This window comes from Streptomyces sp. CC224B, assembly GCF_030010595.1.
Taxonomy (GTDB): domain Bacteria; phylum Actinomycetota; class Actinomycetes; order Streptomycetales; family Streptomycetaceae; genus Streptomyces; species Streptomyces longispororuber.
Window position 1 is genome coordinate 1 of sequence record NZ_JASCXL010000057.1, and the last position, 56929, is coordinate 56929.

The 56929-nt window shown below is 74.2% G+C and carries 51 protein-coding genes and 1 pseudogene (1 of these 52 cut by a window edge); 18 read left to right on the plus strand and 34 right to left on the minus strand.

Features of this window, described 5'->3' with window-relative positions:
* Window positions 1-153 precede the first annotated feature (153 nt).
* Window positions 154-444, minus strand: coding sequence for a DUF6355 family natural product biosynthesis protein (locus QK440_RS22490; RefSeq protein ID WP_282794976.1), 291 nt, complete (start codon window positions 442-444; stop codon window positions 154-156).
* Between the two features lie 189 nt (window positions 445-633).
* Window positions 634-1548: a LysR substrate-binding domain-containing protein gene (locus tag QK440_RS22495; protein WP_282794977.1), complete on the minus strand. Its 915-nt coding sequence runs from the start codon at window positions 1546-1548 to the stop codon at window positions 634-636.
* Window positions 1549-1632: 84 nt separating this feature from the next.
* Here QK440_RS22495 and QK440_RS22500 point away from each other — a divergent pair, with 84 nt between their 5' ends.
* Together QK440_RS22500 and QK440_RS22505 are read left to right on the plus strand one after the other, a co-directional pair.
* Window positions 1633-2394: a sulfite exporter TauE/SafE family protein gene (locus QK440_RS22500; protein WP_282794978.1), complete on the plus strand. Its 762-nt coding sequence runs from the start codon at window positions 1633-1635 to the stop codon at window positions 2392-2394.
* A gap of 98 nt (window positions 2395-2492) precedes the next feature.
* A complete protein-coding gene (locus QK440_RS22505; protein ID WP_282794979.1) occupies window positions 2493-3050 on the plus strand; it encodes a hypothetical protein in 558 nt (185 codons plus the stop codon).
* On the opposite strand, the gene QK440_RS22510 is transcribed toward QK440_RS22505, so the two are convergent.
* Window positions 2980-3435, minus strand: coding sequence for a polyketide cyclase (locus tag QK440_RS22510; RefSeq protein WP_282794980.1), 456 nt, complete (start codon window positions 3433-3435; stop codon window positions 2980-2982). The two genes, QK440_RS22505 and QK440_RS22510, sit on opposite strands and share 71 nt — an antisense overlap.
* Window positions 3436-3611: 176 nt before the next feature.
* Entirely contained in the window at window positions 3612-4391 is a 780-nt protein-coding gene (locus QK440_RS22515; RefSeq protein ID WP_282794981.1) for a DeoR/GlpR family DNA-binding transcription regulator, read from the minus strand.
* A 167-nt stretch (window positions 4392-4558) separates the two neighbouring features.
* Here QK440_RS22515 and QK440_RS22520 point away from each other — a divergent pair, with 167 nt between their 5' ends.
* Window positions 4559-5443 carry a sugar isomerase gene (locus QK440_RS22520; RefSeq protein WP_282794982.1) on the plus strand — a complete coding sequence of 295 codons (885 nt, stop codon included), beginning with the start codon at window positions 4559-4561 and terminating at the stop codon, window positions 5441-5443.
* A 19-nt stretch (window positions 5444-5462) separates the two neighbouring features.
* On the plus strand, window positions 5463-6320 hold the full coding sequence (locus QK440_RS22525) for a ketose-bisphosphate aldolase (RefSeq protein WP_282794983.1): 858 nt from the start codon (window positions 5463-5465) through the stop codon (window positions 6318-6320).
* Between the two features lie 42 nt (window positions 6321-6362).
* Here the strand turns inward: QK440_RS22525 and QK440_RS22530 are convergent, their stop codons facing one another.
* Complete coding sequence (locus tag QK440_RS22530) at window positions 6363-6947, minus strand: TetR/AcrR family transcriptional regulator (RefSeq protein ID WP_282794984.1); 585 nt, start codon at window positions 6945-6947, stop codon at window positions 6363-6365.
* A gap of 226 nt (window positions 6948-7173) precedes the next feature.
* Between QK440_RS22530 and QK440_RS22535 the strand changes: the two genes are divergently transcribed.
* Complete coding sequence (locus QK440_RS22535) at window positions 7174-7632, plus strand: nuclear transport factor 2 family protein (protein WP_282794985.1); 459 nt, start codon at window positions 7174-7176, stop codon at window positions 7630-7632.
* A gap of 141 nt (window positions 7633-7773) precedes the next feature.
* Here QK440_RS22535 and QK440_RS22540 read toward each other — a convergent pair whose 3' ends face one another.
* From QK440_RS22540 to QK440_RS22550, 3 genes are all read right to left on the minus strand, one after another.
* Window positions 7774-8172, minus strand: a complete 399-nt coding sequence (locus tag QK440_RS22540) for a DUF2267 domain-containing protein (protein WP_282794986.1) — start codon at window positions 8170-8172, stop codon at window positions 7774-7776.
* Between the two features lie 76 nt (window positions 8173-8248).
* On the minus strand, window positions 8249-8671 hold the full coding sequence (locus tag QK440_RS22545) for an Hsp20/alpha crystallin family protein (protein ID WP_282794987.1): 423 nt from the start codon (window positions 8669-8671) through the stop codon (window positions 8249-8251).
* A 155-nt stretch (window positions 8672-8826) separates the two neighbouring features.
* Window positions 8827-9753, minus strand: coding sequence for a MerR family transcriptional regulator (locus QK440_RS22550; protein ID WP_282794988.1), 927 nt, complete (start codon window positions 9751-9753; stop codon window positions 8827-8829).
* A gap of 150 nt (window positions 9754-9903) precedes the next feature.
* On the opposite strand from QK440_RS22550, the gene QK440_RS22555 reads away from it, so the two are divergent.
* From QK440_RS22555 to QK440_RS22570, 4 genes are all read left to right on the plus strand, one after another.
* Window positions 9904-11598, plus strand: a complete 1695-nt coding sequence (locus QK440_RS22555) for an alpha/beta hydrolase (protein WP_282794989.1) — start codon at window positions 9904-9906, stop codon at window positions 11596-11598.
* A gap of 253 nt (window positions 11599-11851) precedes the next feature.
* Entirely contained in the window at window positions 11852-13054 is a 1203-nt protein-coding gene (locus QK440_RS22560; protein ID WP_282794990.1) for a Xaa-Pro peptidase family protein, read from the plus strand.
* 312 nt (window positions 13055-13366) lie between these two features.
* Entirely contained in the window at window positions 13367-14983 is a 1617-nt protein-coding gene (locus tag QK440_RS22565) for an FG-GAP-like repeat-containing protein (RefSeq protein WP_282794991.1), read from the plus strand.
* Window positions 14984-15299: 316 nt separating this feature from the next.
* Window positions 15300-15986 carry a phosphatase PAP2 family protein gene (locus tag QK440_RS22570; RefSeq protein ID WP_282794992.1) on the plus strand — a complete coding sequence of 229 codons (687 nt, stop codon included), beginning with the start codon at window positions 15300-15302 and terminating at the stop codon, window positions 15984-15986.
* 7 nt (window positions 15987-15993) lie between these two features.
* On the opposite strand, the gene QK440_RS22575 is transcribed toward QK440_RS22570, so the two are convergent.
* The 21 genes from QK440_RS22575 to QK440_RS22675 form a co-directional block, all read right to left on the minus strand.
* Window positions 15994-17319, minus strand: coding sequence for a glutamate-1-semialdehyde 2,1-aminomutase (locus tag QK440_RS22575; RefSeq protein ID WP_282794993.1), 1326 nt, complete (start codon window positions 17317-17319; stop codon window positions 15994-15996).
* 7 nt (window positions 17320-17326) lie between these two features.
* Complete coding sequence (rfbC, locus tag QK440_RS22580; protein WP_282794994.1) at window positions 17327-17878, minus strand: dTDP-4-dehydrorhamnose 3,5-epimerase; 552 nt, start codon at window positions 17876-17878, stop codon at window positions 17327-17329.
* The gene (locus QK440_RS22585; protein WP_282794995.1) at window positions 17875-19071 is read right to left on the minus strand and encodes a polysaccharide pyruvyl transferase family protein; all 1197 of its coding nucleotides are present in this window, start codon (window positions 19069-19071) and stop codon (window positions 17875-17877) included. Before QK440_RS22585 ends, rfbC begins: the two co-directional genes overlap by 4 nt.
* Entirely contained in the window at window positions 19068-20024 is a 957-nt protein-coding gene (locus QK440_RS22590; protein ID WP_282794996.1) for a glycosyltransferase family 2 protein, read from the minus strand. Before QK440_RS22590 ends, QK440_RS22585 begins: the two co-directional genes overlap by 4 nt.
* A complete protein-coding gene (locus QK440_RS22595) occupies window positions 20021-21310 on the minus strand; it encodes a hypothetical protein (RefSeq protein WP_282794997.1) in 1290 nt (429 codons plus the stop codon). Before QK440_RS22595 ends, QK440_RS22590 begins: the two co-directional genes overlap by 4 nt.
* A gap of 5 nt (window positions 21311-21315) precedes the next feature.
* Entirely contained in the window at window positions 21316-22569 is a 1254-nt protein-coding gene (locus QK440_RS22600) for a DUF4910 domain-containing protein (protein WP_282795031.1), read from the minus strand.
* A 104-nt stretch (window positions 22570-22673) separates the two neighbouring features.
* The gene (locus tag QK440_RS22605; protein WP_282794998.1) at window positions 22674-23708 is read right to left on the minus strand and encodes an SDR family oxidoreductase; all 1035 of its coding nucleotides are present in this window, start codon (window positions 23706-23708) and stop codon (window positions 22674-22676) included.
* 3 nt (window positions 23709-23711) lie between these two features.
* The gene (locus QK440_RS22610; protein ID WP_282794999.1) at window positions 23712-24389 is read right to left on the minus strand and encodes a PIG-L family deacetylase; all 678 of its coding nucleotides are present in this window, start codon (window positions 24387-24389) and stop codon (window positions 23712-23714) included.
* Window positions 24386-25285: a glucose-1-phosphate cytidylyltransferase gene (locus tag QK440_RS22615; RefSeq protein ID WP_282795000.1), complete on the minus strand. Its 900-nt coding sequence runs from the start codon at window positions 25283-25285 to the stop codon at window positions 24386-24388. The genes QK440_RS22610 and QK440_RS22615 overlap by 4 nt, the downstream gene beginning before the upstream one ends.
* Entirely contained in the window at window positions 25282-26532 is a 1251-nt protein-coding gene (locus QK440_RS22620) for a class I SAM-dependent methyltransferase (RefSeq protein WP_282795001.1), read from the minus strand. The genes QK440_RS22615 and QK440_RS22620 overlap by 4 nt, the downstream gene beginning before the upstream one ends.
* Window positions 26529-27806 (minus strand): glycosyltransferase, encoded by a 1278-nt coding sequence (locus QK440_RS22625; protein ID WP_282795002.1) that lies wholly within the window; start codon window positions 27804-27806, stop codon window positions 26529-26531. Before QK440_RS22625 ends, QK440_RS22620 begins: the two co-directional genes overlap by 4 nt.
* Window positions 27807-27808: 2 nt before the next feature.
* Window positions 27809-29056, minus strand: coding sequence for an O-antigen ligase domain-containing protein (locus QK440_RS22630; protein ID WP_282795032.1), 1248 nt, complete (start codon window positions 29054-29056; stop codon window positions 27809-27811).
* Window positions 29057-29129: 73 nt separating this feature from the next.
* Complete coding sequence (locus tag QK440_RS22635; RefSeq protein ID WP_282795003.1) at window positions 29130-30650, minus strand: right-handed parallel beta-helix repeat-containing protein; 1521 nt, start codon at window positions 30648-30650, stop codon at window positions 29130-29132.
* An 8-nt stretch (window positions 30651-30658) separates the two neighbouring features.
* Window positions 30659-32623 (minus strand): alginate lyase family protein, encoded by a 1965-nt coding sequence (locus tag QK440_RS22640; protein WP_282795004.1) that lies wholly within the window; start codon window positions 32621-32623, stop codon window positions 30659-30661.
* The gene (locus QK440_RS22645; protein ID WP_282795005.1) at window positions 32620-34800 is read right to left on the minus strand and encodes a bi-domain-containing oxidoreductase; all 2181 of its coding nucleotides are present in this window, start codon (window positions 34798-34800) and stop codon (window positions 32620-32622) included. The genes QK440_RS22640 and QK440_RS22645 overlap by 4 nt, the downstream gene beginning before the upstream one ends.
* A gap of 37 nt (window positions 34801-34837) precedes the next feature.
* Window positions 34838-36772, minus strand: coding sequence for an asparagine synthase (glutamine-hydrolyzing) (asnB, locus tag QK440_RS22650; protein ID WP_282795006.1), 1935 nt, complete (start codon window positions 36770-36772; stop codon window positions 34838-34840).
* A gap of 2 nt (window positions 36773-36774) precedes the next feature.
* Complete coding sequence (locus QK440_RS22655) at window positions 36775-38382, minus strand: Wzz/FepE/Etk N-terminal domain-containing protein (RefSeq protein ID WP_282795007.1); 1608 nt, start codon at window positions 38380-38382, stop codon at window positions 36775-36777.
* Window positions 38379-39767: a Wzz/FepE/Etk N-terminal domain-containing protein gene (locus QK440_RS22660; protein ID WP_282795008.1), complete on the minus strand. Its 1389-nt coding sequence runs from the start codon at window positions 39765-39767 to the stop codon at window positions 38379-38381. Before QK440_RS22660 ends, QK440_RS22655 begins: the two co-directional genes overlap by 4 nt.
* On the minus strand, window positions 39757-41025 hold the full coding sequence (locus QK440_RS22665; protein ID WP_282795009.1) for a glycosyltransferase family 4 protein: 1269 nt from the start codon (window positions 41023-41025) through the stop codon (window positions 39757-39759). The genes QK440_RS22660 and QK440_RS22665 overlap by 11 nt, the downstream gene beginning before the upstream one ends.
* On the minus strand, window positions 41015-42430 hold the full coding sequence (locus QK440_RS22670; RefSeq protein WP_282795010.1) for a nucleotide sugar dehydrogenase: 1416 nt from the start codon (window positions 42428-42430) through the stop codon (window positions 41015-41017). Before QK440_RS22670 ends, QK440_RS22665 begins: the two co-directional genes overlap by 11 nt.
* A gap of 73 nt (window positions 42431-42503) precedes the next feature.
* Window positions 42504-43982, minus strand: a complete 1479-nt coding sequence (locus QK440_RS22675) for a sugar transferase (protein ID WP_282795011.1) — start codon at window positions 43980-43982, stop codon at window positions 42504-42506.
* A 1738-nt stretch (window positions 43983-45720) separates the two neighbouring features.
* Between QK440_RS22675 and QK440_RS22680 the strand changes: the two genes are divergently transcribed.
* Entirely contained in the window at window positions 45721-46386 is a 666-nt protein-coding gene (locus QK440_RS22680; RefSeq protein WP_282795012.1) for an MSMEG_1061 family FMN-dependent PPOX-type flavoprotein, read from the plus strand.
* 54 nt (window positions 46387-46440) lie between these two features.
* Here QK440_RS22680 and QK440_RS22685 read toward each other — a convergent pair whose 3' ends face one another.
* Window positions 46441-46860, minus strand: a complete 420-nt coding sequence (locus QK440_RS22685; protein ID WP_282795013.1) for an arsenate reductase ArsC — start codon at window positions 46858-46860, stop codon at window positions 46441-46443.
* 99 nt (window positions 46861-46959) lie between these two features.
* Here QK440_RS22685 and QK440_RS22690 point away from each other — a divergent pair, with 99 nt between their 5' ends.
* The 3 genes from QK440_RS22690 to QK440_RS22700 are packed head-to-tail and all read left to right on the plus strand — an operon-like array spanning window position 46960 to window position 49417.
* Window positions 46960-47268 carry a metalloregulator ArsR/SmtB family transcription factor gene (locus tag QK440_RS22690; protein ID WP_282795014.1) on the plus strand — a complete coding sequence of 103 codons (309 nt, stop codon included), beginning with the start codon at window positions 46960-46962 and terminating at the stop codon, window positions 47266-47268.
* The gene (gene arsB, locus QK440_RS22695; RefSeq protein WP_282795015.1) at window positions 47265-48362 is read left to right on the plus strand and encodes an ACR3 family arsenite efflux transporter; all 1098 of its coding nucleotides are present in this window, start codon (window positions 47265-47267) and stop codon (window positions 48360-48362) included. Before QK440_RS22690 ends, arsB begins: the two co-directional genes overlap by 4 nt.
* Entirely contained in the window at window positions 48359-49417 is a 1059-nt protein-coding gene (locus QK440_RS22700) for an ArsO family NAD(P)H-dependent flavin-containing monooxygenase (RefSeq protein WP_282795016.1), read from the plus strand. Before arsB ends, QK440_RS22700 begins: the two co-directional genes overlap by 4 nt.
* Before the next feature lie 114 nt (window positions 49418-49531).
* On the opposite strand, the gene QK440_RS22705 is transcribed toward QK440_RS22700, so the two are convergent.
* Both QK440_RS22705 and QK440_RS22710 read right to left on the minus strand, forming a co-directional pair.
* Window positions 49532-49903, minus strand: a complete 372-nt coding sequence (locus tag QK440_RS22705; protein ID WP_282795017.1) for a metalloregulator ArsR/SmtB family transcription factor — start codon at window positions 49901-49903, stop codon at window positions 49532-49534.
* A gap of 4 nt (window positions 49904-49907) precedes the next feature.
* The gene (locus QK440_RS22710; RefSeq protein ID WP_282795018.1) at window positions 49908-50777 is read right to left on the minus strand and encodes an NAD(P)-binding domain-containing protein; all 870 of its coding nucleotides are present in this window, start codon (window positions 50775-50777) and stop codon (window positions 49908-49910) included.
* A 108-nt stretch (window positions 50778-50885) separates the two neighbouring features.
* Here QK440_RS22710 and QK440_RS22715 point away from each other — a divergent pair, with 108 nt between their 5' ends.
* The 3 genes from QK440_RS22715 (at window position 50886) to QK440_RS22725 (ending at window position 54004) form a co-directional block, all read left to right on the plus strand.
* Window positions 50886-52307 (plus strand): NAD(P)-binding domain-containing protein, encoded by a 1422-nt coding sequence (locus QK440_RS22715; RefSeq protein ID WP_282795019.1) that lies wholly within the window; start codon window positions 50886-50888, stop codon window positions 52305-52307.
* A 614-nt stretch (window positions 52308-52921) separates the two neighbouring features.
* Window positions 52922-53128 (plus strand): hypothetical protein, encoded by a 207-nt coding sequence (locus tag QK440_RS22720; RefSeq protein WP_282795020.1) that lies wholly within the window; start codon window positions 52922-52924, stop codon window positions 53126-53128.
* Between the two features lie 597 nt (window positions 53129-53725).
* Complete coding sequence (locus tag QK440_RS22725; RefSeq protein ID WP_282795021.1) at window positions 53726-54004, plus strand: hypothetical protein; 279 nt, start codon at window positions 53726-53728, stop codon at window positions 54002-54004.
* Window positions 54005-54367: 363 nt separating this feature from the next.
* On the opposite strand, the pseudogene QK440_RS41445 reads toward QK440_RS22725, so the two are convergent.
* Window positions 54368-54519 (minus strand): annotated as a pseudogene (locus tag QK440_RS41445) (IS5/IS1182 family transposase); the annotation flags it as partial.
* Window positions 54520-54665: 146 nt separating this feature from the next.
* Here QK440_RS41445 and QK440_RS22730 point away from each other — a divergent pair.
* A complete protein-coding gene (locus QK440_RS22730; RefSeq protein WP_282795022.1) occupies window positions 54666-55382 on the plus strand; it encodes an acyltransferase in 717 nt (238 codons plus the stop codon).
* A gap of 190 nt (window positions 55383-55572) precedes the next feature.
* Here QK440_RS22730 and QK440_RS22735 read toward each other — a convergent pair whose 3' ends face one another.
* Window positions 55573-56241 carry a TetR family transcriptional regulator gene (locus QK440_RS22735; RefSeq protein WP_282795023.1) on the minus strand — a complete coding sequence of 223 codons (669 nt, stop codon included), beginning with the start codon at window positions 56239-56241 and terminating at the stop codon, window positions 55573-55575.
* Between the two features lie 95 nt (window positions 56242-56336).
* On the opposite strand from QK440_RS22735, the gene QK440_RS22740 reads away from it, so the two are divergent.
* Window positions 56337-56929 carry the 5' portion of a zinc-binding dehydrogenase gene (locus QK440_RS22740; RefSeq protein ID WP_282795024.1) on the plus strand. Its footprint extends 343 nt past the window's final position, so the window shows 593 of its 936 coding nt (coding positions 1-593); it begins with the start codon at window positions 56337-56339; its stop codon lies off the right edge, out of view.

Here is a 56929-nt window from a genome sequence, read left to right on the forward strand (position 1 = left end):
GGGCGGGGGGGGCCCGGGCGGGGGGGCGGGGGGGGGGGGGGCGGGGGGGCGGGGGGGGGGGGGGGGGGGGGACGCAGGGGCGCGGGGCGGGGGGCCCGGCGACGGGCGGGGCGCCCCAGGGAAGCGCCCCGCCCGTCGCCGTACGGCAGCGGCTCAGCAGGTGCGGCCCACGTAGTGAGCGCCCTGGACCTTGTCGGCGGAGCCCAGCCAGGTCCTGCCGGGGCCGACGCACCGCTCGTAGTCGGGCGCCAGCGCGACCCGCACCTGGATCACCACGCGGGAGCCGTCCGACGTGCAGTGGTTGTAGTAGGCGTCGGACTGGGTCTCGTAGAAGCCGCACGGATAGGCGGCCGCCGGGGTCGCGGCGGCGGTCACCGCTCCCAGTGACGTCAGCGCGAGAGCGGCCGAACCGAGAGCGCCGATGACCTTACGACGGATGCGCACCACAGAACTCCTAGGTCAGAGGAAAGGGGGCCGGGGACCCCGCGGGGCCCGCCGGTCGCCGGTCGTCGGCCCGAGGCTCCCCACGGGCGGCGCGCCGGATGCCGGAGCGCCGCGCGCGTCACCTGGCGCATCGTTTCGGCGTGCGCCGATCGGGTGAACGTCGGGGGATTGCCGCCCGCGGGCCCGCCCTCAGGTGCCCGGCTCCGCCGGGGAGTGCGGCAGCGCCTCCCGCCGCAGGTGCTCCGCGAGGGCCGTGGCGGCGGGTGACGCGGCCCCGCCGCGCACCCCCCACGCCAGCAGGAGCTGACGGCGCGCCCAGTGGTCCCGCAACGCGCACACGTCCAGCCGCTGGTGGGCGCCGACCGCGCGGCGTGGCACGACGGCGAGCCCCACGCCCGCGGCCACCAGGGAGACCACGGTGGACAGCCCCGCGACGCTGGTGCGGTGGCGGACCACGGGCGCGTGCGGGCCGAGGTGCTCCTCGATCCAGCGGCGCAGCGACGCCCCGGCGTCGAGCCCCACCAGCGGATGCTCGGCGACCTCGCTGTACGCCAGCGCGGTCCGCCCGGCGAGGACCCCGCCCGCCTGGCCGATCACCACCAGGGAGTCGTCGCCGAGGGGCTCCAGGGCCAGGCCGCAGTCGCGGGCCTCCGCGTCGACGACGACGCCCAGGTCCGCCTCGCCGTCGGCGAGCGCCCGCACGGTGTCGGGGGTCCGGCTCTCGCGGACCGTGACATCCACGTCCGGATGCGCGCGCAGGAACGTCACCAGGGCCCGCGGCACCAGTTCGTGCATCGCGGACCCGCCGCCGAGCAGCGTCAGGGGCGCGCCGGGGGACCGGGCGTAGCTCGCGACGGCGCTCTCCAGCCGGGCGGTGTGGGCGAGCACGTCGCGCGCGTGCCGGGCGAGGGCCGTCCCCGCCGGGGTGGGCCGCACCCCTCGCCGCCCCCGGACCAGCAGCGCCACCCCCGCCTGCCGCTCCAGCGAACGCACCCGGGCGCTCGCCGACGGCAGGCTGAGACGCATCCGGCGGGCACCCGCCGTGATCGAGCCCTCCGCCACGATGTCCAGGAAGAGCCGCAGGTCGTCCAAGTCGTACCGCATCCCCGTGAGCCTATGGCACAGCCTTAGGCAGGCTGCGCGGATTCCGCATTGTGGAGCCGGTGCCGCACGCGTGATCCTCGGGGGGTGTCCGCGTTGCTGTGGGTCCTGTCGGCCGGTGCTGTGGCCGGGGTGCTGAACGCCCTCGGCGGGGGCGGCACGTTCGTGGCGCTGCCCGCGCTCGTCGCGGCCGGTGCGGCGCCGGTGACGGCGAACGCGTCGTCGACCGTGGCGCTCCTGCCCGGCGCCGCCGTCAGCGCGTGGGTGTACCGCCGCGACATCAGGCCGGTCGGGCCGGTGCCGACGGCCGCCCTGACGGCGGTCAGCGCGGTGGGCGGCGGGCTCGGCGCGGGCCTGCTCCTCACGCTGCCCGCGGCGTCCTTCGACGCGGCGGTCCCGTGGCTCCTCGCCTTCGCCACCCTGGTCCTCGCCTTCGGACGCCGCCTCGCACGGGCGCCGGACAGCGTGACCGGACACGCGTCGGGCCTCAGCCCCACGGCCGTGCTCGTCGGCCAGTTCCTGCTCGCCCTGTACGGCGGATACTTCGGCGGAGCCGTAGGCATCATGATGATGGCCTTGTGGTGCAGCGGCCTCGGGGTCGATCCGGCGGTCAGCAACCCGCTGCGCACCGTCCAGATCGTGGCCGTCAACTCCACCGCCGCCCTGCTGTTCCTCGTCGCCTCCGACGCGCTGGACACCCCGTGGCTCCTGGCCGCCCTGCTGTCCGGCGCGGTGGTGGGCGGTTTCACCGGCGCCCACCTCGCCCGCCGCCTGTCCGCACGGCTGCTGCGCGGCGTCGTCCTGACCACCGCCGTGACCATGACGGCCCTCTCCTTCCTGCGGGGTTGAGGCGGGCGACATGAGCGACAGCGAGCCCGGGCGCCCGGACGCCTGCCCGGATGCCCCCGCGTGCCCGGTCGACCCCTCGTATCCGGTCTCCCGCGTACGTGGACGCGGCCCGTGCCCGGCTGGTGCCGGCCCACGCGGCGTACGAGGTCTCCGAACTCGTGCGCGCCGCCGTCCCCGTCGCCCGCGGCGCACTGCGCACCGACGGGGGCCCCGTCTCGGCGGGCGCGACCCTGGCCGACGCCGCCGACGTGCTGGCCGCCGCACGGCGCCTGCTCGAAGCCGCGGTCGTGTACGAGCGCGTCGGCGGCGCCGACTGGCAGCGGGTCGGCGCCGCGCTCGGCGTACCGGGTGACGTCGCGCGCGACCTCTTCGCGGCGGCCGAGGCCCGCCGACGGACCGAGCTGCGCCGCCCCGGCGCGGCCCGGGGGAGCTGGTGGCGGGCCCACGCGCTGGAGGCGCCGCACGCGGCGGCACGGGACCTCGACGAGTGGGTGCTGCGCCACGCCGACGGCGAGCACGGGCTCGGCGCGGCGCCGGTGTCGGGCGGCCTGGAGAGTGCCGCGTCCGCCGCGCCGGAGGCGGGTGTCACCCGCGCGGCGGCGCCGCCCCCGCCCGCAGAGCGCGCTCCCCGCCCCGCAGGGCCAGCGCGTGATTGACCCGGAACAGCGGCCGGGCCAGAGGCATCCAGCGCCTCAGTGCGGCCTTGCGGACGGTCACGTACTGGGTGAGGAAGGCGACGCAGCCCCGCTGCCGGTCCGGGCGCACGGCCCAGCGGACGCTTCCGGTGAGGTCCCCGTCAAGCGCCGCCTCCAGGACGCGCCGGTCCGGGTCCTCGACGACCGCCGTCAGCCGGACCGCAAGCGCGTAGGGGAGCGCGGACCTGATGACGGCCGCGCACTCCCGCTCCCCGGTGCGCCGCACGGAGCGGAACGCGGGCCACCACAGCGGATAGGCCTCCACGTCGGCGAGCTTCGCGTAGAGGGCGTCCGGCGGCAGCGGGGCCCGCCAGAAGCCGGTGAGGCGGATGTCATGACGGTGCACGCGGTTCTCCTTCGCCGGTCCGGAACTGCTCGGGGGCGCAGCACCGGCGGCACCTCGCACCGCCCCGACGGGCCGCACGCGGCACACCCCTCCGACCCGACGGGCCGAGCACGCCGTACCGCTCCCGTCCGACGGGCCGCACGCGGCGCACCCCTCCGGCCCGACGGCCGCAGGCGTCAGACCGCCAGCACCGACACCCCCGCCTCCGTGAACCGCGCGGCCGCCTCCTCGGTGACGGCCGTGTCCGTCACCAGGGTGTCCACCTGCTCCGCCGCGCAGATGCGCGCGAACGCGCGCCGGCCGAGCTTCGTCGCGTCGGCCGCGACCACGACCCGCGTGGCGCGCTCGCACAACAGCCGGTTGACCGCCGCCTCGTCCTCGTCGTGGGCGGTCGCCCCGTACGCCACGTCGAAGGCGCCGACCCCGAGCACCGCCACGTCCAGCGAGATCTGGCCCAGCACTCCGCCGGCGAGCGGGCCCGTGAGCTCGTACGACTGCGGGCGGGCCACCCCACCGGTGACCACGATCTTGAACTGGGGGCGTACGGCCAGCTCGTTGGCGATGTTCAGGGCGTTGGTGACGATCGTCAGGGCCGGGGACCCGGTGGCCAGCCCGGTCCGCACCGCGAGCGCCCGGGCGACCTCCGTGGTCGTCGTGCCGCCGGTCAGGCCGAGCACCTCGCCGGGGGCGATCAGGTCCGCCACCGCCTTCGCGATGCGCTGCTTCTCGGAGGCCTGCCGGGCGGTCTTGTAGCGCAGCGGCAGCTCGTAGGAGACGCCGTGGACGACCGCGCCGCCCCGGGTGCGCACCAGCATCTGCTGCTCGGCGAGCTGGTCGAAGTCGCGGCGGATGGTCGCGGCCGAGACGCCGAGCGCCGTCGCCGCCTCCTCGACGTCGAGCCTGCCCCGGTCCACGAGCAGTTCGAGCAGCTCCTGCCAGCGGGCGTCGCGCGACATCCGCACCTCCACTCGGTTCCCACGCACTCTGCGTCACGACCCTAGCTCACCGTACGAATGCTTGATTGTGCTCGGAACTCGGCCATATATTGCAGAAACGAGCACCGCGCTCCGTGGTGCATGAGAACTCTCAGGCCTCTTCAGGACTCGTCAGGGTGGGAGCCGTCATGAGCCATGCCGGGAACGAACTGAGCAGCCAGCCCGCGTGCTGGACCCGCGCCGCCACTCTCGCGGCGCACCACGGCGCCGCGCTGCCGGAGCCGGGCGAGCGTGTCGCCGTGGTCGGCTGCGGAACCTCCTTCTTCATGGCGCAGGCCGTCGCCGCGCTCCGCGAGGGCGCCGGGCTCGGGGAGACCGACGCCTTCGCCGCCTCCGAGTTCCCCCCGGCGCGCCGCTACGACCGGGTCGTCGCCCTCACCCGCTCCGGCACCACGACCGAGGTGCTCGACCTGCTGGCCGGGCTCCGCGGCCGGACCCGCACCACCGCCGTCACGGCCGACCCGGACACCCCCGTGCGGGAGGCGGTGGACGACCTCGTGGTGCTCGACTTCGCCGACGAGGAGTCGGTCGTCCAGACCCGCTTCGCCACCACGGCGCTCACCCTGCTCCGCGCCCACCTGGGCCTGCACACCGACCAGGCCGTCGCCGACGCCCGGACCGCGCTCGCCGAACCGCTGCCCGCCGGGCTCGTGGAGTGCACCCAGTTCACCTTCCTCGGCCGCGGCTGGACCGCCGGTCTCGCCCAGGAGGCCGCGCTGAAGATGCGCGAGGCGTCGCTGTCCTGGACCGAGGCGTACCCCGCCATGGAGTACCGGCACGGGCCGATCAGCGTCTCCACCGGCACGACCGCGACCTGGATGTTCGGCCGGGCGCCGGAAGGCCTCGCCGAGGAGGTCCGGGCGACCGGCGCCCTGTGGATCGAGGGCGCCCTGGACCCGCTGGCCGAGCTGGTGCGCGTCCAGCGCCTGGCGCTCGCGGTGGCCGCGGCGCGGGGCCTCGACCCCGACCGGCCACGCCACCTGCGCCGCTCCGTCATCCTCGACGCGCGCTGACCGGGACGGGGGGAACCTGATGCCGCTGGCACAGACCGGGGTCCTCGTCGCCGAGGCCGCCGCCAAGCGCCGCGCCGTCGCGGCCTTCAACATCATCACGCTGGAGCACGCCGAGGCCGTGGTCGCCGGGGCCGAGGCCGCCGCGTCCCCGGTCGTGCTCCAGGTGAGCGAGAACGCGGTCACGTACCGCTACGGGCGCATCCTGCCCCTGGCCCGCGCCGCGGTCGCCCTCGCGGAGGCCGCGACCGTGCCGGTCGCCCTGCACCTCGACCACGTCACCCAGGACGCCCTGCTCCGGCAGGCCGCCGACGCCGGGTTCAGCTCCGTGATGTACGACGCCTCGCACCTGCCCTACCGGCAGAACCTGATCGCGACCCGCGCCGCCGCCGACTGGGCGCACAGCCAGGGCCTCTGGGTGGAGGCGGAGCTGGGGCAGGTCGGCGGGAAGGACGGCAAGCCGCCGCTGGACGCGCACGCGCCCGGCGCGCGCACCGGGCCGCTGGAGGCGTGCGAGTTCACCGCCGAGTCCGGTGTCGACGCGCTGGCCGTCGCCATCGGCAGCGTGCACGCCATGACCTCGCGGACCGCCTCCCTCGACCACGCCCTGCTCTCCCGCCTCCGCCGGGCGCTGCGGGTCCCGCTCGTGCTGCACGGCTCCTCCGGCGTCCCGGACGACGAACTGGCCCGGGCCGTCGCGGGCGGCATCGCCAAGGTCAACATCGGCACGGCGCTCAACCTCGCCATGACCAACGCGATCCGCGCCTACCTCGCCGACCACCCGGAGGCGGTGGACACGCGCAGCTACCTGACCGTGGGCCGCCAGGCCATGGCCACCACCGCCACGCACCTGATCGGCGTGCTCGACGCGGGCGCGTAGCCCCCCGCGCCCCGGCCGGGCGGGCTCGGCGCCCGCCCGGTCTCACCCCCGTCCCGTCGCGCCCTCCGGCCGCGCCCGTCCGGCCTCGATCGCCCGTACCGCGGCCCGGCGGGCGTGCGCCGCCGGCTCCGGTGAGCGGGTGATGCCCGCGGTCACCATCGCGCCCTCCGCGAGCAGGAACAGCTCCTCGGCCAGCTCCCGCTCCAGGCCGGCCTCCCGCACGAGCCCGGCGAGGTAGTCCTTGAACGCCGCCTTGTGGTGCCCGACCTGCCGGGCGACGGGTTCCGACGTGGCGCCCAGCTCTCCGTACGCGTTGATCCACGCGCAGCCGTGGAACTCGGGCTCCGCGAACCACTCGCCCAGCCAGTCGAACACCGCGACGACCCGCCGCTCGGGCTCCGCATACCGGTCGGCGTACGCGGCCAGACGCTGCCGCCACCGCCTGTCGCGGCGCTCCAGGTACGCCTCGACGAGCTGCTCCTTCGCCGGGAAGAGCTGGTAGAGGCGCTTGAGCGAGACCCCCGACGCGTCGCGGACGTCGGCCATGCCGACCGCGTGCACGCTGCGGCTGTAGAAGAGCCGCTCGGCCGCGTCCAGCGCGCGTTCCCTGGCGACCGTGCTGTCCATCGGCCGGGGCCTCCTGATGCGAAGAGCGAAAGAACAAGGAGAAGAAAGGACAAAGGGCAGAAGAGTGAAGGGCGAGCGCAGCGTATCGCCGTCCCCGCAGGGTGATCCGCGCCACTTCCCCTACCGGGGAGAACCATCATTCTCTACGGTGGTGCGCACCGGACGGAGAATCATCATTCTCCTACGCGCACCGGTCCGGTGACGACCCCAGAGGAAGGAGCCGGACATGGCGCCACGCCCCCCGTTCCCGCCGTTCGACGAGGAGGCCGCTCTCCGCAAGGTGCAGGCGGCCGAGGACGCCTGGAACACCCGTGACCCCGAGCGCGTGGCGCTCGCCTACACCGAGGACTCCGTCTGGCGGAACCGCGACCGCTTCCTCACGGGCCGGGACGCGATCGTGTCCTTCCTCCGCGACAAGTGGGACCGCGAACTGGACTACGCGCTCCGCAAGAACCTCTGGGACTTCCACGGCGACCGGATCGCCGTACGGTTCCAGTACGAGTTCCGCGATGCGGGCGGCCAGTGGTGGCGCGCCTACGGCAACGAGCTGTGGGAGTTCGCCGAGGACGGCCTGATGCGCCGCAGGGAGGCGAGCATCAACGACCTCCGGATCACCGAGGCGGAGCGGCGCATCTTCGGTCCGCGTACGGACACCGGACGCGAAGGGCCGCTCCCGGTGCGGTGAGGGTCCGCTTACGCGGCGCGGGCGGCGGGAGTCACCGGCACGGGGACGTTCGTCCGGAGGGCACGGGGACGTTCGTCCGGAGGGTGCGGGGCCGCTCATGTGGAGGGTGCGGTGTCGCTCATGCGGAGGGCGCGGGGCCGCTCACGCGGAGCGCTGCGGGCTGCCGAAGAGGAGGTCGTAGCCGGGTGGGAGCTGGAGCAGGATCCGGTTCATCAGCTCGTGGCCCGCGAGGTCGGACACGACGCTGAGCACGGCGCCGACGTCCCACGTCGCCGTCCGCTCGGAGGCGCCCTCGATCCAGGCCGACGTGGCACGGACGAACCGCTCGGGCGACAGCGGTTCGTGCGCCTGGAGGGGGTTGAGCAGCACCAGCGCCAAGGTGTCCGGGAGCCGGGCGGCCAGCTCGGCCCGTACGTCGCCCACGAGGTGGGCGCCCAGCAGGCCCAGCACGACGCGGGCCGCTCGTTCGGCCTCCTCCTGCGTGGGGTACTCGCCGCGCTCCCGGACTGCTGCCAGGAACGCGTCCCAGTTCATGCGCATGAGCGTCCTTCCGGTCCGGCGGTGGTGCCCGGCCGGCGGGCGGCGCGCCGTGCCCCGCCCGCCGGCCACCTCTCGGTCAGCCGCGGATCTGCTTGCGGCTGTCCCCGCCGCTGATCGAGATCTTGCGGGGCTTGGCCTGCTCGGCGACCGGGACGGTCAGGCGCAGCACGCCGGCGTCGTAGGAGGCGTCGATGCGCTCGGTGTCCAGGGTCTCGCCCAGGAAGAGCTGGCGGCTGAAGGTTCCGGTGGGGCGCTCGGCCACCACCACGTCCACGCCCTCGCCCACGCTGGGGCGGCGTTCAGCCCTGACGGTCAGCACGTTGCGCGCGACGTCGAGGTCGATCGTCTCGGGGTCGACGCCGGGGAGGTCCAGTTCGACGACGAAGGTGTCGCCGTCGCGGAAGGCGTCCAGCGGCATGGCCACCGGTCGGGTGTGCGTGCCCAGGAGCTGCTGGGTGAGGCGGTCCAGCTCACGGAAGGGGTCCGTACGCATCAGCATCGTTCACCACTCCCTTCGCATCGGGATGCCGGGATGCGTCAACCTCGCTTCCTTATATAACTCCGAGGAGAAAAATTGACAAGGGGTGGCGCAAGTCGGAGCGCCACCTCGGAGGCCTCAAAGGCGCCACCTCGGAGGCGACGCGGAGCGGGGGCCTACGCCGCTCCGGCGTTGTCCCGCTCCAGTGCCGCGCGCAGCCAGTCGTCCGTGGAGCCCGGGGTCGGCATCGGACTGCCGCCCGGCGGTGTGAGTACCACGGCCGCAAGCTCCCAGTACCGGTCCAGGCGGGGCTCGGCCGCGAGCCGCGCGGCCAGCAGGCGGCGGAACCCGCGGGTGTCCCGGCTGCCGTACGCGCCCGCGTACGCCGCCACGTACGCGTCCAGCGCCTCGCCCGGGTACGGGTCCCGCACCCGGCGCAGCAGCGGGCCCGCGAGTTCGTACGCCTCGGCGAGGCCCGCGTACAGCGCGGCCACCTCGCGGGCCCCCGCCGCGCGGTGCACCTCGGGCTGGGGGCGGCGGCCGTCCGGGCAGGGGGCCGAGGTCATGGCGTGCAGCCGGGCGAAGGCCAGCACCTGCGCCGGCTCCGGATCGTCCGGCGGCTGCGGAACGGCCACCTCCAGGAACGCCGACGTCGCCCGGGCCGGCATCCGCGGCGGCAGCCAGGCACGCCAGAAGCGGGCCAGCGGCGCCGTGCTCGGCGGGACGCTCACCGCGCCGATCAGCCGCAGCCGGTCCGCCTGCTCCCCGGGCGGGCACTCCCGCACCAGCCGCAGCGCCGCCTCGCGCCAGCGCAACGCCCGCAGCTCGCCGCCCAGTTCGCGCAGGCGGTCCGCGACGGCGTCCTCGAGGACCCGGCCCGCCGTGTCCTCGTCGTCGAGGACACGGCCTATCTCGGGCAGCGGCAGGTCGAGGGTCCGCAGGGAGCGGATCAGCCGCAGCCGCTCCAGCGCCTCGGGGCCGTACCTGCGGTGCCCGCCGCCGCTGCGGGAGGCCGCGGGCAGCAGGCCGCGGTCGGAGTAGAAGCGGACGGTCTTCACGGTGGCACCCGCGCGCTCGGCGAGTTCACCGATGCTCCAGAGCACCTCGGGCGACGACAGCGGAACCTCCCTTGAACCTCCCCTCGGGGGAGTTCCTACGGTACCGGCGCACGCGGGCCGGGCGTACGCCCCGGTCCGCCGACCACGGCGTACGCGACCGGCGTGACGCCGGGTGACGAACCGGAGGAGAGGACCATGACCGTTTTCATCATGGTGGCGGGCGTGTTCACCGGCGCCCACGTGTGGCAGGAGACCGCCGAGCGGCTGGCCGCGGCGGGCGGTGAGGTGCACGCGGTGCCGCTCACCGGGCTGGACGCCGACCGCCCCGCCGCGTCGGGCCCGGTCGGCCTGGAGACGCACATCGCGGACGTGCTCGCGGTGCTCGACGCCGTGGACCCGGTGGGCCCAGAGGGTGCTGCGGACACAGTGGACCGGGTGGACCGGGTGGATTGGGTGGATTGGGTGGACCGGGTGGACCGGGTGGACCGGGCGGACGGGGTGGACCGGGCGGACGGGGTGGACACGGTGGACGGTATGGACACGGTGGACGGGGTGGACGCGGTGTCCGGCCGGGACATCGTGCTCGTCGGCCACGACTACGGCATCCACCCGGCGCTCGGCGCCGCCGACCGGCGGCCGGGACGCGTCGCGCGCGTCGTGTACCTCGACTGCGGGATGCCGCAGAACGGCGTCCCGGCCCTGGCGGCCGTACCGGACCAGGCGCTGCGCGCGGAGCTGGCCGAGCGGGCCCGAGCCGGTGAGCGCGGCGGGGAGTTGGCGCCGCCGGGCCGGGACGAGTGGCAGCGCTGGGGCAGTACCGCCGACATCCCCGGCGCGGCCCTCGACCGGCTCACCGCCCTGGCCGCGCCGCAGCCGCTGGACACCCTGCTCCAGCCGCTGCGGCTCACCGGGGCGGCCGCCGCGGTGCCCACCACCGGGGTGCTGTGCACCCGCAACGGCGTCAGCGTGGACCTGGTGCAGCGGCTCGTCGACCTCGGCGACCCGATGGCGGCGGCCCTGGCCGACCCGCGGGTCACCTTCTTCGAACTGCCCACCGGGCACTGGCCGATGCTGTCCCGCCCCGCCGACCTGGCCGACGTCCTGCTGCGGGCCGCGGCCGGCGAGGGGCGCCGCCTGTGCCCGGCCGGGGCCGCCGGGACGCCGCCCGCCCATCTGCGGCCGTTCCCGCTGGACCTCCCCGCACCGCCCCGGGACCGCAGGGGACAGGTCGACCTGTACGTGCCCGACGCCGAGGGCCCGCTCCCGGCCGTGGTCGTCGTGCACGGCGGCCCGGTGCCCGCCGGGGTCCGGCCGACCCCGCGCGAGTGGCCGACCCTGGTGGGGTACGCCCGCCTGGCGGCCGCCGAGGGCGTGGTCGGCGCGACCCTCGACCACCGGCTGCACGACATCGGGGACTACGAGCGCGCCGCCGCGGACGTCGCCGCCGCGGTCGAACTGGTGCGGGCCGACCCGCGGGTGGACGCCGACCGCGTCGCCCTGTGGTTCTTCTCCGGCGGCGGACCGCTCGCCGCGCACTGGCTGGCGGAGCCCCCGTCCTGGCTGCGCTGCCTGGCCGCCTCCTACCCGATCCTGGAACCCCTCCCCAACTGGGGCATGGGCGACAGCCGGTTCAACCCGGTGCGCGCGGTCGCGCGGGCGGGCACCCTGCCCCTCGTCCTGCTGCGCGCGGGACGGGAGACGCCCGAAATCGCCGCCACCGTCGAGGCGTTCGTGGCCGCCGCCAAGGACAGCGGAGCGCGCCTCGACCTGGTCGACGTCCCCAACGGCCATCACGGCTTCGAGACCCTCGACGCGCCCGAGGAGACCCGCCCGGCCCTGCGTCAGGCGATGCGCACGGTCGTGGCCCACCTGACCGGCCGACCCTCCTGACCGGCCGTTCCGTCCAACCGGCCGTTCCGACTGACCGCCTGGCCGCCTGACCGACTGAACCGCCTGGCCGGTTGACGCGCGGGCCGGTCACCGGGGCGCGGCGGTCGCCGGGACGCCGTCCCTGCCGCCGCCCCCGGGGCGTCACAGGAGAACAAGGCCGAGATAGTGGACATATCGCCCGAGGTGGAGCACGGTGGGCGCACCATCGGCAGCCGCTCGCACGGCCGTCGCACCGCCACTCCCAGGACGACGCATGCGCACACAGATCATCGACGCCATCCGCGCGCGGCTGCAGGACCGGGGCCTGGACGCCTACCTCGCCTACACGCCGTCGAACGTCTTCTATGTGACCGGCTTCCCCAGCTTCTTCCTGATGGAGTGGTGGCGGATGCTGGGCACCGTCCTCGCCGTCGTGCCGGCCGACCCCGCGCAGCCGCCGGCCCTGGTGGTCAGCGACTTCGAAGCGGGGCAGGCCCGCGAGGACTCGGGCTTCGCGGACGTCAGGTCGTTCCGGGGGTGGGCCGAACTGCGCGACGCCGCCGACCTGGCCGGTCCCGCGGCCCCCGGCAGCCGCCCGGCGCTGTACGACACCGCCGAGCAGGACGCGGTCCTGCGCTCCGTGCTCGCCGACCGTGGCCTGCTGGCCGGCCGGATCGGCACGGACCTGCGCCACGTCCTGCACGACACCGTGCGCCGCGTCGCCGCGTACGCCGCCGGGTTGACCTGGGCGGACATGACGGACGACCTCTACGAGCTGCGCAGCGTGAAGTTCGACTTCGAGATCGAGCGGCTGCGGCGGGCCACGGAGCTGTCCGAGGCGGGCATGCGGCACGCCGTCGCGGACCTGCGCCCGGGACTCACCGCGAGCGACATGCGCCTGCGGTACCGGCAGGGCGTGCTCGACGCGGCCGTGGCCGACGCGCGCTACGCCGGCTGCACGGACGAGTGGGTCCTGCCGGCGATCGGCCGGGGCGCCGGGGGCGGGGCCGGTCTTTCGGACGGCGACCTGATCAAATTCGACTGCGGCACCACCGTGGACGGCTACCGCGGCGACGGCGGCCGGACCTTCGCCTACCGCACCGTGCGCCCCGCGGCGCGGCGCCTGTACGACGTCCTCCTCGGCGCGCACGAGAAGGCGTGCGCGGCCGTGCGCCCCGGTACGCCGGCACGGGAGGTGTTCCGCGCGGCCGAGCGGCACATCCGCGCCGGCGGCTATCCGTCCTTCACCCGCGGCCACTACGGGCACTCCGTCGGCATCGACACCTTCCACGAGGAGCCGCCGTACCTCAGCGCCGAGGAGGACCGGCCGCTGCGGCCCGGGATGGTCCTGGCGGTCGAGACGCCCGCGTACGCCTCCGACACCGGAGCCATCATGATCGAGGACCTGGTGGTGGTGACGGAGGACGGCCACGAGGTCCTGCACCGGCTGCCGCACGAGCTGACGGTGGTGGGCTGACCCGGCGCCCCCGGGCACCGGTCGGCCGGCACGCGTACGACACCGCGGCGGGCCGCCAGGGGCAACGCGGGCCCGCGCCACCGGAGTCGTATCAGTCGTGTCAGCGGTACGTCAGCCGGCGGTGCCAGGGTCGCCCCTCACGGTGTGCGAGCGCGGCGGTTCCTACCGGGTCGCAGCGGAGCGCGGTCGCAGCGGAGCGAGGGGGCGGGCGGCATGGGTGGCGGAGGACGAAGAACGCCGACGGCGGCAGGCGCACGGGCGGCCGGCCGCTCCCGGCCCGGCTGCGGGCCCCGCGCCCTGTGCCGGTGTGCCGTGCTGGTCCTGTGGGTGCTGGCGCTGCTCACCGTGCCGGCGCCGTCCGGCGCGGCGGCCGGCACGAAGGGCCCGGCCGCGGCATCCGGCTCCCAGTCAAGGGCCCCCGTGGCCGGTCCCGCGGGCGTCGACACGCCGGTCAACATCCTCAACGCCCACACCGGACGGTGTGTGGAGGTCGCGGACTCCTCGACGGCCGACGGAGCCCCCGTACGGCAGGCCGACTGCGCGGGCCAGCCGGGCGCCCGCTGGCTGGTGCGCGCCTCCTCCGCGGGCGGGGGCGCGGTCCTGCTGGTGAACGCGCACAGTGGCAAGTGCCTGGCGGTGGAGACGCGGACGGTGCCCGGCAGGCCCGCGGGGCCGCGCGTCGAGCAGTGGGGCTGCGCCGGTCACCCCGGTGTCGACCTCCTGCTCGACAGCAGGGAGGAGCACGCCTGGATCCGCACCGCCCTGGCACCGGCGACCCCCTGCCTGGAAGTGGAGAACTCCGCCACCCGCAGCGGCGCCCCGATCGTCCTGGCCGCCTGCGCGCAGCAGAAGGGCATCGCCTTCCAGCAGCGCCCCGACCGCGTCGGCAACGAGATCCGGCGGGACGACCTCAGCGCCCTGTACGCGTACGACGACAAGGGGACGGTGCTCTTCAGGTTCCCGACGAACCAGGCCGGCGGCTTCGAGGTGCCCAGCACCCCGTACAGCTCGCCCCCCGGGACCTGGAACGCCGCCGAGAGCGGCTTCACCGCGGGCGACTTCAACGGGGACGGCCACCGCGACGCGGCGCTCTTCAAGGGCGCCCCGGACGGCTCCGCCGCGCTGCTCACCCTGCTGGGCGGGAAGGACGGCGGGTACGCGGCGCCGGTGAAGTCGTGGGAACGCCCGCCGGGCAACTGGTGGGGCAGCCGGACGAAGCTCACGGCGGGGGACTACGACGGCGACGGCCGCGACGAACTGGCCGCGTTCTACGGCTACCACGACGGCTCGGTGTCCCTGTGGCGCTTCGAGACCACCGCACAGGGCGGCTTCCAGACGCCGACCGTCCGGTGGAGAGCCCCGCCGGGCACCTGGAACTTCGACGAGAGCCACTTCGTCTCGGGCGACTACGACGCCGACGGCCGGTCCGACGTCCTGCTCTTCCAGGGCACCCGCGACGGCGCGGTGACGTTCCACACCCTGCTCGGCACGGCGGGCGAGGGCTTCGCCGCCCCGCTCACCTCCTGGTCCCGTCCGCCGGGCAACTGGTGGGGCAGTCAGACGAAGCTCACGGCGGGCGACTACGACGGCGACGGCCGCGACGAACTGGGCGCGCTCTACGGCTACCCCGACGGGTCGGTCTCCCTGTGGCGCTTCACACCGACCGGGCAGGGCGGCTTCGAGGTCCCGACCGTGGCGTGGAAGTCCCCCCAGGGCGCCTGGACCTTCCGGCACAGCCACGCCGCCTCCGGCGACTACAACGGGGACGGCCGCCAGGACATCGCCCTCTTCAAGGGCGAGAACAACGGCGTGGCGGCGCTCCTCACCCTGCTCGGCAAGCCCGAGGGCGGCCTGCACGCCCCGCTGACGTCCTGGGAGCGTCCCCCGGGCTCCTGGTACGGCGACCACGTCAGGCTGCCCACCACCTGACGGCGCGAACGCCCGCCGGGGGCCGGGGCGTTGCTCCGGCGCCGGTGTGCCGCGGCGGGGCGTTGGCTAGGGTGACGGACGGAGGGCCGGTCCCGGTGCCCCCGGACCGTGCGCGGAGGCCGGGCTGTGAGCGCGGGGCCGTTGTGAGACGTGTGAGCCGTGTCCGAGGCGACGGGGGCTTGGTGTGGGGACGACCGGGGCGTGGGCGGGCGCCGGGGCGCGCCCTCACCGTGTCGTACGGAGCCAGGAGCCGGAGAGCCGGCGCCGTCCGCCGGTCGCGGCGGGCCGGCGCGGGGCGGCCGGGCACGGCGGGGGAGTGAGCGGCCGGCCGGAGGCCGCGGTGCTGCCGTCACCGCTGCGCGCCTGGCTGGGACCGGTCGCGGTGCTCGCCGCGCTGGTGGTCGTCGTCCTCGGGGCCCTGTACGCCGGTCACGGCGAGCCCGGCACGGTGGACCGGTGGATCGTCGACCCGACGGCCGACAGCGTGCGGCCGCCGTGGCGGCGCGTCGCCCTGGCCACGGACTTCCTGGGGGAGCCCGCCGGAGCGGCGACGCTGGTCGTGGCCGCCGTGACGGGCTGCCTGCTGCTGCGGCGGCCCCGCGCGGCGGTGTTCGCCGTGGTCGGCACCGGCACGGCCGTGGCGGCGGTGACGCTGCTCAAGCCGCTGGTGGGGCGCACCATCCACGGCGACGGCAACCTGTCCTACCCGAGCGGCCACACCGCCTTCCTCACCGCGCTCGCCCTCACGGTGGCGCTGCTCGCGGCCGGCCGGCCCGGCGTCGGCAGGGCGGCCGGGGCGTCGCTGGTGCTCGCCGCGGCGCTGGTGGCCGGGGCCGCCATGGGGTGGGCGCAGGTCGCCCTGGGCGCGCACTATCCGACCGACGTCCTCGGCGGCTGGTGCGCCGCGCTGGCGGTGGTACCGGCGACGGGGTGGCTGGTCGACCGGGCGGCCGACCGGCTGGACGACCGGACGCCCGGCACCGGTCGGCGCGAGCCGCAGTGACGTGCCGTCACGCCCGGCGGCGGAACACCGGTCGCACCGGCCGCCCGCCCAGCCAGGGCGTGGGGTCACCGGCGTCCAGCGCCTTGCGGTACACCGCGCACGCCTGGGCCACCGCGCCGACGGTGTGCTCGATGTCGGCGTCGCTCAGCGCGGCGCTCACCACGAACGACGGCGCGAGCACCCCGCCCGCGAGGAGCCGGCGCAGGAACAGGGTGCGGTACTCCTGCGACGGCCGCCCGCCCCCGTCGAGGGTGGCGAACACCAGGTTGCTGGCCCGGCCCCGGACGACGACGTGGTCGCCGACGCCCGCGCCCGCCGCGGCCTCGCGGACACCGGCCGCCAACCGCTCGCCGAGCGCGTGCAGGCGGGCGGTGACGCCCTCCTCGACGTAGGTGGCCTGCACGGCCATCGCGGCGGCCAGGGAGTGCGTCTCCGCGCCATGCGTGGTGGACAGCAGGAACACCCGGTCGCCCGAGTGGCGAAGACCGCCCCGCTCCATGAGCGCGCGGCGCCCGGCGAGGGCGGACACGGCGAACCCGTTGCCGAGGGCCTTGCCGAACGTGGAGAGGTCGGGGACGACGCCGTACAGGCCCTGCGCGCCCGCCTCGGACCAGCGGAAACCGGTGATCATCTCGTCGAACACCAGGACGCAGCCGTGCCGGTCGGCAAGGTCGCGCAGGCCCGCCAGGTACCCGGGCGGGGGCTCGGTGTGGGTGGCGGGTTCGAGGACCAGGCAGGCGACCTTGTCCCGGTGGCGGGCGAGCAGCTCCTCCGTGGCGGCCAGGTCGCCGTAGGGGAACGCCACGGTGAGCTCGGTGGTCGCCGCCGGGACGCCCGCGGACAGCGGCGTGGTGCCGATGAACCAGTCGTCCACGGAGAAGAACGGGTGGTCGGCGCAGATCGCCACCCGGGGGCGGCCGGTGGCCGCGCGCGCGAGGCGCACGGCCGCCGTGGTGGCGTCGGAGCCGTTCTTCGCGAACTTCACCATCTCGGCGGTCGGCACCGTGGCCAGGAAGCGCTCGGCGGCCTCGACCTCCACGACGGACGGGCGGGCGAAGTTGCTGCCGCGGTCGAGCTGGCGCCGCACCGCCTCCGTCACGCGCGGGTGGGCGTGGCCGAGGCTGACCGACCGCAGCCCGGAGCCGTACTCGACGTAGCGGTTGCCGTCGACGTCCCACACGTGGGCGCCGCGGCCGTGGCTGATGACCGGGGCCAGGCCCTCGGGGTACTGGTCGTCGCCCTTGGCGTAGGTGTGCGCGCCCCCGGGGACCATGGCGTGCAGCCGCTCGTTCGCCGCCCGCGACCGGGGCAGGGTGAACTCTTCGTCGTCCACGGCGGGTTCAGCCCTCCCTCTGCTTCAGTACGTCGGCGAGGCTCGGCGCCCTCCGGTCCCGCCGGGACACGAGGGTGACCGGCAGCGGCCACGGAACGGCGAGCTCCGGGTCGTCGAAGGCGATCGTCACGTCCTCGGCCGGATCGTGCGGGCGGTCGATCCGGTACGAGGTGTCGGCGGACCCGGTCAGCGCCTGGAAGCCGTGCGCGCATCCCGCCGGGACGTACAGGGTCACCTGCGTGTCGCCGGACAGCTCGAAGGAGGCCACGTTGCGGTAGGTCGGCGAGTCGGGCCGCAGGTCCACGACGACGTCGAAGATCCTCCCGTACGAGCACCGCACCAGCTTGGCCTCGCCCGCGCCGGAGCGCAGGTGCAGACCGCGCACCACGCCCCGGGCCGAGCGGGAGAGGCTGTCCTGGACGAAGGCGCCCGGGTCGAGGCCCACCGAGCGGACCAGGTCGGCGTCGAAGGTGCGGCAGAAGAAGCCGCGCTCGTCGGCGTGGGGCGTCGGCTCGAAGAGGTAGGCGCCCTGGATCGCCGGGACCTCGGTCGCTTTCATGGGGTCTCCTGCCGTGCGGTGGCCTTGAACAGGGTTTCGGTCAAGGCGGTGAACTGGTGGGCGAGTTGCCGCGCGGCGTCCTCGTTCCGCTCGGCGAGGGTCCGCCGCAGCTCCGCCGATCGCTTCTCCAGCTCCCGGAACTGCTCGAGGAGCCGGTCGGCGTCGACCTCGCGGGCCGGGTGGCAGTACGCGCCGAGCCCCATCCGGTCCATGAGGGCGTCGCTCTTCGCCGCGTAACTGAGCGCGAGCGTGGGCGTGCCGGCCTTCAGCGCGCAGACCAGGTTGTGGTACCGGGTGGCCACCACGGCGTCGGCGGCCGCCGCCTCCCGCATCAGGTCGGTGAGACAGGCTGCTCCGGACGCCGTGACCAGGGGCGAGTCCACCGCTTCGACGATCGCGGCGACCACCGGCGCGTCACACGCGTCGCCGGTCAGCAGCCGGACGCGCCGGCCCTCCGCGACCAGCGCGCGCACGAACCGGGTCGTCCCGTCGAGGTAGCGGTGGTGGATCTCGTCGGCCCGGGCCCGGTCGTCGTTGCCGCCGTGGAAGTCCATGACGCCGACGCAGACCGTGCCCGGAGCAGCGGCCGCGGGCGGTGCCGGCAGGGCGAAGGCGAGGTCCGGGCAGACCTCGTCGCGCGCGGTGTCCACGCCCATGGCCCGCATCGCGTCGCGGGACAGGGTGTCGCGGTACGACCGGTACGCGGCGAGCCGTGCCGCCCAGCGCACCAGGGCCCGGGTCGGCCGGTCGCGGATCGCGTCCGCGCCGACGCCGACCAGCGCGACCCGGGTGCCGAACAGCCGGCCGCTCGCGCAGAGCAGGAACAGCGCGTACGGGAAGCCCCAGGGACGCAGCGGCAGCGTGGCCTCCAGGACGCCCATGCCGGGGACGATCACCACGTCGTGGCGGCGCACCCAGGCGGCGGTGCGGGCGGCGTCGACGAGTTTGCCCAGGCCCTTCGCCGCGACGGCGCCCGCGCGGGACGCGGTCCGGTACTCGCCGCGGTACCAGTGCAGCCGGGTCGCGGGGATGCCGTACCGGGCCGTGACGGTCCCGGGTCCGCCGCACAGCGCGTCCACGACCGCCTCCGGGTGCTCGGCGCGCACATGGCCGAGCACGGCTTCGAGCGACCCGTCGTTGCCGAGGTTGCCGGAGCCGAGCAGGCCGAACACCCCGACGCGGGCGGCGGTCACCCCTGCCGTCCCGCGCGCCCGGCCACGAGCGCGTCGACGGAGACGGTGAGCCGGTCCGGGTCGACCGGGGCGCGGTCCTCGACCCGCTCACCGGCGCCCGGCCGGGTCCGGCTGGCCATCCACGCGGCCAGGTGGCGGTAGCACGCCCGCCGGTCGGCCGAGGACAGCGGCGCTCGGCGGATCGCCGCGACGAAGCCCCAGACGTACTCGGCCAGCAGCCGGGGCGTCGGGTGCAGCACACCGGCCCGGCGCGGGTCCAGGTTGACGCACCGGGAGCGCTTGGACGGGTTCGCCCGCTCGGCGCGGGCCGGGTGGTCGCGGCGGAAGTACAGCAGCTCCGGCACCTGGTGGAAGCGCCCGTGCAGGGCGATCTCGGCGACGAACGTGCGGTCCGCGTGGTGGTAGCTGTCGTGCGGCTTCACCCGGCGCAGCACGTCGGCCCGCATCACCCCGTAGAAGTCGTCGCCGCCGGGCTCGAAGAGCAGGCTGCGGAAGCGCTCGGGCGCACGGGGCGAGTCGGTGGCGAGCGTGTACGCGTACGGGACCTTCACCTTGCCGTCGCCGTCGATGACGGCCTGGTCGGTGTGCGCCAGGACCACGTCGGGGTGTTCGTCCAGCGCCTCCACGCAGCGCCGCAGCAGGTCCCGGGCGTACAGGTCGTCGTGCGAGGCCCACTTGAACAGCTCGCCGCGGCAGCGCGTGAACACGTAGTTGTGGTTCGGCGCGGCACCGATGTTGCGGGGCAGCCGGAGGTAGCGGATACGCGTGTCCCGCGCGGCGTACGCGCGGCAGATGTCCTGGGTTGCGTCGGTCGAGGCGTTGTCGGTGATGACCAGCTCGAAGTCCTCGTAGGTCTGGCCGAGCAGGGCGTCGAGTGACTCGGCGAGGTACTCCTCGCCGTTGTACACGGGCAGGCCGATGCTCAGCCGGGGGTGTCTCCGAGGGGCAGTCATGACGTCCTCACTTCGGGAAGGGTGTTCTGCTGGTGCTCGCGCAGGGCCGACCGCAGGTGCAGCCACCACACGGCGGAGCCGCAGACGGTCGCGGCGGCGACGCCCCAGGCCGAGCCGGCGGTCCCGGCGAGGGCCGCGCCGCCGAGCCCGCCGCCCACGTAGCAGGCGGAGGCGATCAGTTGGCTGCGCAGGCTGCGCCGGGCCGCGCCGAGCGCGCGCAGGCCGGCCGCCGCGCCGGTGCCGAGTCCGGCGCCCGCCACGCCGAGCGTGACCGGCACGACGAGGTCCGACGCGGCGCCCCAGACGCCGCCGAGGACGAGTTCCCCGGCCCGGTCCGGCACGAGGAGCAGCGCCCCGCCCCACAGCAGCGCGGCGGCGGCCTGTCCGCCGCCGAGCACGAGGCAGAACGGGCCGAGGCGGTGCGGGGCCCGCCGCAGCACGCGTGCCGCCTCCGCGACGGTGACCAGGGAGAGCCCCATCAGGAGGGCGAGGAAGGGGCCGAGCAGGAGTTCCGCGCCCCGGATGACGCCCACCGCGCCGACGCCGACGATCGCGCCGAGCCCGTACGCCCGGAGCTGGCTCGCGCCGCTGTTGCTGACGTTCTCGACCAGGTACCGGGAGCCGAGGTCGCGGTGGTCGCGCAGCCACGCGCGCGCTCCGGTCAGGTGGGGCCGGACGCCGGACTGGAAGCAGCCGTACGCCGCGGCCACGGCCGCGGATCCGCCCCAGGCGAGCACGAAGGCGGCCACGGTACCCACGCGACCCGCCAGCACCAGGGCCGGGACGAGCGCGACCCCCCACACGAGGTCGTTGAGGAACGCCTTGCGCCCGGCCCCGGCGGCGAAGAACGCGAACCGCCACGCGTCCTGCAGCAGCAGCCCCGGCAGGACGACACCGAGGCAGGCGAACGCGGTCCCCACCCGGCCGCCGAAGGCGAGCCCCGCCACCAGGGACACCGCGCCGAGGGCGGTACCGGCGCCGAGCGCGGTACCCGCCGACCGGGCCGCCGCCCCGCGCCAGGACGCCTCCGGCACGCCGCTGAAGCGCACCATGAGCGGGTCGGTGGCCAGGCCGCGGGAGACGTTGAGGACCACGCCGTAGGTCACCCACGCCAGGCTGAACACGCCGAACGCGGTCAGCCCGAGCGAGCGCGCCACGTAGATGCCCACCGCGAAGTTGGTCATGCTGGAGGCCGCCTGGTCGGCGAGGCCCCAGGACAGCCGTCCGGCGACGGCCCACCGGGTGGATCCGCCCGGCGGCCGCGTTCGCCCGCTCCCGGTGGTCATCGGCGTCACGCCTTGAGCAGCCCGGCGGCGGCCAGGGCGTCGGCCGCGGCGGCGACGGTGTCGAACGAGAGGCCGGACCGCTCGGCCACGTCGAGCAGGCCGTGCTCGCCGTCGGAGAGGCTGAGCACCCACAGCATGGCCATCTGCGCCTGCTTGGCGTCGCTGCGGCCGCCGATCGCGTCGTACAGCCCGCGCCGCCCCAACTGCGGTTCGCCGTACGGGCTGAGGTTGACGTACCGCCGGTTGCGGTCGAGGACGGCGAACGCCTCGCGGCAGACGGCGAGCGTGTCCGCCATCGCCTCCGGGGCGACGAAGTCCAGATCGTCCGCCGAGGTGTGGTACTCGGGGTAGCCGGCGTACGGGGTCCGGGTGAGCGAGCCCACGCCGAGGTCGAACCCGGGGGAGCAGAACTGCCGCTCGTCGTAGCCGTAGGGCGTGAACTCCCTGATCTCGTGCGGCCGTTCGGAGGTGGTGAGGACGTGCCGCAGCACCTGGTCGATCTCCGCGTCGCCGCGCCTGCTCCGCTTGTACGTCAGGTGGCCCCGGTCACCGGCGCAGGCCAGCACCAGGCCGTGTTTGACCAGGCCGATCCGCTCCCTGTTCCGGGCCAGCCAGGTGATCGCCCCGATGGTGCCGGGCGCGAAGAGGAACCGGTAGGTGTAGTAGGGGCTCCGCCGCGCCAGCTCCCGGGCCAGGAACGTGGCCACCGCGATGCCCGCCAGGTTGTCGTTGGCCAGCGACGGGTGGCAGACGTGGCAGGAGACGACGACCTCGTCGGGGACCCGGCCGGGGACCACGTGCTCGGCGTAGGTGAGGTGGCCGTCGGCGAGCGTGGAGTCGATCCGCACCTCGTACGTACCGTCCGGCAGCGCGTCCAGGGTCTCCTGCGCCAGGCAGAACCCCCAGTCCGGCTTGTAGTAGCTGGTGCGGTACGGCACCCAGGACGGGTGCTCCGGCAGGGTGTGCAGGTGCGGGCGCAGCTCGGCCAGCGGCATCGTGGCCGACACCGGCACGCTGTAGCCGAGCACGTGCAGGCTCGACGCGGCGAAGTCGACGACCCGGCGGCCGGAGGCGTCGGCGACGTACGCGTCCCGGATGTTCCACTCCTGCGGCACCGTCCAGTCGAGCACCCGCGTCCCGGTCGGCACCTCGTGCACGTCCAGCGGGACGTACTCGCCGACGATGTCCAGGGTGGCGCGCACCCCGTCCCCGGTGATGCTCCGGCACAGCGGGTACAGCCGCTCCACCAGGGCGTACATCTCCTCGCCGGTCGCGGTCTGCGGCCGTACGCCCACCGGCCGTTCGCCCGTCGCGGTGTCCGGCTCCTGACCCGCCGCGGTCTGCGGCCTCTCGCCCGCCGTGGTCACCGGCGCCGCCGCAGGGTGTCGTCGACCGCGCCCGCGTCCGACGCCGCGCGCAGCACGGCCAGGCGGGTGAAGCGCTGCTCGAAGCCCTCGCGGGTCAGCCCGTGCGCGCGGTAGGCGTCGGCGAGTTCGAGGGCGCCCCGCTTCACCGTCCACGCGCAGTCGAATCCGGGACCCCCCGCCAACGCAGCGCGGAACCGGGAGAAGTCCACCCGGTAGGAGCGCGGGTCGGCGCCGGTCTCGCCGGTGATCTTCACCTGGGAGCCGGACACCGCCTCGGCGACCTGTGCGGCGATCTCGGCGACGGTGACGTTGTTGGTCTCGCTGCCGATGTTGAAGGCCCGGTCGTGGACCGCCTCGCGCGGCGCGGCCAGTGCGGCCGTGAAGGCCCGCGCGATGTCGGCGGCGTGCACCAGCGGGCGCCAGGGGGTGCCGTCGGACAGCACGAGGACCTCGCCGGACAGCAGCGCGTGGCCCACCAGGTTGTTCAGCACGATGTCGGCGCGCAGCCGGGGCGAGTACCCGAACGCGGTGGCGTTGCGCAGGAACACCGGGCTGAAGTCGCCGTCGGCCAGCGCGTGCAGGTCGTCCTCCACCCGCACCTTGGACTCCGCGTACGGCGTGACGGGGCGCAGCGGGGCGTCCTCGTCCACCAGGTCGTCACCGCCGGCGGCGCCGTAGACCGAGCACGTCGACGCGTACAGGAAGCGCCGCACCCCGGCGTCGCGGGCCAGTCGGGCGAGGCGTACGGAGGCGTGGTGGTTGATGTCGTAGGTGAGCTCCGGCGCCAGCGCGCCCAGCGGGTCGTTGGAGAGCGCGGCCAGGTGGATCACGGCGTCCACCCCGGCGACGTGGTCGGCGGTGACGTCGCGCAGGTCCACCTGGTGCCCCGGCGGGTCCGCGGGCGGCGGGCCGAGGACGCAGTCGGCGAACAGGCCGGCGTCGAGACCGACGACCTCGTGCCCGGCGGCCGCGAGGACCGGGGCCATCACGGTGCCCAGGTAGCCCTGGTGTCCGGTCAGCAGCACGCGCAAGGTTCAGTCCCCCAGGTCCGGGTTCGGGTTCAGGTTCGGGGTGAGGTTCAGAGTGAGTTTGGTGACGGCGAACGCCTCGGCGTAGCGCGCGTGGCATTCGATGCCGCGGATCCGCGCGAGGCCGAGGAAGGCATCCCGGTCGTACCAGGGCCGGTGCCGCTGCGAGGGGTAGTGCTCCTGCAGGAGCCGCACCTTCTCCTCGGCGGTCTCCGGGGCCAGCGGCTGGTACGCCGTCATCCGGCCGAGGTCGCCGTCCCACTTGACGATCTCGTAGCCGAGCACGAGGTGGTCGCGGAACGCGGTGGTCACGAGCTGCGCCAGGCCGCGGTGGTCCTGGTGCGCGTCGTCGGCGCGCGGGGCGAGGACCAGGTCGGGATCGGCCCGCTCGCGCAGCTCCTCGACCGCGGACTTGGCCTCGTCCCAGTGCGCGGGCAGCCGGCCGTCCGGCAGCTTGAGCACGGTCAGGCGCAGGTCGGCGCCCGGGCAGAAGGCGGCGAGCGCGGCCCGCTCCTCCCGCTCCCGCTCGCCGCCCCCGCCGGAGAGCACCAGCGCCTCGACGCGGAGGCCCGGCCGCGCGCGGCACAGCGCGAGCAGGGTGCCGCCGGCGCCGATGGCGATGTCGTCGCAGTGCGCGCCCAGGGCGACGAGCCGGTCCAGGCGCCCGGCGCCGAGCCGGATCACGCGCCCGCCCCGACGCCGCCCCCGGCGACGGGCACGCCGCTCCCGGCGACCGGCACACCGCCCCCGGCGACCGGCACAGCGCCCCCGGCGACGGGCACGCCGCCCCTGGTGACGGGCATGCCGTCCCGCTCCCACACGGCCCACGGCCGCTCGCCCCGGGCGTAGGCGGCGTCGAGCGCGGCCCGCTCCTTCACGGTGTCGGTCGGCTTCCAGAAGCCGCGGTGCCGGTGCGCCACCAGGCGGCCGCGCTTGGCCAGTTGGGCGCATCCGTCGGCGACCAGGTCCCCGTTCTCGGGTATGTGGTCGAAGACCTCCTGGCGGAGCACGAAGTAGCCGCCGTTCTCCCACAGCGGCAGCTCGCTCACCGCGGTGATGCCCCCCACCAGGCCGTCCTCGCCCAGGTCCACGCAGTGGAACGAGGACTGCGGCGGCACCACCATCATCGACGCCCCGGCGTCCCGCCCGGCGAAGTGGTCGATCATCTCCGGCAGCGGGGCGTCGGTCAGCACGTCGGCGTAGTTGGCGAGGAACATCTCGTCGCCGTCCAGGTGGTGCCGCACCCGGCGCAGGCGCTCCCCGATGGGCGACTCGATGCCGGTCTGCGCGAACGTGATCGTCCAGTCCGCGATGTCCGTCGAAAGCAGCTCGGTCCGCCCGCCGCGCAGGACGAAGTCGTTGGACGCCGTCTCCTCGTAGGTGAGGAAGAAGTCCTTGATGTGGTGCGCCCCGTAGCCGAGGCACAGGATGAACTCGGTGTGCCCGTAGTACGCGTAGTAGCGCATGACGTGCCAGATCAGCGGGCGCGGGCCGACCATGGCCATCGGCTTGGGCACGTCGTCGGCGGCTCCGTTGCGCATGCGCAGCCCGTAACCGCCGCAGAACAGGACGACCTTCATGCTGTGACCTTTCCGGACGCGACGTCGACGACGCTCAGTTCGGGGATGGGGAAGACGAGGCGGCCGCCCCAGTCGCCCACGAAGGACAGCTGCCCGACCAGCTCGGCCCGCAGGTTCCACGGCAGGACGAGCACGTAGTCCGGCCGGTCGGCGGCGATCCGCTCGGGCGGCAGGATCGGGACGCGGGTGCCCGGGGTGTACCGGCCGTGCTTGTGCGGGTTGCGGTCGACGGTGTAGGGCAGCAGGTCGGGCCGGATGCCGCAGTGGTTGAGGAGGGTGTTGCCCTTGCCCGGGGCGCCGTAGCCGACGACCGTCTCGCCGCGCTCGGCCGCCTCGATGAGGAACCGCAGCAGGTCCCGGCGCACCTTCGCCACCCGGGCGGCGAACTCGGTGTACCCGGACAGCTCCTGGAGCCCGGCGGCCTTCTCCCGGTCCAGCACGTCCGCCACCCGGCGGGACGGTTCGCCCGCCGCCCCGTCCGGGCGGGCCCACAGCCGGAGCGAGCCGCCGTGCGTGGGCAGCAGCTCGACGTCCACGAGCGTGAGACCGCCGCTCGCGAGGGCCCGGGCCGCGGAGGCGACCGTGTAGTACTGGAAGTGCTCGTGGTAGACGGTGTCGTACTGGTTCTTCTCGATCAAAGTCAGCAGGTGCTGCACCTCGACGGAGACCCAGCCGTCGTCGGCGACCAGGGCGCGCAGCCCCTTGGTGAACCCGATGACGTCGGGGATGTGCGCGTACACGTTGTTGGCCACGACCAGGTGCGCCGGGCCGTGCTCGGCGCGGACGGCGGCGCCGGTCGCCGGGTCCAGGAACTCCGTGAGCGTGGGCACCCCCGCCTCCCGTGCCGCGGCGCCGACGTTCACCGACGGCTCGATGCCCAGGCAGCGGATTCCGCGGTCGACCAGGTGCCGCAGCAGGTACCCGTCGTTGCTCGCGACCTCGACCACGAAGGCGTCGGGGCCGAGGCCCAGGCGCTCCACGGCACCGGCGACGTACGTGCGGGCGTGCTCCACCCACGACGTCGAGTAGGAGGAGAAGTACGCGTACTGCGTGAACGTCTCCTCCGGCGTGATCAGCGCGGGGATCTGCGCCAGCCAGCAGTCGGTGCACACCCGCAGGTGCAGCGGGTACGTCGGCTCCGGCTCGTCCAGTTGCTCCGCGGCGAGGAAGCTCTCGCACGGCGGGGTCGCCCCCAGGTCGACGACGCTCGCCAGCGCCGCCGACCCGCACAGTCGGCATCGTGTCATCTTCTGCCCCCATCCCTGCTCGCGCGGGCCCCCCGCCGCGAGCCACTGCTTGCGTCTCCTGCCGGCGGCGGGCCTTCCCCGCCGCCGGACCGTCCCGCGATCGCGGTGCGGTACCCCTCCACCAGGCGCTCCAGGCCGACGGCCGGGCTGAACCCCCGCTCGTAACGGCGCCGGGCCGCCCGGCCCCACTCCTGGTTGCGCGCGGGCTCGGCGGTGATCCGGCGGATGCACGCCGCGAGCGAGGCGGGCTCGCCCGGGCGGTGCAGCAGCCCGGTCACGCCGTCCTCGACCAGCTCGACGAAAGCGCCGTGGCCGGCGGCGACGGCCGGGACCCCCGCCGCCATCGCCTCCACGACCACCAGGCCGAACGTCTCCAGCCACGTCGAGGGGGCGACCACGGCGACCGCCCGCGCGACGGCCTGGCGGCACCGCGCCGGGTCGTACAGGCCGGCGTACCGCACGTCGTCCCGGCCCGCCGCCCAGGCCCTCACCTCGCGCTCCAGCGGCCCCGCGCCCGCGATGACGAGCGGCACGCCCACCCCGCCGCCCGCCGCGATCTCGTCCCACGCGGCCATGAGCAGCCGTACGCCCTTGGTCTCCGCGAGCCGGCCGAGGTGGAGCAGGTACTCCCCGGGGCCCTCGCGGCGGACGTCCGGCTCGGGCACGAAGTTGTGCTTCACCACGAGGCGTTCGGGCGGCATGCCGGAGCGCACCAGGGTGTCGCGCTGCGCCGCGGAGATGCAGAAGAACCGCTCCACGCCGGACCACCACCGCCGCCGGTTCACCGAAAGGCCGACCGCGAGCGGCACCGTCGCGAGGCGGGAGCCGCGGTAGCAGCCGTGCCGGACGGCGGGCAGCGGGACGGCCGACCCGACGCACTCGGTGCACGGGCGGCCGTCCCGCCGCAGGGTGCCCGGCGGGCAGACCTGCGTGTAGTTGTGCAGCGTGGCGACGGCGGGCACACCGGCGTCGGCGCAGGCGGCGAGGACCGCGGGTGACAGGAGCGGGAAGACGTTGTGGACGTGCACCACGTCCGGCCGCTCGGCGCGGAGCCGGGCGGCGAGCTCCTTGCGGACCGCCGGGTTCCACGGCACGAGCAGCGGCACCGCGGCCTTGGCGGGCAGGGACCGGGCGGCGATGTCGTCGCTGCGCCGCTCGAACACGCCGACCCGGTGGCCGGCCGCGCGCAGCAGCTCCACCTCCTGGTCGACGACCTTGTTCTCGCCGCTCGGCTGCGCCGATGCGTAGCGGTTGTGCACCACCAGCACGTGCATGCTCAGGTCACCTCCGGATTCCGGGCCCAGCGCGGGACGCGTCGGCGACGGGTCGTGGGCGCCGGCAGGGGCGTGGCCGCGGCGGGCGCCGCGAGGAGCGAGGCGGCCACGGTCAGGTGCAGCAGGTACGGCGAGGCGTCGCCCAGGCCGGCCTCGGTGTACGAGGCGATGGCGCAGTAGCTGATCAGGAAGAGGGCGCAGGCCCGCGACAGCGACGGCGGCCGCAGCAGCGCGACGCCGCCGAGCACGAGGACGGCCGCCGCCACGAGGGTGACGCCCGTCCAGCCCTGCTCGTGGTACACGGCCAGCCAGCTGTTGTCGATGGGCAGCCCGCCGAACGACTTGTCGCCCAGGCCCACGCCGAACGCCTTCTCCACGGTCGAGCGGTCCGCCGCGAGCAGGGCGTCCCAGACCTTGGCCCGCCCGGTGAGGCTGGTGAGGTGCTCCTGGCTCTGGCCGCGCAGGAACCACGCCCGCAGCGCGGAGGCGAACCCCACCGCGGCGACCGCGGCGCACAGCACCGTCCAGGTGAAGAACCGGCGGGCCGCGGTGCTCGTCAGGACGAGCGAGCCGATCGCCACCACCAGGCCGATGAGCAGGCCGAGCGTGGCCGTCCGGGTGTGGGTCAGCGCGAGCAGGACGAGCGAGGGCACGATGACGACCGCCGCGCTGGTCCGGTCGGTCCTGCGGCCCAGGACGAGCAGCACGGTGAGCCCGGTGATCACCGCGGCGTACTGTCCGATCTGCGGCGGGGTGAGCGGCCACAGCGCGCCGACGAGGCGCCCGCCGTAGAGGTCGGGCAGGGCCGCGCCCGGGGAGACGGCCAGGCCCGCGGCCACCGAGCCGAGCACCGCGAAGTACATCCGGATGTGGTGCCGGACGAACGTCACCTCGCCGTCCCACCAGCGGCTGAGCAGCCACAGCGTGGCGACGAAGAGGGCCAGCCGGGCGCAGCGGAACAGCGCGCCGAGGCCCGACTCCAGTTGCAGGCTGGACAGCACGCTCGGCACGAGCAGCAGGGTGAGCAGGAGCAGGAAGGCGCTGGCGCGGACGCGCAGCCGCAGGTTCAGCGCGAGCGCCAGCGTGAACGCGGCCACCAGCGCGCCCATGGTGACGAGCTGGATGAGGGAGCGGGGCAGCGGGACGATGGTCCGCGCCCCGGCGGAGCCGAGCGTGTTCAGGACCAGCAGCCCCCACACGACCCCGACGGCCCCCGGCGCGCCCGGCCGCGGGCTGCCCGCGGCCTCCACCCCGGCGTGCGGCGGCTCAGGCCGCGGGCTGCCCGTGGCCTCCGCTCCGCCGTGCAGCGGCTCCCGCTCCACCTCAACCACCCGCCCGTACGTCGAGGGTGCTGCCCGCGTCCTGCTCGTAGGGCGCGCTCTGCCACTGGCCGAAGTCGAGCACCCGGCTCGGGTCGTGGGCGACGAACTTCCACGGGCCGAGGTAGACGTTGTCGTGCCAGCGGTTGTGCTGCTTGTGCGTGATCGCCTCGGCCACCCGCCGGCCCTGGTAGGGCGACCAGTCCGGGTACGTGCCGTAGTTGGCGAGCACCGCCATGCGGTCGCACTTCGCGGTGCACCGCACGACGGACGGGTCCAGGACGAAGCGGTTGCCGTGGATGTCCACCCGCTGCGTCCTCCACCGGCAGTCGTCGTAGAGCGGCGCGGTGGCGATCGCCGGCCGCGCGCAGCGGTCGGTGTCCCGCACCAGCAGCGTGCAGTCACCGGTGGAGGTGTTGGCCGGGCTGTTGCAGAACCGGTCGGCGTTCTCCCACAGGGTGATGCCGGACCAGTTGTCCTCCAGCACGTTCCGGTAGATCTCGATCTTGTCGGTACGGGCCTTCACCCGTGGTTCGCCACCGGACTCGGAGAGGTAGACCGTGGCGAACGGGAAGGTGTCGCCGCGGTCGGCGTACCTGCGGCCCTCGACCCAGTTGTTCCGCCGGATCGTGTTCTTCCGGATGACCGCGTTGTAGCTGGTCTCGTAGATCAGCGCGGCGCCGTCGTTGGCCTCAAGGACGTTGTCCTCGATGCGGAAGTCGTTGTTGTTGGTGTCCGCCCACAGCCCCGCCCCGCGGTTGTCGTGCACCCAGTTGCCGCGTACGTCGGCGCCGTCGACGGCCCAGAACTTGACGCCCCCGGTGCAGCCGCAGCCCTTGCGGCGCCGCTCCCAGTCGTCGGTGTTGTTGCCGGTGATCTCGTTGCCCTCGACCACCAGGTCCGTCAGAGGGCCGTCGTCCTTGTACGCGTTCATGCCGTACTGGCCGTTGCCGCGCAGGCAGCTCGCGCGGACCCGCTGGCGGGCGCCGGCCATGAGCCCGGCGCCGGAGTTGTGCTGGATCGTGACGTGCTCGATCACCCAGCCGTCGGCGGAGTCGTGGTTGACCACGCCCTCGTCCGGCGGCGCCTGGAAGCGCTGCACCGTCAGATGGCGGATGGTGACGTCGCGGGCGCCGCCGCCGAACGCGTACTGGTTCTTCTTCCGGCCGTCGAGGACCGCGCCCGGCGCGCCGAGGTAGCGGTTGCCCCGCTTGGGGACGACCTGGGCGTAGCGGCCCGGGGCGAGCCGGTGCGTGCCGGGCCGCAGCCAGAACGTGGTGCGCGGCGGGTGGCCGCGGGTCTTCGCGGCCAGGTCGCCGACCACCGCGGGGTCGACCGGCACCGCGCCCGCCGGTGCCTTCGCCGGCCCGGCCGCGGGCTTCGCGCACACCCGGGCCACGGCCGCGGAGGGCCCGGCGGTCGGCTCCGCCCGGGCGTCCGGCGCGCTGTCACAGCCGGTCACCGCCAGCAGGGCCAGCGCCAGCGGTGCCGCCGGCCACGCCCCCTTCCGCCACGTGATTCCCACGCGCCCCCCTAGCTGCGGAACCTGAGCACGGTGGTGAACCCCCGCGCGCTCTCGGTGAAGCCGGTGCCGACCAGCGTGGTCGCGGGCTCCTTGCGCCCGAAGCCGGGGGAGTACCAGCCGAGGGGCGGGTCCGTCGCGCCGCGGTGCGCCCGCCAGCACAGCTCCCTGGGCAGGTCGAGCACCGCGGAGCGGTCCTCGCCGTCCCGCGTCCAGGTGAGCACCGCCCGGTTCCCCGCCAGGTCCGCGGTGACGGCCGGGCCGAGGTGGAACGCCAGCCGCGCGGCCCGGCGCGGGCCGCGCACCTCGTCCACCACGCGCAGCTCCCGGCGCGCGGCGGTCAGCTCCACCCGGCGGCGGTGCACGGAGCCCCGGTAGCCGTCGTGCTCGGCGCACCAGCGGGCCGTCCCGCCGTCGGCGCCGGCCGGCTCCGCGACCAGGACGCGGCTGCGGGCGTGCCGGGTCCACAGGAACGGGCCGCCGGACACCGACTGGTCGGCGTCGTCCAGTTGCAGGGTGTTGTGGCCGAGGGTCGACCGGAAGTACCGCCGCCACTCGGGCTGCCCGTGGTAGCAGAAGGTGCCCGGGTCGGCGAGCACGTCGACCCCGTCGTGCCGGACCTCGACGGACAGCGCGTCCGCGTGGGCGTGCGCGGCGATGCCCAGGAAGCCGTGCGGGCCGCCGTCGCAGCGGCACCAGATCTCCGCCGGGCCGCGCAGCAGGGTCATGCCCGCGTCGGCGAAGTGGTCCGGCCGCGCGGTGGGGCGGGCCGCGGCCCGCGCGGTTCCCGGACGCGCGGACGGCCGGACGAGCGCGGCGAGCAGCGGGGTGCGCACGTCGGTGCCGGTCACCTCGGGCCACCAGGCGAGCCGGCCGAACACGGCGTCCCCGGTGGCGAGGAGCGAGGCCCAGCGGTCGGTGCCCGCGCCGTCCAGGACCAGGCCGTGCCCGTCGTCGGCGTCCCCCTGGCGCGGCGGCCGCAACCGGTTGTCGACGACGGCCGCGAGCGCGTCGGTCATCCGCAGGAGCACCGGGCGGACCGGCGCGGGCACCGGCACCCCGGCGGCGTCGGCCTCGGCCACGGCGGCCAGGCCGAGTTCGAGGACGAGCCCGTGGTACTCGGTGGCCAGTTCCCGGTTGAGGCCGGAGGGGAAGGTGTTGGCGGGCAGGTGCCGCGCGAGGGACCGCAGCGCCTCGGCCCGCCACCGCGGCGAGTCGGGGAACCAGCCGAACGCGCAGGCCGCGGCGGCCTGTCCGGCGGCCTCGGCGATGACGTGGTTGTTCGCCGATGTGCCCCGGCTGGGGAAGGCGGCGAGCCAGCGCTGGTGGTACCAGATCTGCTCGCACGCCACCGGGTTGCCCTCGAACAGGCCGGCCGCGCCCGGCCAGCCGTCGAGCAGCCGGCGGATCCACACCCAGGACAGCAGCCGGATGCCCAGCTCGATGCCGCTGATCCAGTGCACGCCGCGCAGCGGCGGGTTGGCCGCCCACCACGACCGCAGGTGCGCGGCCACGCGCGCGGCGTACCGCTCGTCGCCGGTCAGCGCGTAGGCGGCGGCGAGCTGGGTGAGGTACTGGTGCCGGGACGGCTCCCAGATCTGCTTGATGTCCCCGACCGCGTCCTCGTTCCGGTACGGCACGTCGAAGGCGTGGCCCCAGGGCGCGCGGCGCCCGGTCTTCGGGTCGTACCACCAATCCGGATCGGTCAGGTCGTCGCGGACCACCCCGAAGTACGCGACGTGCCCGGCGAGCAGCCGGTCCGCCTCCGCGACGAGGCGCTTCGCGGCGTCCGGCGGCACCGCGTCGAGCGCCCCGGCGGGCAGGACCGCGGTGAACCGGGCGCCGGTCACGGCCGGGGCGTCCGGCCGCGCCGACCGCCAGCGCCGCCTGCGCACCGCGTCGCCCACCCGGCCGCCGACCTCCCGCGGCCCCATCCGGGACAGGCGCCGCAGGTACCAGCCCGGGCCCGTGCTCATCGCGTCCTCGCCAACGTCACCGGCGCGCCCCCGGCCAGGCTCGCGCGCACGGCGAGGGTGGCCGCCGTGGTGGCGGCCAGGGACTCCAGCGGCACCGGCATCGGGCCGCCCGTCCGCACGGCCTTGACGAACGCGGCCAGCTCGGCCTGCTGGCCCTTGTCCCGGGCCTTGGGCAGCCGCGAACTGACCCACCGCTTGCGGGTGTACACCGAGGCCCGGACGAAGTCGTCGAGCCGCAGCGCCTTGCCGTCCGCGACCAGGTCCAGCGTCTCCTTGGGGAGGCTCGCCGGGCCGGAGGTGACGTAGCTGACGGTGGCGGTGGACCCGTCCGGGTAGCGGAGCACGACCTGGAGGTCCTCGGTGCCCGCCGGGGCAGTCGCGTACACCGAGACCGGGTCGGCCCCGAGCAGCCAGCTCACCGTGTCGACGAAGTGCCCGCCCTCTCCGGCGAACCGCGAGCCCTCGGTCGCCTCCCGCAGGTACCAACTGCCGTGGTCCAGGCGGCCCGCGTTGACCAGGTAGCGGACGCTCGCCGGACCGGTCCGGACGCCGAACCGGTCCCGGGCCTCCCGCAGCAGCGGCGCGAACCGGCGGTTGAAGCCCACCTGGATCCGGTCGTTGCCGGACTCCTCCACCGCCGCGAGCACCCCGGCCAGCTCCTCCTCGGTGAGGGCCAGGGGCTTCTCCACGAACACCGCCTTGCCGGCGAGCAGGGCCCTGCGGGTCAGCTCGGCGTGCGAGCTGTGCCGGGTGACCACGAAGACCGCGTCGACGGACTTGTCACCGAGTACGGCGTCCAGGTCGGTGGTGGCCTCGGCGAAGCCGAACTTCCGCCGCGCGTTGGCCGCGGACAGCGCCGTCGTGGTGACCACCGTGGACAGCTCGACGCCGTCGCGCCCGGCCAGGTGCGGCAGCAGCATCGACGTCGCATAGGTGCCCGCGCCGACGAAGGCGAGCCGCACCGGCGACGCGGCGGGCCTGGGCGGACCCGGCCGCACGCGCACCGCGGGCACCGCCACCGACGGGGCCTCGGCAGCCACGGCCGTCCCGGAGCGGCCGGCGTAGCGGAACAGCACGGCCACGGCCTTCAGGTCGCCGTCCTTCAGGCGCTGGTACGTCGCGACGGCGTCGTCGAAGTCGGCGACGTGGGAGACCAGGGGCGCCACGTCGACGCGGCCGCGGGCGACGAGGTCGAGGAAGCACGCCAGGTTGCGGCGCTCGGTCCAGCGCACGTAGCCGATCGGGTAGTCCCGCCCCTGGAGCTCGTACTCCGGGTCGTAGCGCCCGGGGCCGTAGCTGCGGGAGAAGCGGACGTCGAGCTCCTTCTCGTAGTACGCGTTCCACGGCAGGTCCAGGCGGCACTTGCCGATGTCGACGACCCGGCCGCGGTCCCGGCAGAGCCGGGCGGCCAGCTCGACGGGCTGGTTGCTGTCGCCGCCCGCGGCCAGGTACACGTGGTCCACGCCGTGGCCGTCGGTGAGCCCGGCGACGGCGGCCTCCACGGCAGCGGACGCGGGGTCGCCGCAGGCCGCGGCCCCCAGGCGCTCGGCGAGCGCGCAGCGCGCCGGGTCGGGGTCGACGCCGACGACGCGGACCCCCGAGGCGGTGAGGAGCTGCGCCACGAGCTGCCCGATCAGGCCGAGGCCGATGACCAGCGCCACGTCGCCGAGGTGCGGCTCGCCCCGGCGGACGCCCTGCAGCGCGATCGCCCCGACGGTGCCGAACGCCGCGTGCCGCGGGGCCAGGCCCTCCGGCACGCGCGCGTAGAGGTTCTTCGGCACCCAGTTCACCTCGGCGTGCAGCGCGTGCTCGTTGCCCGCGCACGCCACGACGTCGCCCACCGCCACGTCGTCGATCCCGGCGCCGACCTGCTCGACCACCCCGCACAGCGAGTAGCCGAGCGGCGTGTAGGAGTCCAGCTTGCCCATCACCTTGCGGTAGGTGGCGGGCACCCCGTTGGTGGCCACGCTCTGCATGACCTTGGCCACCTGGTCCGGCCGGGAGCGGGCCTTGCCCACCATCGACAGGCCGGCCTCGGACACCTTCATCAGCTCGGTGCCGGTGGATATCAGCGAGTACGAGCTGCGCACCAGCACACCGCCCGGCTTGCACCCCGGCACCGGCACGTCGAGCACCGCCAGCTCGCCGCTCTTGTAGTTCTGCACAACCTGTTTCACCGAAGTCCCCTTGTTCCTCCGCCGTCAGGCGAGATCTCTACGCCGTCAGGCGAGCGTTGTCGCCGGACCCGGAGGTCGCGCCGCGATACCAGTACTCGAGGGTCAGCACATGCCACAGATGCTTGGAGAAGTCCCGCTGCCCGGCGGCGTCCTCGGCCACCAGCCGCGCCAGCGCGTCGCGGCGCAGGATCCCGGAGGAGACGAGCACGCCGTCGTGGACCACCTCGCGCACCAGCGGCGCCAGGTCCCGGCTCATCCAGGCGCGCAGCGGCGCGCTGAACAGGCCCTTGGGCCGGTACACGATCTCCTTGGGCAGGACCGAGGCGGCCGCCTCCTTCAGCACGGCCTTGCCCTGCCGGCCGACGACCTTGCGGTCGCCGGGCACCGCGAACGCCGCCTCGACCACCCCGACGTCCACGTACGGCACCCGCACCTCGGTCGACGCGGCCATGCTGGAGCGGTCCGTGTACGCGAGGTTCAGGCCCGGCAGGAACATCCGGGCGTCCCCCAGGCACATGCGGTTGACGAAGTCGTCCAGGTCGTTGTCCTGGTAGACGTCCGCGTGCTCGGCCAGGACGTCGTCGACCGCCCCGGCCAGGTCCGGAGCGACCAGGCCGAGCAGCTCGTCCCGGTCGTACAGGGTGTAGCTGCGCCGGAACGCCGTCTCCTCCGGCAGCTCCGCGAAGGACAGGAACCGCTTCGCGAACCGCACCGAGCGGTACCCCCGGCGGCTCGTGGCGACCGGCAGCCGCCCCACGGCCCCGGCGACCCCGCGCCGCAGGGCCCGCGGGACGCGCTGGTAGCGCAGCGCCAGCAGGTTGGCCAGGTGCTTGCGGTACCCGGCGAACAGCTCGTCGGCGCCCATCCCCGAGAGCATCACCTTCACCCCGGCCTCCCGGGCGGCCCGGCAGATCAAGTACGTGTTGATCGCGGCGGGGTCGCCGATCGGCTCGTCCAGGTGGTACGTCATCCGCGGCAGCAGGTCGAGCACGTCCGGGGCGATCTCGATCTCGTGCAGGTCGACGCCGAACTCCCCGGCCACCTGCCGGGCGTACCGCAGGTCGTCCGGCATCGCCTCGAACCGGGCGTCCTCGGCGCGGAACCCGATCGTGTACGCGGAGATCCCGGGCCGGTGGCGGGCCGCGAGCGCGGTCAGATAGCTGGAGTCGAGGCCGCCGGAGAGGAAGGTCGCCACGGGCACGTCGGACAGCAGGTGCTGCCGCGTCGACTCCTCGACCACGGCGGCCAGGTCCGGCAGTTCGCCCGCCCGGGCCTGCTCCTGCCCCTCGGCGGCGACGTCCTTCAGGCTCCAGTACCGGCCGCGCTCCACGCGCCCGTCGGGACGCAACCGCAGCCAGCTCCCCGGCGGCAGCTTCTCCGCCTCGCGGAACGCGCAGCGCGAGTCCGGCACCCAGTAGTACAGCAGCGAGGCCACCAGCGCCGCGTGGTCCACCTCCAGCGAGCCGCCGGTCACGGCGGCGAGCGCCTTGAGCTCGGAGGCGAACACCAGGCCCTCGCCGCGCCGCAGCAGGAACAGCGGCTTGATGCCGAGCTGGTCGCGGGCGAGCACCAGCTCACCGGTGCGCTCGTCGAAGATGCCGAACGCGAACATGCCGCGCAGCCGCGCCAGACAGCCGGTGCCCCAGCGCCGCCAGGCCTCCAGGAGCACCTCGGTGTCGGAGGTGCCGCGGAAGCGCACCCCGGTGGCGGCCAGTTCGGCGCGCAGCTCGGGCGCGTTGTACAGCTCGCCGTTGTACGTCAGGGCGAGGCCGCCCGAGACCATCGGCTGGGCGCCCGTCCCGGACAGGTCGATGATCGCGAGGCGGCGGTGCCCGAGGTGCACGTCGCCGTCACCGGCCGGGTGGCTGTAGCGGCCCGACCCGTCCGGGCCGCGGTGGGCCAGGACATCGGTGAGCCGGTCGGTCACGACCTTCCCGTCCGGCCACCGGTACGTGCCTGCGATGCCACACATGTCTACCGCGCCCCCTGGTCGCTGTTCGGCACCCGCGCGGCCGGCAGCGCCGTGCGCTCCGTGCGCTCCGTCCGCTCCGTGCGCGGCGGGTCCGTCTCGTTCCTCCGGGCCGTCCGCTCCGTCCGCGGCTGACCCGTCCCGTTCTGCCGGGCCAGCCGTTCATAAGGGCCGCGCGGCGCGGTGTGCCTCCCGTCCCACAGCGTGCCGTCGGTCCGGTCCCGCGGATCGGGTTCCACAAGCACCACGCCGAGCACCGGGATCTGCTGGTCCGCGAGGTGCCGCGCCACGGTGTGCAGCCACGCGGCGCTGCCGTGCCCGGCCCGTACGACGAGCAGGGTCCGGTCGCCGAGGTACCGCAGGTCGGTCCAGGCCGTGCCGGGCGCCACCGAGCCGACGCCGAGCCGGCGCGCCTGCTGCGGGGCGTCCGCGGCGTGCTCGCCGGTGACCACGGGCGGGTCGCCCGGCCGCGGGCGGCGGTGCGCGAGCCCCGGGCCCGGCAGGCCGTCGACGACGACCACCGGCCCCTCCGCCGCCAGGGCCCGGGCCACGTCCACGGCGAGCACGCCCGCGGCGCGCGCGCAGCCCAGTTCGAGCAGCGACACCGGTTCCGGTGAGCCGCGCACGGCGCGGACCAGGGTCGCGGTGAGGCGCTCGCGTGCCGCCCGGGCCCGCCGGCCCCGCCAGGGCACGGCCCACCGGCGCGGCGGGTGGCGCAGCTCCGCGACGACCGAGGCGCCGAGGTGCGCCGCGATCTCCCGCCGCAGCACGGGGCGGTCCGCCACCACCGTGCCGACCGCGGCGAGCGCGAGCCCGAGCGCGAGCCCGAGGACCAGGCCGATCGCGGCGTTGGTGGCGGCGGCCCTGGGCAGGGAGTGCCCCACCGCGCGCGGGGCGTCCACGATCTGCGTACCGGCCACGAGCTGGGGCGTGCCGGTGCGGGCGTCCGCTGCGCGCTGGTCGAAGTCGGCGATGCGCGAGTTGAGTTCGGCCCGGCGGGCGAAGAGCGACTCGATGCTCGCCGACGCCTTCGGGTCGCTCTCCGGCGAGCGCTCCCCGATCGCCTCGTTGACCCGGGCGAGCTCGTCCCGCATCCGGTCACGCTGGTCGAGCAGGGCCTTCGACTCGGCCTTCGCGGCCTTCCACATCCGGCCCACGTGGTCCGCGACGAACGCGTCGGCCAGCGCCTTGGCCCGGGCCACCGCGTCCGCGTCGCTGCCGGCCGTCACCTCGATCCGCAGCACGTTGTTGGTCAGGCCGGTGCCCCGGTAGGTCCGCATGAAGTCCTCCGGTTCCTGGGAGGACTTCAGGGCCCGCAGGGCCTTCCCGGCGATCCGCGTGGTGCCGAGGATCTCGACGTCGGTGCGGATCAGCGTCCCGGTGTCGTTCGGCTGGTCCTCCTCGTGCGCGACCAGCACCTTGGTCACCGCGGTCGGCGGTGGCGGCAGCAGGACCGCCACCGCCACGCCCACCAGCAGCCCGAGCAGGGCCAGCGAGGACCACAGGCGGCGGCGCCTGCGCACCGCCACCACCAGCGCGTGCAGGTCGAGCAGCGGAGCCGCGGCGGGCGACTCCGCGGTCGTGCCGGTCGTGCCGGTCGTGCGGGTCGTCACGCGGAACCTCCCGTCGCCTGGCCGCGTACCGCGAGCGCCAGGGCGGCGTCCTTCGGCGGACGCCCGGCGGACCGCTCCGACCGGGCCAGGACCGTGCCCGCGACGACGACGCCGACGACCTCGTGCCCGCTGTCGGCGCACGCCTCGGCGACACCGGCGAGCTCCTCCGCGGTCCAGTTCCCCGCGCTGGACACGACCAGGGCACCGGACGCGGTGTCGCGGTCCGGCACCATCGGCTGGGACACCGGCACGCGCACCACCCGCGGCAGCAGCGGCCCGCCGCCCGACGAGCCCTCGGACGAGGCGCTCCCGGCCTCGGCGACGAGCTGCTCGGCGGCCCGCAGGGCGACGTCGTCGCCGTCCGGTACGACGACCAGCAACCGCCGGGGCCCGGGCAGCCGCTCGCGCAGGCGCGCGCACACCCGCCGGTAGCGGACCCGTCTGCCGGCCTCGTCGCCGGACCGCTGCGGGGCCGGTACGTCCCACCGGGTGTCGAGGCCGAGGAACCGGCGGGCCCGGTCCCGCGGGCCCCCCTGCCCCGGCCGGCGCGCGGGCCGTTCGGCCGGTACGTCGACGGCGCCGAGGAGGGGCGAGCCGAGCGCCGCGGCGACCTCCGGCTCGGTGCGCGGCCTGCGGTTCACCCGCGCGGCCGCGAGATGGCCGACGACCCCGAGCAGGAAGGACAGCAGCGCCCCGCCGACGACGAGCTGCGTCCGCGTCGGCGGCGCCGCGCCGTCCGGCCGGGCCGCGGGGCCCATGACGACCATGCCCGCCGTGGTGGTCGCCGGGTCGGCCTGGTCCAGCTTCTTCATGGCCTCCTCCAGCGAGGTGCGCAGCTTCTCCAGCGCGGTGCGGGCCTGGACGCTCTCCACGGTCCGCCCCGGGTCGGCCGCGTCGGCCAGTTCGGTGATGCGGCGGTTGGTCTCCGCCACCTTGCGCCGCAGGTCCTCGGGGCCCGTGACCGCCTCGGGGTCGGTGCCGCCGCCCGCGATCCGCGCGGCGAAGGCGACGAACTCCCCGGCCACCCGGTCGGCGAGGCGCTGCGCCCGCTCCGGGGATCCGGCCGTACCCGAGATCTTGATGATGTTCCCGTCGGTGGCCTTGGCGCTCACCCGGTCCCGCAGCTCGCCGCCGGACCGGCCGAGCGAGGCGGCGGCGCGGTCGACCACCGCCGAACTGGTCGCGATCTCCGCCTGGGTCAGCAGCTCGCGGTCCTCCCACTGCCCGGGCAGCAGTACCGACGCGGCCGCCGTGTAGCGCGGCGGGAACAGCACCGAGGCGCCGTAGCCGACGAGCGCGCCGACCACGGCGAGGACGGTGAGGAGCCGCCAGCGCCGGCGCAGGATCCGCCCGATCGTGACCAGGCGTATCGTGTCATCGCTCAACGACGCGCCTTCTTCCCTGGCCGGACGGGCCCGCCGCCACCGGGGTGCGGCCGCGGCAGGCGGCGGCGTAGGCGGCGAGCAGCGACGCCTGCGAGTTCCGCCACGCGAGCGGCCCGGTGATCCGCTCCTGCCCGATCCTGCCCATCCGGGCCCGCCGCTCGGGATCGTCCAGGAGCTGGGCGATGAGCCCGGCGAACGCGGCCTCGTCGTTGGCCGGCGCGTAGACGGCGGCGTCCCCGGCGGAGACGCGCGCCTCCAGGAGGTCGAAGGAGACGATCGGCTTGCCCATCGCCATGTACTCGAGGACCTTGTTCATGGTCGACACGTCGTTGAGCGGGTTGCGCGGGTCGGGGGAGAGGCACACGTCCGCGGTGGACAGGTGGCGCACCAGGTCGGCGTCCGGAACGCGCCCGGTGAACCGGACCTGGTCACCGAGACCGAGCCGCCGGGACAGCTCCACCATCGCGTCGAAGGCGTCACCGGAGCCGACGAACACCGCGTGCCAGTCGGTCCGCCCGAGCTCGTCGCGCAGCGCGGCGAGGGCCCGCAGGGCGTAGTCGACGCCGTCCTGCGGCCCCATGACCCCGAGGTAGCACAGCAGGTGCGGCTTGCCCTGCTTCAACTCCGGCTCCGGCGGCACCGGTTGGAACCGGTCGGTGGCGGGCGCGCTGCGCACCACGAAGACGTCCTCCGGGCTCTTGCCGCCGCGGCGCACCGCGACGTCCCGGTAGCTCTCGTTCGTGGCGAGGACCACGTCCGCGGCCCGGTAGGTCAGCCGCTCCAGGGCGCACACGGCGCGGTACAGCAGGTCCTCACCGCGGTCGAACCGGGACAGGTACAGCTCGGGCACCAGGTCGTGCTGGTCGAAGACGAACCGCGCGCCGCGCCGGGTCAGCCACCGCGCCGGTAGGAACAGCAGGTCGGGCGGGTTGCAGGCGTGCACCACGTGCACCGGTCCGACCCTGCGGGCCAGGCGGTACGTGTGCCACAGCGCCGCCCCGTACTCGCGCAGGTAGCCGGCCGGGCCGCCGGTGGCCGCGCGCAGCGGGTAGCGGTGGATCCGCACCCCGTCGATCTCCGCCTCGGCCTCCGTGTCGCGCTTGGCGCCGCGGGGGCAGATGACGTGCACCTCCCAGCCCGCGTCGCGCAGCGTCGTGCACTCCTGCCACACCCGCCGGTCGAAGGGCACCGACAGGTTCTCCACCAGGATCAGCGCGCGCCGGCCCGGCCGGCCGTCGCGCTTCGTGTCACCAAGCAAGGCCCATGTACCCCGGTTCGGTCCGGCGCGCAGTGGCGTCGGGAAGGCGGACGAGATCGACGATCACCGGTGCCGCGCCGTGCGGCAGCGCCGAGAGCACGGCCGGGTCCTTGCTCCCGACCAGGCACACCTCGGCGTGGGCGAGCACCTCGTCCACGGAGTCCGCGAGCAGTTGCGCGAGGTGCGGCAGCCGGTTCTCGATGTACTCCCGGTTCGCGCCGAGGAGCCGCGAGAGGCTCACGTTGGCGTCGTAGATCTTCAGGTCGTAGCCCTTGCCGAAGAGCTGCTCCGCCAGTTCGACGAGCGGGCTCTCGCGGAGGTCGTCGGTGCCGGGCTTGAAGGACAGCCCGAACATCCCCACCCGGCGCTTGCCGGTGCGCTCGACCAGCTCCACCGCGCGTTGCAGATGAGCGGAGTTGGAGGGCAGCACATGGGCGAGGATGGGCACCGAGACGTCGGCCCGCTGCGCCGCGTGGACCAGGCTGCGCAGGTCCTTGGGCAGGCAGGAGCCGCCGAAGGCGAAGCCGGGCCGCAGGTAGGCGGGGCTGATGTTGAGCTTGCGGTCGGCCAGGAACACGTCCATGACCTGGTGCGAGTCCACGCCGAGCGCCTGGCACACCGCGCCCAGCTCGTTCGCGAAGCCGATCTTGAGGCCGTGGAAGGCGTTGTCCGCGTACTTGATCGCCTCGGCCGTCGGGACCGGCACCCGGAACACCTCGCCGGGCACCCCGTCGTACAGGGCCGCCACGGTGTCGCCGCTCGCCGGGTCGAGCTCGCCGATGACGGTCTTGGGCGGGTCGAAGAAGTCCCGCACGCTGGTGCCCTCGCGCAGGAACTCCGGGTTGACCGCGACCCCGAAGTCCACCCCGGCCGTGCCGCCGGTGTGCTTCTCCAGGAGCGGGACGAGGAGGTTCAGGCAGGTGCCCGGGAGCATGGTGCTGCGGAACACGACGGTGTGCCGCCCCCCGGGGCCATCGGGCCCGCTGGTGCCCCTCTTCCCGCCGGTGTCACTTGGCTCGCCGGCGCCACTTGGCCCGCCCGTGCCGTCGGGCCCGCCGCGGCCGACGCGGTCCGCCAGTACGGCGCCGATCTGCTCGGTGACCCGTTCCAGGTACGTGGTGCAGAGGCTGCCGTTGGGCTCCGACGGCGTCCCCACGCAGACGAGCGACACGTCGCTGCCCATGATCGCCTCGCGGACGTCGCCGGTGGCGCGTAACGCCCCGGTCCGTACGACCTCGGCGACGAGCTCCCCGATCCGCTCCTCGACCACCGGGGCCTTGCCGTCGTTGACCAGGTCGACCTTCACCTGGTTCACGTCCACGCCGATGACCTCGTGGCCCATGCCGGCCAGGCACGCGGCCGACACGCAGCCCACGTAGCCGAGACCGAGAACGCTGACCCTCATGACCCGTCACTCCCCCCAGGCAGGCCCGTGGGGCCTGCGGTCCGCGTGCCGCGCGGACGGCGGATTGCGCACATCAGTAGGCCCCCTGACCGTGGATCACGGCACGCAGGGTCTTCCACAAGATCACCGTGTCCAGGGCGAGCGACCAGTCCTCGACGTACCGCAGGTCGAGGCGGACCGCCTCCTCCCAGGGCAGGTCGCTGCGCCCGCTGATCTGCCACAGGCCGGTGAGCCCGGGCTTGACCAGGAGGCGCCGCCGGATGTCCGGCCCGTACGCGGCGGACTCCTCCGGCAGCGGAGGCCGCGGGCCGACGAGCGACATCGAGCCGGTGAGCACGTTGAGGAGCTGCGGAAGCTCGTCGATCGAGTACCGGCGCAGCACCGCTCCCACCCGGGTCACCCGCGGGTCGCTGCGGAGCTTGAACAGCAGGCCGGCACCCTCGTTGCGGTCGGCGAGACCGGCCCGTACGCCGTGCGCCCCGGCGACCATGGTGCGGAACTTGAAGATGGTGAACTCGCAACCGTCCTTGCCGACCCTGCGCTGCCGGTAGAACGCCCCGCCCCGGCTGTCCACCAGCACGAGCAGCGCGACGAGCACCATCAGCGGCGCGAACAGCAGCAGCAGGACCGCCGCGCCGACCCGGTCGACGACCTCCTTGACCACTCTTCGACCGCCGGTGAAGGTCGGCATGCTGACCCGCAGCAGCGGGATCCCGAGCACCGCGTCGACGTGCAGCCGCGGGCCCGCCACCTCCATCAGCACGGGCGCCACGACCATGTCGGCGTCGCTGCCCTCCAGGTTCCACGCCAGCCGCTGCAGCCGGTCCGGCGACCAGTGCGGGTCCGGCGTGACCGCGACGACGCGGTAGCCGTCGCGCCGGACGTGGTTGGCCACGTCCGCCAGCCGGCCGACGACCGGCACCCCGTCCAGCTGGTCGCCGTCGGGCCCCAGACCGTCCGCCGTGCACACCGCGTCCACCCGCCAGCCGAGGTGCGGGAACTTCCGGGACCGGGCGATCAGGTCGCGCACGGTGGCGGGGCTCCCGGCGGCGAGCACCGGCCGCAGGCACCGCCCTTCCTTCCGGTGACCGTGCAGCCGGAGGCGGAGCAGGTACCGCGCGGTCATGGTGACGAGCGCGATCGCGGGGATCGCGACGAAGATCCAGAGCTTGATGTTGCGCGAGGTGAGGGCGATCCCGCCGAGCGCCAGAACGACGGCCGCCGTGAACAGCGCGCGCCCCAGCCGGCGGAATTCCTCGGCGCCCTGGCCTAGCACGGCCGGCGCCCAGGACCGGCTCACCGCGAGGGCCCCCAGCACGAGCAACTCGGTGCCGAATGCCAGGATGCCCCACTTCTCATGCCAGTTGGCCGCGTCCCGGGCCCCGAAGAAGATGCCGATCGCCGCCACCACGAAGGCGGTGGCCACCGTGTCGCTGGTGATCACGGTACGGCGGTAGCGCTGCTCCCAGTCGATCGCGTGCCCGCTGATGTCCCCGTTCGCCAGACGCCCCCGCGCCGACGGAAACGGGTTGACCAATCCCCCCTGCTGCACAGAACCCCCCCAGGTCGCCAGTGATACGACGTGTTCGCCTCACGCTGTTCCACCCCCGGGAGGCCCCCGCCTCCCGCGCCGCGCTGTTCCTCCCCCGGAAGGCCCCCGCCTTCCGCACCGCGCTATTTCTCCCCTGCGGGAGGCACAGCACTGCCTCCGCGCATGACGTATCGGCTCTCTCAGCGCTACTTGAACAACTCACCTGGCGGCAGCGGACTCGTATGTCCGGCCAGACTTTTCGTGGTACACGGAACCTGCTCGAAATCTTGGGTGCTCCCCGCACCCAAGCCCCCCGAGGCCCCGAGAACTGATCACCCCCACGCCTGGCGCCGGGGACGCGACTACTGCTGTCCGCAGTGCCAAACCTAAAGATCATTAAAGGCTGCTTCACGCCCGAACTGCTGAAGCACGGTCAATGTAGACCATCGCGGCCAGTATGAAGAGGGGATGTGTGCAATTTGTGCTCAAGCTTTGATGCCAGGTCCACCGACCGGTGACCGTCCACGGCGGCCTCGACGCCGAGAACGTACGCCGTGACCAGTGTCGATGGCGGTTCCCCGCACCACCGGAACCAGTGGCACCGGGGCGTCTGGACACCGCTTCGAGCCCCCGCCCGAGCACCTCGTCGACGCCTTTCGGCGGGGGTGCGGTGCGGTTGTCTCCGCCATGGCCGTACGTCGACGTGCGTGCGGGGCGGGGACGGCCTCCGGTCGACGAGTCCTCGGCCCGGCCCTGCCTGCCTGGTCCCGGCCGTGATCCGGCCCGGGCCGACCCGATCCGGATCGACCCGGCTCGATTCAACGCGGATCGATGTGGGCATGGTGTGTAAGACGTGTGTGCAGTGGTGCCCGGGCGCCCAACGGGGCGCTTGCGAAAGGCAGTTCGTCGACGCCTGCTGACTCGGATACGGGCTCGGGTGCGGGCGCGGCTGTGGTGTGCTGCTGTATGGAGAGATCGCCTCGGCGAGACAGCGCTTCGGCGGGTGAGCGCGACGGCGTCGGACAGGAGGGTTCGAGAGGGGCGGTTACTACTGTTCGACGCGGCGAGTTGGCGCACCCGCTTTGGGTGCAGGCGTGTGAACCGAGACCGGCGGCACGGTGCCCGGACCACATAGCGAAGGCGTGACGGAAGGTGGTCTGCTCGCGCCGCGACCCATGACGGGCTCACGCGCAGGGAATACCGCTGCGCCTTGGTCGTCGATTTCACCGGAGTAATGCTTCCCGTGAAGGCATCCGCACGCTGCCTACCCGAAGTAACGGGTGCTGTCAGGCGCTGGGTTGGCGTTCACTGCGAGCCCCCCGAATGGCGAGGAAACCACCCTCAAAAGTGGCTGCATTCCCGGCAGGGTAAGCGCTCTCTCGTAGTCGACGTGTTGCAAATGGCGCAGGTTATCGCTGTACTGCGACCTGGCCGGTGATGCGGCGCGGGCGCGGGCTGGGCAACAAGCCAAGGAGTGCGTCGCATTCGCTCCGAGCGGTGCGCGCGACAGCCATGTGGTGAGCGAAACCGGGGGCCGTATAAGACGGTCTGCCGTGAGCGGACCGGCGCGGACGAAGGGCGGCGGTCACTGGCTGATCAGCCTTGTCGAGTCCGACCGCTCCATGGGGGGACACGCCATGCCCTTCCGGCACGCCGAGAAGCCGAGAAGCCGAGAAGCCGAGAAGAGGCGACCGGTCAACGCGGGTGAGATCACGCGTTGACCGGCGCACTGCCTCGGGCGTCTTCTAGGGTCGCCCGTATGATGATCAGTACTGGAGCCGTCGGCTCGCTCTTCGAATCCCTCCGGGCGGACGCCCTCACCGGCCCGGGCCAACTGCGCGAGCTCTACCCGCAGCCGAACCCCCACGCGCTCCGCAAGGAGATCGACCACCTGACCGAGGAGACCCGGGCACTGATCGGCTGCTCCTCGCTGGTGTTCATCGGCAGCGCGGACGCCGAGGGCCGGGCGGACGTGACGCCGCGTGGGGGCCCGGCCGGGTTCGTATCGGTGCTGGACGAACGAACCCTGGTGATACCCGACGCGACCGGCAACAAGCGGCTCGACACCCTGCACAACGTGCTGCAGACCGGACACGTCGGACTGCTCTTCCTCATACCCGGCCGCCCGACCACGCTGCGCGTCAACGGCCGCGCCTGCGTCTCGGCGCGCCCTGAGCTGCTCGCCCAGCTCACTCCCGTCGGCAAACCGCCGGTCACGGCGATCGTGGTGGAGGTCGAGCAGGCCTACCCGCACTGCCCGAAGTCGCTGATGCGCGCCAACGCCTGGCGACCGGAGCAGTGGCTGCCCGCCGACGCCCAGCCGACCAGCGCCGAGGTGACGCTGGCCCAACTGAACCTGCCCGGCCTGACCATCGACCAGATCGAGGAGACCGAACGGGAGTCACTGCGCCTGCGCTACGAGTGAACCCGGACCGACGGCGACCACTGACTCCTTCCGTTCGGGGCCGGGGAGCGGAACTCACGCCTGCTGCTTGGCCTCGATCTCGGTGATGAGGGCCTCGATGCGGGTCTTGATCTCGTCGCGGATCGGGCGGACGGCGTCGACGCCCTTGCCGGCCGGGTCTTCCAGGGCCCAGTCGAGGTACTTCTTGCCGGGGAAGACCGGGCAGGCGTCGCCGCAGCCCATGGTGATGACGTAGTCGGACGCCTGGACGGCCTCGGTGGTGAGGACCTTCGGCCGGGCCGCGGAGATGTCGATGCCGACCTCCCGCATGGCCTCGACGGCGGCCGGGTTGACCTGGTCGCCGGGGACGGATCCGGCGGAGCGGACCTCGATGCGGTCGCCCGCGAGGTGGGCGAGGAAACCGGCGGCCATCTGCGAGCGGCCGGCGTTGTGGACGCAGACGAACAGCACGGAGGCGAGCGGAGCGGAGGACATGGAAAGGCCCCTTCGACGGGTTCGACTTCGACGGGTTCGACGGGCCTACGGGTCAGCCCCGGCTGGTATCAGTCCCGGGTGATGTGACAGTATCAGCCCATGATGACGTCAGTCGACGCTGACCTGATCCGGGTGCTGGCCGACCCGCTCAGGCTCCGGATCGTGACCCTGCTCGCCCGCGAGACGCTGTGCACCACCCACCTGGTGGAGGAGACCGGTGCCAAGCAGACCAACCTCTCCAACCACCTGAGAGTCCTGCGCGAGGCCGGGGTCGTCGAGACCGAGCCGTGCGGACGCTTCACCTACTACAGGCTCCGCGCGGACGTCATCGCCTCGCTCGCCGGGCAGTTCGCCGACCTGGCCGAACAGGCCCGTGCGACCGCCGACAACAAGAGGGCCTGCCCGTGACCCGCACCGAAGCGCCCGCGACGATCCAGGACGCGTCCGTCGTCGCCAAGCTCTCCACGCTCGACCGCTACCTCGCCGTGTGGATCCTCATCGCCATGGCCGTCGGCCTCGGGCTCGGCCGGATCATTCCCGGACTGAACGACGCGCTGGCGAAGGTGGAGATCGGCGGGATCTCCCTGCCGATCGCGCTCGGCCTGCTGGTGATGATGTATCCGGTCCTGGCCAAGGTGCGCTACGACAAGCTGGACGCCGTCACCGGCGACCGCAGGCTGATGATCTCCTCCCTGGTCATCAACTGGGTCCTGGGCCCGGCGGTGATGTTCGCGCTGGCGTGGATCTTCCTGCCGGACCTGCCCGAGTACCGCACCGGGTTGATCATCGTCGGTCTTGCCCGCTGTATCGCCATGGTCATCATCTGGAACGACCTGGCCTGCGGCGACCGCGAGGCCGCCGCCGTCCTCGTCGCGCTCAACAGCGTCTTCCAGGTCCTGGCGTTCGGCCTGCTGGGCTGGTTCTACCTCGACCTGCTGCCCGGCTGGCTGGGCCTTGGCGACGGCGAGCACCTGGACATCTCGATGGGGGAGATCGCCCTGAACGTCGTCATCTTCCTCGGCGTCCCGCTGCTGGCGGGTTTCCTGACCCGCCGGATCGGCGAGAAGAAGATGGGCCGCGACAGCTACGAGCGGCGCTTCCTGCCGAAGATCGGCCCGTGGGCCCTGTACGGGCTGCTGTTCACGATCGTCATCCTGTTCGCCCTCCAGGGCAGGACCATCACCTCCCAGCCGCTGGACGTGGCCCGGATCGCGCTGCCGCTGCTGGTCTACTTCGCCCTGATGTTCTTCGGCACCTTCCTCCTCGGCAAGGGCCTGGGGCTGGCCTACGACCGCACCGCGACGCTGGCGTTCACCGCGGCGGGCAACAACTTCGAGCTGGCCATCGCGGTCGCCATCGCCACCTTCGGCGTCACCTCCGGCCAGGCGCTGTCCGGGGTCGTGGGCCCGCTCATCGAAGTCCCGGTGCTGATCGGACTGGTCTACGTCGCGCTCGCCTGGCGCAAGAAGTTCGCAGCCGCCTCCTTGACCACGGCCCCGTGACACGGCACGCGGACGTGGTGGTGGTTGGCGGCGGCCAGGCCGGGCTCGCCGCCGGCTACCACCTGCGCCGCCAGGGCCTCGACTTCGTGATCCTGGACGCCGACGCGGCGCCGGGCGGGTCCTGGCAGCACATGTGGGACTCGCTGCGCCTGTTCTCCCCGGCGGAGCACTCCTCGCTGCCCGGCCGGCTCATGCCCGCCCAGAAGGGCCGGACGTACCCGGACGCCGGGCACGTGGTGGAGTACCTCACCGACTACGAGAAGCGCTACGACCTGCCCGTCCGGCACGGCACCCGCGTGGAGGCCGTACGCCGCGACGGCGAGAGGCTCCTGGCCGAGACGGACTCCGGCACCTGGCGGGCCCGCGCCGTCATCAGCGCGACCGGCACCTGGTCGCGGCCCTTCCTGCCCGCCGTCCCCGGCCGTGACCTCTTCGGCGGCCGGCAGCTCCATGCGGTGAACTACCGCCGTCCGGCCGACTTCGACGGGCAGCGCGTGATCGTGGTCGGCGGCGGGAACTCCGGCGCCCAGATCGCCGTCGACCTCGCCCTGGACGGCCGTGGCGAGATCACCTGGGTGACGCGGCGCCCGCCGCGGTTCCTGGCCGACGACATCGACGGCCGGGCCCTGTTCGACGTCGCCACCGCCCGCCGCCGCGCGCTCGAAGAAGGCCGAAGCGACACCGGTGGGGTGGCCTCGCTCGGCGACATCGTCGCCGTGCCGCCCGTCCGGGCCGCCCGCGACGCCGGCATCCTGGCCGCGAAGCCGATGTTCAGCCGGCTCACCGCCGACGGCGTCCGGTGGGACGACGGCACCCGCAGCGGTGCGGACGCGATCGTCTGGTGCACCGGCTTCCGCCCGGCTCTCGCCCCTCTCGCCCCGCTGGGCCTGCGCGGCCCACGGGGACACATCCCCACCGACGGCACGCGCGCACTGGGCGAGCCGAGGCTGCATCTCCTGGGCTACGGCGACTGGACCGGTCCGGCGTCGGCCACCCTCATCGGCGTCGGCCGCCCGGCCCGTGACGCGGCCCGCGCGATCGCACGGCTCCTGTGACGGCGGTGCTTTCCGGGGCGGCGGTCCGCGTCACGCGGTCCGCGTCACGCGGTCCGCGTCATGCGGTCCGCGTCGCGCGTTCCGCGCCGCGCACGTCCCCTGTCCGTCCGCTCGTCAGGCGACGGCCGGCGTGGTCAGCAGCTTGCCCATCGCGGCGAGGACCGACGGCTCGACCCGGTAGTACACCCAGGTGCCGCGCCGCTCGGAGGTGAGCAGCCCGGCTTCCTTGAGCTTCTTCAGGTGGTGGGACACGGTGGGCTGGGAGACGCCGACATCGGAGATGTCGCACACGCACGCCTCCCCGTCCTCGTGCGAGGCCACGGCGGAGAACAGCCGCAGCCGGACCGGGTCCCCGAGCGCCTTGAACATCCGCGCCGCGGTCTCGGCCTCCTGGGCGGTCATCGGGCGCTCGGTCAGCGGCGGGCAGCACGGCACCACACTCTGGCCGTCGGCTTCGAGCAGCGGCAGCACCTTCGCGTTCGACATACGTCTATGTTGACACACGTCGAACCAGTACGGGGAGACCCTTCACCGGCGCACGAGGCGGGCGGCCGGGCGGTGGGTGACGCGGTCCGCGTCCCGGCCCACGCGGCGCGGCGAGTGCGACGACAAGCTGCGCTGCCGGTCCAGCCAGACGAACGCCGACCCCGTCGTCGAGGACCGGCTGCGTCGGCGGGCGTGACAGGAGTCGGCCGAGCGGGGTGGCGTCCAGGCCGGTATGCGTCAGTCGCCAGTGCGGGTTGCGGCCGAGGGCGCGCTGCGCGGCGAACTGCACCGGTGCCCGGGTGGCGAGCGTGACCCGTGCGGTCTCGGCGAGCTGGGCGGCGATCTGGACCGCGGAGTTCGAGGCCCCCGCGACGACCACCCTGCGGCCGGTGAACGAGGCCGGGCCGCGGTAGTCGGCGTGCGGCACCTGGCCGGTGAACTCCTCAAGGCCCGGCGGTGTTGGCCGGTGCGGGCACCCGAACGCCCCGGACGCCGCGACGGCTGCCCGCGCGGACAGCCGGTCGCCGCCCTCCACCTCCACCTCGAAGCCGCCGCCGGTACGGCGGCCCACGCTGACGCGGCAGCCGGTGCGGACCTCGGCGTCCAGCCGGTCGGCGTACGCGGTGAGGTGGGCGACGACCTCGTCGCGGTGCCGGTAGCGGTCCCGGTCGGCGCCGGGGAACGGCATGCCCGGAAGGGAGCCGTACCGGACGGGTGAGAACAGCGTGAGGCTGTCGTCGTGGCACGGCCACAACCCGGCCGCGCGGCCGGTCGCCTCCACTACCACCGGCCGCGCCCCCGCGCCGCAGCAGCGCGTGGGCGGTGGTGAATCCGGACGGGCCGCCACCGACACGGCGACGTCGATCCGCTCCATCAGTGCAAGACCCGGCTTCGAGATGTGTCTATGTTGACGCCCATCAATACAGGTGCCATGCTGGGCCGCGCAAGACATCGACCGATGTCGAAACAGTGAGGAGTCGCCATGAACGCATCCGCCACCGCCGAGCTGCCTGTGGTGGTGATCGGGGCCGGCCCCGTCGGTCTGGCCGCCGCCGCCCACCTGATCGACCAGGGCATCGAGCCCCTGGTCCTGGAAGCCGGGCCCGATGCCGGTACCGCGGTGCGCGAGTGGGCGCACGTACGCCTGTTCTCCACCTGGGGCGAGGTCGTCGACCCCGCCGCCGAGAAGCTCCTGGCCCCCACCGGCTGGACGCGACCCGATGCGGCCGCCTACCCCTCCGGCGGCGACTGGGCCGAGCTCTACCTGCAGCCACTGGCCGACGCCCTCGGTGACCGCGTCCGCTACGGCGCGCGTGTCACCGACGTCTCCCGGGCGGGCCGGGACCGGATCGTGGACGCCGACCGGGAGCGGCAGCCGTTCGTCGTGCACGCCGCGCACGCCGACGGCCGCGAGGAGCGCCTCTTCGCCCGCGCCGTCATCGACGCCTCCGGCACCTGGGCCACGCCGTCACCGGCCGGCGGCAGCGGCCTTGCCGCCCTCGGCGAGAAGGCCGCGGCCGACCGGATCACCTACCGCGTCCCGGACCTGAAGGACCCCACCGTGCGGGCCCGGTACGCAGGCAAGCGCACCGCCGTCATCGGCTCCGGCGCCTCCGCCTTCACCGCTCTCGCCTACCTCGCCGACCTCGCCGCGTCCGACCACGGCGCGGGAACCAAGGCGGTCTGGATCCTGCGCCGGGGCATCTCCGGCTCCACCTTCGGCGGCGGCGACGCCGACCAGCTCCCCGCCCGCGGCGCCCTGGGCCTGGCGGCGAAGGCCGCGGTCGACGCCGGTCACGCCGACGCGGTCACTGGCTTCCGCACCGAGGCCGTCGAACGCGACACCGACGGCCGCCTGGTCCTGGTCGGTGAGGACGGCCGCCACCTGGACGCGGTCGACGAGGTGATCGTCCTGACCGGCTTCCGCCCCGACCTGTCCTTCCTCGACGAGCTGCGCCTGGGCCTGGACGAACGCCTGCAAGCACCCCTCGCGCTGGCGCCGCTGATCGACCCCAACCAGCACTCCTGCGGCACCGTCTACCCGCACGGCCACCGTGAGCTCTCCCACCCCGAGCAGGGCCTCTACCTCGTCGGCATGAAGTCCTACGGCCGCGCCCCGACCTTCCTCGCCATGACCGGCTACGAGCAGGTCCGCTCCGTCGCCGCCGCCATCGCCGGCGACCTCGCCTCCGCCGACCGCGTGGAACTCACCCTCCCCGAAACCGGGGTGTGCGGCGGCGCGGGCCTGTTCGACGCCCCCGACGCCCCGGACGCTCCGGACGCCACTGAGGGCGACGGCGGCGGCTGCTGCGCACCCGCGCCGCAGCTCGTCCAGCTCGGCGCCCCCGCCGCGGTCGGAGCGGCCGACGAGCAGGCTCCGGCTGGCGGCTGCTGCGGCTCGTGACCGACCTGGGCACTCCCACGCAAGGCAGCGACCGGAACGGGGGACCGGTCGCGACCCATGCGCCGCCCTGCCCGCCAGCCGCCTACCCGCGCCGAGGGCGGGCGGCACTGCGACCGGCCCGAGACGTACCCGGCGACGCACGGCTGCCGCCAGACGAGCCGATGCCCGTCCCGTACGGCCTTCCTGACTCCGTGACTCCCTGGCTCCCGGCGCGTGGAAAGAGGGCTGAGAGGATGTCGTCCTCATGCGTCCGCTCCGTCGTCTCCACAGTCCTCCGCCGTTTCCCGGCTTTCCCCTGCGGCCGTCTCCGGCATCTCTTCAGGAGCGTGCCGTACGGGACGAGAAGAAGTCTTTGACGAAGCGTGCGCAGGCGGGTCGCTGAAAGGGGCCGGAGTCCCGGATTCGCCAGTGCAAGGCTCTTCAGGAGCAAGGCTCTTCAGTGCATGACCGTCCCCCCGGAAGCAAGACGGCTGTCTTCGCGGCGCAGGGCTGTCGATGTCTTCGGGTGTATTCAAGCGAGGCCGCACCGCACCAGCCGTTTCCGACGACTCGAAGGCCACGCGTGACGGCCTCGCGGGGCCGGGAACGCGGCGTAGCGCCGAAAGAGGACTTCGATGCTCTGGCCCGCGGCGAGCACACCAGGTCGGGGCACAGGGCAGGTCGCGGTAGCCGCCCGGCCCGGTGGCGGCGCGGAGCGGGTCCCTGCTGCGCTGCCGGCCACCGCCGTGTCGACCACCGACGGCGCCACCTGCCTCACGCTCGACCGCGGCCCCATCCCCTTGCCGGACTCCCTCGCCCGCATCCTGACCGACCTCGTGTAACGGCCGGCGCCGGCCGGCTGGGCCGCCGACACGCCCTCCGGCTGGCTGGTCCCCGGGCACCTGCCCGGCCCCATCTCTCCGCGGCCGTCCTGGGCCGCCGCCTGGCCACCCACCACATCCCCAACCGCCCCGCCCGCACCACCGCGCTCGTCGCCCTGGCCCAGGACCTGCCACCCGCGAGCCTGCCCCCCTGCTCGGCCTCCACCCGGTCACCGCCGCGCACTGGCGCCGACGCGCCGCAACCGACTGGACGGACATGCATCGAAGCCCGCCTGGCCGCCACGCACCGTCCGAGGCTGTGATCACACCAGGGGCAGGTGCAACACGCGCCGGGTTGCGCTTACATGAAGAGGTTGTCTTCCAGCCCGTTCGTCAACCTGCGCTGTGGTGAATTCCGTCCTGCGGGCGCGTGCCCCTGCCATCGACGGGCCGTTGATCAGCGCACGGGATGTTCATGTGACGTTCCGCCGATGTCACAGGTGGTGGAGTGCCTGAGCCTCTGGTGGCCCCGGGGCGGTGGCGCCCGGGCCGTGCCCGGGCCCTCCGCTGCTGCGGCCGGGCGCCACCGTCAGCGCACACCCGTTTGTGAGGATGCGCATGCCCCTTGCCCCCCACCGCCGCCTGACCCGGCTCGGCGCACTCGCCGTACTGACCACGGGCACGGCCCTGGCCGCAGCACCGGGTGCCGCAGCCGACACCAACACCGGCACCGCCAAGTCCACGATGCTGTGCAACATCGTGCTCCTCTCACCCGGCTCCACCTCGGACGGCTGCTCGAACGCGCAGGTCCACGACCAGAACATGGCCAAGAACACCCTGAACCACGCACTGGTCGACTACGCCAAGGCCGAGACCGTCACCGCGCTCCTGCCCTGACACCCCTCCCGGCCACAGCGCTGCGCCCGCGGCCCGGACCGCCCGGCGCAGCGGTGCAGCCGGTGTCCCGGGGGGCCGTGTCCGGCTGCCCTCCTCACCCACGCCGCTTGTCGTCCCGCAAGCGATCATCCTGAATGGAGCATGCCCGTGCCTCTGCGTGTCACCGTCACCGCGCTGCTGACAGCCGCCCTTGCGGTCGCTGCTGCCGGCACCGCCTCGGCCGATACCAACAAGAGCGAGCAGACCTCCGCCCGCAGCGGGCCCACCGCCCCGCTGCTGTCCCCGGCCATAGTCGCCGTTGCGCCAGTCGGGCCAGTGCCGTGATCCGTGGGCAAGTCCGGCGGCGAGAAAGACCCTGTGATCCGCAGACATGACCTCGCGCAGGCCGTGTCCGGGCGGTCGGCCGCAGTCCAGGCCCGGCCGCCGCGCTCGAAGCGCCAGGCCGCCAGGACCGGCTCGAACAACTCCTGCCGGGCGTGGGACAGACCACGCGGATACGGGCGTCGCGCGCTCATGACCTGGACGTACCGCTCATGCGGACACCCGCACGTGCGAGGAGACGATCACCGCACGCTGCCCGCCTGCACTCCAAGCCTGTCGTCCGGCCTACCGCCTAGAGCCGCATCAGCCAACGCTCGCCCTGTAGTGCCTTGGATCGCGGATGGCACAGGTCTCGTCGAACGCGATGTCCGGAAACCGCCAGCACGCTCGCGGACGGTCGGGCGAGAATCCGTTCGTGATCGCTGAAACGCAGGGACTCCGCATCCGGCACCGCGGGCATGAACCGCAGGTCCATCCCACCGCCTATGTCGCCCCGACGGCCACGCTGGTCGGTGATGTCCGTGTGGACCCGAGGGCACGGGTGATGTACGGCGCGGTGCTCGATGCCGAGGGGTCTCGGATCGAGGTCGGGGAGGCGGCGGTGGTCTGCGAGAACGCGGTGCTGCGTGGGTCTGCGGTCACTGGCGATCAGCCGGTGCTTGTCGGCGACCACGTCTTCGTGGGACCGCATGCCACGCTGCTGGGCTGCGAGGTCGGCAGGTGCGTCTATGTGGCGGCCTCGGCGACGGTTCTGCAGTGCGCACGGTTGGGGGCCGGCTCGGTTGTCGCTGTCGGCGCGCTCGTCCATGCGCGCACCGTTCTGCCGGACGAGTACTTCGTGCCGCCGCACACCGTGGCGCTGGACGCGCCGGTGCGGCTGCTGGCCCCTGGTGATCCGGGCTTGCCCGAGGCCGTCGGCCGGGTGGCCTTCGCGCAGGCGGCGTTCGGCGTCGACGCGGAGTGGACCGACCGGATCAGCCGGTACGAGCAGATCGCGGAGGTACGCGTCGCCGAATTCGGTACACACGCGGACGATGAGGTTCTGAACGGCGGCTAGCGCCGCATCAGTGACCTTTGAGCTGTGTGAGGTGACGCACCGTCCGGATTCCCCTCCGGCGGCGCGCGTCCGGCACACTGTGCTGGTGGTCGACGACATCAGCCACGGAGGCCTTCGGGTCCTGCTCCGCGAGGAGGGCGTCTCGTTTCAACGCCTGGTTGGAGCGACGGCTGCGGGCGGGACGGGCGGGTCAGGAACGCGGTGGCCAGGGTGGAGTGGGCAGGGTGAGGCTCTCGGGGAGGGCTGAGCAGGCGGTGCGCAGGTGGGCGGCCAGGGTGTCGCGCGCGGGGGCGGACGGCTGGGCGGTCCAGGTGTCCAGTGCGCAGTGGAAGGAGGCCACGAGCATGTCCAGGGCCAGGCGTGGGCGCGGGTCGTTGTCGGTGGCCAGGCCCAGGCGCTGGTGGAGGATGTCGAGTGCGCTACGGGTGGTGTCACGGCAAAAGCGCAGGCCGTGCGCCTCGATGGAGGGTGTCTGCTCGGCCAGTTGACGGTTGAGCGCGACGCGCGGTGCCCAGTGGTCGGGGTGCATGGCCTCCAGCGCGGCGAGCAGGGCTTCCTGCAGGAATTGCAGGAGCGGACCGCCGCTGGGCTCGCGCACTTCCAAGTCTTTCAGGAAGGACCGCCACAGGTCGTGCAGCGGGGTCATGGCGACGTCTTCCTTGCTGGTGAAGTACCGGAAGAAGGTGCGCTTGGAGGTGTCGACCGCGTCGCAGAGCTCGTCGAGGGTCACGCCGTGAAAGCCGCGCTCGCTGAACAGCCGCAGGGCGGTATCGGTCAGGGCTTCACGCGTGTGCTGCTTCTTGCGTTCACGCAAGGGAAGCCGCTGTCCGGCTTCGGCTGCTCGGCGCGGTCTGTCCATGGAGCAAGCGTACCCGAGAGGAGAATGCCTCTTGCAAGCAAGTGCCACTCAGTGGCAGGTTGGTGTCTCTGCCATCTCCTGAAGGGTGCACCGCCATGCGGGCTCTGCTTGTCGACCGCTCCACCCCCTCCGGCCTGCGCCTTGCTCAGGTCCCTGATCCTGAACCCGCCCCCCACCAGGCTCTGGTGCGAGTCGCGGCCACCTCCCTCAACTACGGCGAGGTGCGGATCGTCCTCAAGGACGCGGCTGACGGCGCCGTCCTGGGCTGGGACGCGGCAGGGGTGATCGAGCGCGCGGCGGCCGACGGCTCCGGCCCGCCCGTCGGCACCCCCGTCGTCACCCTGGGCCCCACCGGGGGCTGGGCCGAACTGCGCGCCGCCGACACCGACTTGATAGGAGTGGCGCCATCGGGTGGTGACCTGGGCGCCATCAGTACGGTCCCCGTCGCCGGAGCCAGTGCCCTGCGCGCCCTGCACCGCCTTGGCCCGCTGCTGGGCAGACGCGTCCTGATCACGGGCGCCACCGGTGGTACGGGCCGCTATCTGGTGCAACTCGCCCGGCGCGGCGGAGCCCATGTCACCGCCTCCACCGGAGCCCCCGAGCGGCACGGCGACAGCCTGCGCCGACTGGGCGCCCACGAGGTCGTGGCCGAACCGCTGCACCTCACGGAGCCGGTGGACGGCGTCGT

Coding starts and splice junctions, on each gene's coding strand:
- asnB (WP_282795006.1), bottom strand. CDS start 36,772: ATGTGTGGCATCGCAGGCACGTACCGGTGGCCGGACGGGAAGGTCGTG.
- QK440_RS22710 (WP_282795018.1), bottom strand. CDS start 50,777: ATGGAGCGGATCGACGTCGCCGTGTCGGTGGCGGCCCGTCCGGATTCA.
- rfbC (WP_282794994.1), bottom strand. CDS start 17,878: ATGAAAGCGACCGAGGTCCCGGCGATCCAGGGCGCCTACCTCTTCGAG.
- QK440_RS22705 (WP_282795017.1), bottom strand. CDS start 49,903: ATGTCGAACGCGAAGGTGCTGCCGCTGCTCGAAGCCGACGGCCAGAGT.
- QK440_RS22725 (WP_282795021.1), top strand. CDS start 53,726: ATGCCCCTTGCCCCCCACCGCCGCCTGACCCGGCTCGGCGCACTCGCC.
- QK440_RS22535 (WP_282794985.1), top strand. CDS start 7,174: ATGGCGCCACGCCCCCCGTTCCCGCCGTTCGACGAGGAGGCCGCTCTC.
- QK440_RS22620 (WP_282795001.1), bottom strand. CDS start 26,532: ATGACACGATGCCGACTGTGCGGGTCGGCGGCGCTGGCGAGCGTCGTC.
- QK440_RS22615 (WP_282795000.1), bottom strand. CDS start 25,285: ATGAAGGTCGTCCTGTTCTGCGGCGGTTACGGGCTGCGCATGCGCAAC.
- QK440_RS22735 (WP_282795023.1), bottom strand. CDS start 56,241: ATGGACAGACCGCGCCGAGCAGCCGAAGCCGGACAGCGGCTTCCCTTG.
- QK440_RS22495 (WP_282794977.1), bottom strand. CDS start 1,548: ATGCGGTACGACTTGGACGACCTGCGGCTCTTCCTGGACATCGTGGCG.
- QK440_RS22555 (WP_282794989.1), top strand. CDS start 9,904: ATGACCGTTTTCATCATGGTGGCGGGCGTGTTCACCGGCGCCCACGTG.
- QK440_RS22520 (WP_282794982.1), top strand. CDS start 4,559: ATGAGCCATGCCGGGAACGAACTGAGCAGCCAGCCCGCGTGCTGGACC.
- QK440_RS22690 (WP_282795014.1), top strand. CDS start 46,960: ATGATGACGTCAGTCGACGCTGACCTGATCCGGGTGCTGGCCGACCCG.
- QK440_RS22640 (WP_282795004.1), bottom strand. CDS start 32,623: ATGAGCACGGGCCCGGGCTGGTACCTGCGGCGCCTGTCCCGGATGGGG.
- QK440_RS22730 (WP_282795022.1), top strand. CDS start 54,666: ATGGCACAGGTCTCGTCGAACGCGATGTCCGGAAACCGCCAGCACGCT.
- QK440_RS22685 (WP_282795013.1), bottom strand. CDS start 46,860: ATGTCCTCCGCTCCGCTCGCCTCCGTGCTGTTCGTCTGCGTCCACAAC.
- QK440_RS22720 (WP_282795020.1), top strand. CDS start 52,922: ATGCTCTGGCCCGCGGCGAGCACACCAGGTCGGGGCACAGGGCAGGTC.
- QK440_RS22625 (WP_282795002.1), bottom strand. CDS start 27,806: ATGCACGTGCTGGTGGTGCACAACCGCTACGCATCGGCGCAGCCGAGC.
- QK440_RS22515 (WP_282794981.1), bottom strand. CDS start 4,391: ATGTCGCGCGACGCCCGCTGGCAGGAGCTGCTCGAACTGCTCGTGGAC.
- QK440_RS22530 (WP_282794984.1), bottom strand. CDS start 6,947: ATGGACAGCACGGTCGCCAGGGAACGCGCGCTGGACGCGGCCGAGCGG.
- QK440_RS22545 (WP_282794987.1), bottom strand. CDS start 8,671: ATGCTGATGCGTACGGACCCCTTCCGTGAGCTGGACCGCCTCACCCAG.
- QK440_RS22595 (WP_282794997.1), bottom strand. CDS start 21,310: ATGACCACCGGGAGCGGGCGAACGCGGCCGCCGGGCGGATCCACCCGG.
- QK440_RS22670 (WP_282795010.1), bottom strand. CDS start 42,430: ATGAGGGTCAGCGTTCTCGGTCTCGGCTACGTGGGCTGCGTGTCGGCC.
- QK440_RS22715 (WP_282795019.1), top strand. CDS start 50,886: ATGAACGCATCCGCCACCGCCGAGCTGCCTGTGGTGGTGATCGGGGCC.
- QK440_RS22540 (WP_282794986.1), bottom strand. CDS start 8,172: ATGCGCATGAACTGGGACGCGTTCCTGGCAGCAGTCCGGGAGCGCGGC.
- QK440_RS22590 (WP_282794996.1), bottom strand. CDS start 20,024: ATGACTGCCCCTCGGAGACACCCCCGGCTGAGCATCGGCCTGCCCGTG.
- QK440_RS22525 (WP_282794983.1), top strand. CDS start 5,463: ATGCCGCTGGCACAGACCGGGGTCCTCGTCGCCGAGGCCGCCGCCAAG.
- QK440_RS22560 (WP_282794990.1), top strand. CDS start 11,852: ATGCGCACACAGATCATCGACGCCATCCGCGCGCGGCTGCAGGACCGG.
- QK440_RS22680 (WP_282795012.1), top strand. CDS start 45,721: ATGATGATCAGTACTGGAGCCGTCGGCTCGCTCTTCGAATCCCTCCGG.
- QK440_RS22600 (WP_282795031.1), bottom strand. CDS start 22,569: ATGTACGCCCTGGTGGAGCGGCTGTACCCGCTGTGCCGGAGCATCACC.